Genomic DNA, 57,671 nt, shown 5'->3' on the forward strand with positions numbered 1-57,671 from the left:
AAGTCCTTGGCGGCGCGAGCCTGCTGACGTTCCGTGAGCAGGCCCTTGACCAGGCCGTCGAGTGCCTGGCGCACCGGTGCCTCGGAGCCGCCGGCGTCCGACCAGCGCGCGGAGAGCGGGTCGAGACCGAGCACGTCGACCATCGCGCGCACGGTGGCGGCGACTTCGAGTGCCTTGTGTGTGTCGGCCGCGTCGAGCGCGGTGTTACCTTCGCGGACCGTGTTGTGCAGCACGGCGAACGCCTGCGGCGTGGCGAGGTCGTCATCGAGTGCCGCGGCGAACTCGTCGGGCACCTTGCCGATCTCGACCGCGCCGGCCTGGCCCGCCGTCCGGCGCAGGAACTGCTCGATCCGCTGGTAGCCCGTCGCCGCCTCGGAAAGCGCGCCGTCGGAGTACTCGATCGTCGAGCGGTAGTGCGGCTGGATCAGGTAGTACCGCAGCTCGGGCGCGCGGTAGTTGCGCAGCATCTCCGGGATCAGCACGGTGTTGCCGAGTGACTTCGACATCTTCTCGCCGGACATCGTCACCCAGGCCACGTGCATCCAGTACCGCGCGAACGCGTCGCCGGCGGCGTTCGACTGGGCGCGCTCGTTCTCGTGGTGCGGGAACACCAGGTCGACGCCGCCGCCGTGGATGTCGAACTCGCTGCCGAGGTACGCCGTCGCCATCGCGGAGCACTCCAGGTGCCAGCCCGGCCGCCCGTTGCCCCACGGCGTCGGCCATGAGGGCTCGCCGGGCTTGGCGCTCTTCCACAGCGTGAAGTCGCGGTGGTCGAGCTTGCCGCGCGTGGGCGTCTCGCCCTGCTGGACGTCGTCGAGCCGGTGGCCGGAGAGCTCGCCGTAGCCGTCGAACGACTTGACCGAGAAGTAGACGTCGCCCTCGGCGATGTAGGCGTGCCCGGTGTCGATGAGCCGCTGCATCAGCTCGATCATCTGCGTGACATGACCTGTCGCGCGCGGCGAGATGGACGGCGGCAGGCAGCCAAGCGCGTCGTACGCGTCCTCGAAGGCGCGCTCGTGCGTCGCGGCCCACTCCCACCAGGGACGACCGGCCTGCTCGGCCTTGTCGAGGATCTTGTCGTCGATGTCGGTGACGTTGCGCACGAGCAGCACGTCGAGTCCATTGTGGACAAGCCACCGGCGCAGCACGTCGTAGTTCAGCGCCCCGCGGACGTGCCCGATATGCGGTACACCCTGCACGGTCGCCCCACACACGTAGATCGACGCCGTTCCACTACGAGCGGGCTGAAACTCCCGCACGCCTCTGGACGCCGTGTCATATAGGTGTAGGACCACCCCGAAATGGTACGGGTTGCGCGTGAGCGAGGTCGCACGGCCGGTTAAGTCGGTGCTGTTTGTCAACCGCGGGGATCAGCGAGAAGGAGCTAGAGAACCCCATATTGGCGTAACGCGGCCAGCAGTCCGTCGGGCCGCTTGGGGGTCGGCAGCGGGTCGACCAGGGCAAACTCGCAGCCCAGGGCCCTGGCGCCGCCGTCGGCCTCGTCGCTGTCGCCGATCATGAGCGTCTCTTCGCCGGTGAACCCGAGCTTGCCGAGCGCGACCCGGAAGATCTCCGGGTCCGGCTTGATCGCTCCCACCTCGAACGACAGGACGAACTCGTCGACGTAGGCGTCCCAGCCGCGGGCGGTGAACGCCGGGCGGATGTCGAAGGCGATGTTGCTCAGCACACCGACGCGCAGGCCCTTGTCCGCGCACGTCTTGAGCGCGGCCTCGGTGTCCGGGTACGGCGTCCACTGGCCGGGCGTGATCAGCCGGTCGTAAAGCGCCCGCGCCTGGTCCGCATGCGGCACGCCCGACTGCTTGAGGACCTCGAGGTAGACCTTCCGGTGCAGCACCGGGTCGAGGTCGCGGTTCTCCCAGGCGTACTTGTGCTCGTCGTCGAGTTCGACGACCTGGCCGACCGGCGCCGTCATCCGCCGCATCAGCTCTGTCTGCGCCTCGATGTCGAGGCCGTCGCCGTCGGTGTCGGTCAGGTCGGCCAGCCAGGTCTCGTCCTGCTCGAGGCGGAACAAGGTGCCGGAGAAGTCGAACAACACAGCCTTGATCGTCACAAGGCTGGATTGTATTCGGACGCGGAGCGTCTCCGTTGAGGGTGGTGGTGGGCACGGGTGGGCTAATGGTTTAAACCATCAGCAGCGTTACCGGTGATTGTGAGACGGGTTTCGTCCACGCGGATTCGGCATTCGCGCCCCCGTGCGTCATGAACCGTCAACTCGCCGCCGTTCCATGTCGCGTGTTCGACGACCTCGCCGATCTCGACACGGGAACTCTCATGCCCGTCCACGACGAGCCGAATCGAGGTCTCACAAACCAGCAGCCAACCGGCTTCGACCCGAAAGACGAGCAGCAGGTCTTCATCGACACGAAGCACCTCAGGCTCATCCGCCGAGTCCACGGGCAGGACGACAAGACTTCGCGCAGACCACAAATACGGCACCTCAGCTGCAACACCCAGCGCCACCGGACGCCAACCAGGCTCCTCGTATCTCCACTCGCGAGCGCCGACGACAAATGTCATCTCGGCATCGGCTCGTGGGATCAAGGCTTCGCCGTGGTCATTCGGCACGCAGGAGCAGCGCCGTCGCGATGGCGGCGATGCCTTCGCCGCGTCCGGTGAGACCGAGGCCGTCCGACGTCGTGCCCGCGACGCTCACCGGCCCGCCGGTGGCTTCGCTGAGCACCCGCTGCGCCTCTTCACGCCGTTTCCCGACGCGCGGTGCGTTGCCGATGATCTGGACGGTGGCGTTGCCGAGCCGCCAGCCGTCGGCTTCGATGCGGCGGCGGACCTCGGCGAGCAGTTCCGCGCCGTGCGCGCCCGCCCAGCGCGGGTCGCCGGTGCCGAAGACCGCCCCGAGGTCGCCGAGCCCGGCGGCCGAGAGCAGCGCGTCGCACAGGGCGTGCGCGGCGACGTCGCCGTCGGAGTGGCCCGCGCAGCCGTCGACGCCAGGCCAGTTCAGACCGGCGATCCAGCAGTCGCGCCCGGCTTCGATGGGGTGGACGTCGACGCCGTTGCCGATCCTCACAAAATCTCCTTGTGCCGGCCCGCGTTCGCCGCGGCCTCAGCCAGTGTCAGTTCGAACGGGGTTTCGATCCGCATCGCGTTCGGGTGTCCCTCGACGGTGTGAATCTGCTCGCCGGACGCGGTGAGCAGATCGGTCTCGCCCGACGCGACGGCGGTGAGCAGCGCGTCGGCGGCGAAGCCCAGCGGGGTCTGCGCTGTCCGCAGCAGCTCCCTGTCCTGGGTGCCGAGGATCACACCGTCGGCGTCGACGAGCTTGACGGTGTCCGCCATCGGCAGCACCGGCACGACGGCCCGCGCACCTGCGCGAACGGCGTCGGCCACGGCGCGGATCACCTCGGGAGGGGTGAATGCACGCGCGGCGTCGTGTACTAAAAAGACGGCCGGCGCCAACGCGCTCAGGGTCTGGTGGACCGATTCCGCGGCCACGATCCGGACCCGGGGTTCGGCGAGAGGGCGCAAAGCGTCGGCGGACATGACAACACGCCATGCGGGAGTCGCCACGACCACCAGATCCACGTATCCGGAGTCGAGCAACCCGCGCACGGCGTGCGTCAGTAAAGGCTCACCATGAACCGGCGAGAGCGCGGAGATTTCGCCGGCGCCATGATTGTCAGCGGTGACGAGCGCGACGATCTTCACCGTCGTGTTCGTTCCCTGGCGGTATTCGATTCCACCGGAAGGGTTAAACCGCTGCGGTTTCCAGAACTTCGTCGAGGAGAACTTCTGCCTTGTCCTCGTCGGTGCCCTCGGCAAGCGCCAGCTCGCTCACCAGGATTTGCCGGGCCTTGGCCAGCATGCGCTTCTCGCCGGCGGATAGCCCACGGTCCTTCTCTCGCCGCCAGAGGTCCCGCACCACTTCGGCCACCTTGTTGACATCGCCGGAGGCGAGTTTCTCGAGGTTGGCCTTATACCGACGAGACCAGTTCGTGGGCTCTTCGGTGTGGGGAGCGCGCAGTACGTCGAAAACCTTGTCCAGTCCTTCTTGCCCGACGACATCGCGTACGCCTACGATTTCGGCGTTGTCAGCGGGCACGCGAACCGTGAGATCCCCTTGCGCGACTTTGAGGACGAGGTACTTCTTTTCCTCACCCTTGATCACGCGGGTCTCGATGGCTTCGATGAGTGCGGCACCGTGATGCGGGTAGACGACGGTCTCTCCGACCTTGAAAACCATGTGTCCTCTGCCCCTTTCGCTAGCACCATCCTATCACGGCGCGCCGAGGGGCACCTAGTGGCCCGGATCCGTCGTCGCAGGTCAGCGGCCCTTTCGCGGCTCGGACGGGGTTGACAAACGCGAGAAGGCCATGCTCATGCAGGTAAGGGCAAAAGGTTTCGGCGGCGATCATCGAATCCACTGTGGACGGTTGATCTTGACGGTGATCAACCTTGGGGCGGGGTCGCGCCACGCGGCGGGTGCCACGCGAGCTAGTGTTCGCGGTGATCTGGCGACAAAAGCTCGGAAGGACTCGGACGTGAGGCTGCAGAATCGTCGCGTGCTCGGCTCTACCGTGCTGGCGCTGGGCGCCGCACTGGTGCTCGCCGGCTGCGGAGCCGGGCAACTGACCCAGACCGCCAGCCAGGAGCCGGCGGTCAACGGGGCATACGCGCAGGCCAACACGGTGTTCATCCGTGACGCCGTGCTCCAGTACCCGCCGAACAAGAAGGCTTACGCCCAAGGTTCGTCGGCCGCACTGAAGCTCACCATCGTCAACACCGGTGGCACCGACGACGAACTCGTCGCCGTGGCCACCGACGCCGCGGGCGGTGTCGACATCCAGGGCTCGAAGCTCGTCGTGGCCAGGAACTCGCTCGTCGTCAGCCCGTCGGAGCAGACCGGCGCCACCGGCGAGGACTCCGTGTCCGTCACGCCGTCGCCGACCACGACCTCACCGACGACCAGCTCGTCGTCGCCCACGTCGACCCCTGGCTCGAAGTCGTCGACAGTCACCACGTCGCCGTCCGCGCCGGCCACGACGTCCTCGGCCACGCCGCTCGAGGTCGGCAAGGCCACCATCGTCCTGCGCGACCTCAAGCGCCCGGTGTGGCCCGGCCAGACGATCCGGGTGACGTTCACCTTCCGCAACGCCGGCCCGGTCACCTTCGATCTGCCGGTCGAGGCTCCCGAGCACGTCCGTGAAGGCGCTCCCGCCGAGGCTGAAGCCCCCAAGGCCGGGCACTGACCGGTTTTGTCGTACCTCGCCGCTAGCCTCGCGTAGTGGTCAAGAAGGGCGTCAACTATCGCTGCGGCGAGTGCGGGTACGAAGCCGTCAAATGGGTCGGCCGGTGCCCCGAATGCCAGGCGTGGGGCACGCTCGAAGAACGCGGTGACTCCCGCCCGGCGATAGCCAGGATCGTCGCCGGCGCCCCTAATTCCCCGGCTCGGCCCATCGGCCAGGTCGACATCGAGGCCGCCAGGGCGCGGCCGACGGGTGTTTCGGAACTGGACAGGGTGCTCGGTGCCGGGCTCGTCCCGGGCGCGGTGATCCTGCTCGCCGGTGAGCCCGGCGTCGGCAAGTCCACGCTGCTGCTCGAGGTCGCCTACCAGTGGGCGGCGACGGCGGGGCGTTCCCTTTACATCACGGGCGAGGAGTCCGCGGGCCAGGTGCGGTTGCGGGCCGAGCGCACCGCCAATGTCCACGACCGGATGTACCTCGCCGCCGAGAGCGATCTGTCCGCCATCTTCGGTCATGTCGACGCCGTGGAGCCCGGGGTGCTGATCGTCGACTCCGTGCAGACGATGGCGTCCCCGCTCGTCGACGGCGCGCCCGGTGGGGTCACCCAGGTCCGGGCGGTGGCCTCCGGGCTCATCACGATGGCCAAGGAGCGCGGGCTGCCGGTGATCCTGGTCGGTCACGTGACCAAGGACGGTTCGGTCGCGGGCCCGCGGGTGCTCGAGCACCTGGTCGACGTCGTCCTGCAGTTCGAGGGGGACAAGCACTCGACGTTGCGCATGCTGCGCGGGGTGAAAAACAGGTTCGGCGCGGCGGACGAGGTCGGCTGCTTCGAACTGCGCGAAGACGGCATCGTCGGGGTGGCCGATCCGTCGGGGCTGTTCATGAACCGTACTTCCGAGCCGGTCTCCGGGACGGCCATCACGGTCGCGGTGGAAGGAAAGCGGCCGCTGCTCGGCGAAGTGCAGGCCCTGGTCTCGCAGTCGGCCATGCCGCAGCCCAGGCGGGCCGTGAGCGGGCTCGACTCGTCCCGGGTCGCGATGGTGCTGGCCGTGCTGGAGAAGCGCGGCGGGCTGAAGCTCGGCGATAAAGACGTCTATACCGCGACGGTCGGTGGCATGAAGATCACCGAGCCCGCCATCGATCTCGCGCTGGTACTGGCGATAGCTTCTTCCGTCGAGGGCGTGGCGCTGTCGCCGCGGCTGGTGTCGGTGGGCGAAGTCGGGCTGGCGGGTGAGGTCCGGCGAGTGGCGGGGGTCGGGCGTCGGTTGGCCGAGGCCGCGCGGCTCGGCTTCACGCATGCGCTGGTACCGCCGGATTCGGGGAAGCTGCCGGACGGCATCCGGGTGCTCGAAGTCGGGGACGTCGCGAGCGCCCTCAACGCCGCCAGCGCCGCCCGTTAAACCACGATCGGGTGCGGCCAGGTAACGGTTAGGCCATCTGCTTTAACGTTTCGTACCAGTTCACCGATTGGTCCGGTGTGAATCTGGCAAGGCGGATGGCTCGTATCGTGCTGTGCGCCCTCGCCTTGTCCGCTTGTACCCCCGCGGACCCGCGGCCGGCGACGGTCGAGCCCACGCCTGCCGAGCCCACTACGGAGCCCGTGCCTGCCGAGCCGATCCTGTTCACGCCCTATGTAGATGTCACCGCCGTCCATCCGCCGCTCGCCGACGCGATGGCGGCTATCCCGGCTCGTCGTTTTGTGCTCGCTTTCGCGCTCGCCTCGGGGTCCCGGTGCGAACCGGCGTGGGGTGGCACCTTGAAGATCGGGAATTCCGCCTTGCTGGCCGATATCGCCGCGGTGCGCGGTGCGGGTGGTGAAGTAACGGTGGCGACCGGTGGTGCGAAAGGTAGTTATCTGGAGAACACCTGCGCCACGGCCGCCGAATTGGCCGCGGCGTACCGCACCACGCTTTCGGTCACCGGCGCCGACCGGCTCGAGGTCGACGTCGAAGCCGGGATCCCGGTCGCGGTCGTGGCCGACGCGATGGCCACTGTCCACAGTGAACTCGGTGTGTCACTGACGGTCACCGCGATCGTCGAAGACGCCCGGCGCGGACTCGCGCGGTCGAGTATTTCACTCCTGGCAGCCTTGGCGGAGCGGGAAATCGATGTCACCGTCAACGCGATGGTGATGAACTTCCCGGATGAAGGTGACTGGCGGAAGTCATTGCTTGACGCAGCGGAGTCCGTGACCGATCAGATCGAAGAAATCTGGTCACAGGGAAGACAAGACGCCTATCGCCGGCTTGGGCTGACGCTCATGGCGGGCCGCAACGACACCGGCGTCGTGACCACTTTGGACGATGCCCGTGCTGTCGGTGATTACGCGCGTGCGCACCGAATCGGCTTCCTCGGCCTGTGGTCACTGTCTCGTGACAATGGGAGCTGTCCCGGGCTTGCGGAGGCCAGTCCGGTATGCAGCGGTGTGTCGCAGGTCGATTACGAATTTACTCGTTCGGCTTCGATATAAATTTCTTCGCGTGGTCAGTGTAACGATCATGGAGACTCTCGCGAGTAGGTAGATGAGCGGTTAGAAACCGTTCGGCAGCAACACTTTTGAGATGTACGGTGAACATCACGGCTCGTGATGCCGTCATTCTTTCACTGGATTCAAGGAAATAAACACCAGCACCGTAGATCTCGTTATTTGCTCCCGTCGGGTAATGCCGGGAATCCGCTTCACCTGACACTCGGAAAGGTTGTCATGTCCCAAAGTCTTCGCGATGCACCCCCGGCCGTGAATGACGGACAGGAATCCCCGGCCGACGAACCCGCCGTTGTCCGGCCGGTGTTCGTCGACGTCCGCGGGCATCGCCGGGTGTGGATGCGGGTGTCGGCCGCGGTTCTGGCCGTGCTCAGTATCGCGTTCATCGCCGGAGCGGGACTGCTGCTTTCCGAGCGGCCTTTGACCGCTTTTCCGCGCCTGATCGGCATTTCCGAGCCGGAGAACGACGAAGCCGTGACCGGGAACGGCACCGCGGCCGACGCGCCCGACGGCGCCGACACGACGTCGGCGCCGGGGCAACCCGGCAGGCTGCCGTTGCCCAGTGGAGCAGGGAACAACGTGGCCCAGCCCGGCGCGCTGCCGGGGCCGTCAACCCCGCCGGGCATGTTCGGGCAGCCGGTTTCGCCGGTGGGTCAGGCCGCACCGAGCGGGGTCCAGGGAGGTGTCGGTACGCCGGCTCCCGACGGCACCGGGACACCACGGATCGACGTGACGACCGACCCCGCGCCGCCCGTCACGTCGGACCCTCCGGTGGAGACGCCCGAGCCCTCGGTTGATCCTCCGGTCGAGCCGCCGGTGGAGCCGCCCGTCGAGCCGCCCATGACCGTGGTTTCCGTGACGCCGCCGCTGCCGGACCCGAGCGTCGGACCCTGACATGAGCGAGCGTAAGCGCCGCCGGTTCCGGATCCGGCTGCCCTGGATCTTCGCCTTCGTCGTGACGGCCGTGCTGGCGGTGATGCTGGTGATCGCCGGACTGGCGAGCGCGGGCATCGTGAGCGACAACCTGGCGCACACCTCCGTCGGCGATTCCACGGTTCCGCTCGACGTCGTCGAAGGCGGCGCCGTGGTCGACGCGACCCAGCTGCCGGTGACCACCCGGCACCTGCCGGACAAGACCATCGCGCTGACCTTCGACGACGGCCCGGACCCGACGTGGACCCCGCAGATCCTGTCGATCCTCCGCAAGTACAACGCGCAGGGCACGTTCTTCGTCGTCGGTTCGCGGGCGACCAGCCATCCCGAACTCATCCACGCGATCCACGACTCCGGTTCCGAACTCGCGCACCACACGTTCACCCATCCCGACCTGGTCGAGGTGCCCCAGTGGCGGATGGATCGCGAGCTCGACCAGACTCAGCTCGCCCTCGCCGGCGCCGCGGGCGTGACGAGCTACCTCTTCCGGCCGCCGTTCTCCTCGTCCACCGGCGCCATCGACGACCTCGGCTACCGCACCGTGCTCGAAGCGGGTCAGCGCGGCTACGTGAGCGTGTTCACCGACTCCGACAGCGAGGACTGGGAGCGGCCCGGCGTCGACGCGATCGTGCGCAATTCGACCCCGCCCGCGGGCAAGGGCTCGGTCGTTCTCATGCACGACTCCGGCGGTGACCGCTCGCAGACGGTCGCGGCGCTGGACAAGCTGATTCCCCAGCTGCAGAAGGACGGTTACCGGTTCACCACGGTCACTGCGTCGGTCGGCATGGCGCCCGCCGGGCAGCCCGCGAGCTCCAGCGACGCGCTCTCCGGCAAGGTGTTGCTTGGCGTTGTCGCCGTTTCACTGGGCGTTGTCGAGGCACTGCAATGGATCCTGCTCATCGTCGGCGCGCTGGTGGTGGTGCGGCTGCTGCTGATGGTCGTGACCGCGTACCGGCACGCCAAACGCCGTCGCGCCGCGGATTGGCGCTGGGGTGACGAAGTGACCGACCCGGTGACGGTGATCGTCCCGGCGTACAACGAAAAGGCCAATATCGAGGTCGCCATCCGCTCGATACTGGCGAACGACCATCCGCTCGAGGTCATCGTCGTCGACGACGGGTCGACCGACGGCACGGCCGATCTCGTCGAAGCGCTCGGTCTCGACAGGGTGCGCGTGATCCGGCAACCCAACGGCGGCAAGGCGACCGCGTTGAACACCGGTATCGCCCATGCCGGCCACGAACTGATCGTCATGGTCGACGGTGACACCATCTTCGAGCGCGACACCGTGCGCCTGCTCGTCCAGCCGTTCGCCGACGTCAAGATCGGCGCGGTGTCGGGGAACGTGAAGATCGCGAACCGTGACACCTTCCTGACGCGCCTGCAGCACATCGAATACGTGGTCGGCTTCAACGTCGACAGGCGGGTGCACGACCTGATGGGCTCGATGTGCACGATCCCCGGCGCCGCCGGCGCGTTCCGGCGCACCGTGCTGCTCGACGTCGGCGGGGTGAGCCAGGAAACGCTCGCCGAGGACACCGATCTGACCATCGCCATCGGCCGCGCCGGCTGGCGCATGGTCTACGTCGACAAGGCGATCGCGTGGACCGAAGCGCCGGTCACCGTCCGGCAGCTCTGGCAGCAGCGCTACCGGTGGACCTACGGGACCATGCAGTCGGTGTGGAAGCACCGCCGCGCGATCGTCGAACGCGGCGCGGCCGGGCGGATGGGCCGGTTCGGGCTGCTGCACATCATCGCGTTCCAGATCCTGCTGCCGATCACGGCTCCGCTGATCGACGTCTTCTTCGTCTACGGCCTGTTCTTCCTCGACCCCGGAACCACGCTCGTGCTCTGGCTTTCGGTGATGCTGATCCAGACCGCGGGCGCCGCGTTCGCCTTCCGGACGGACGGCGAACCGCTGGGGCCGCTGTGGCTCATGCCCGCGCAGCAGCTGATTTACCGGCAACTGATGTACGTCGTGCTCGGCCAGTCGCTGGGCTCGGCGGTCTCCGGGGTCCGGGTGCGCTGGCAGCGGATGCGCCGCATCGGGGCGCTCGACTCGATGCTCCGCGCCGAGCCCGAACCGGTGTCGGCACGGGCGAAGCGCAGCGCGCCGGTCGTCACGCTTTCCAGCATGACAAAACTGTCCACAGAGGACAGTCCTAAGCAGACCGCTGTGTCGAAGGTCGAGCCGCCCGCGGCGCCGGAACACTGGTTGGCGTTGCTGGCCGTGTTCGCGCTGATCGGCGTCGTACTCGGCCGTTCCACCGGCTGGGGCTGGCTGAGTCTCACGTTTCCGTCGCTGGGCATGCTGTTCGCCCTCAGCGCTTCGTACCTGGCGCGCTCGCTCAACCTGATCCCGGCGATCGACGCGATCGGGCACGGTATCCGCCGGCTCCTGCCGTCACTGTGGCTGCTCGGGATCATCATGATCCCGTTGATGCTCATCAAGGGCTGGATCGTCGACCCGGACAACCCGCTGGACTGGCCGCAGCTGGTGCTGTGGGCGTTCCCCGCGCTCGACCCGCAGGTCAGCTCGTGGGGCGCCGACGCGTCGGTGGTGCTCTGGTACGTCCGCGCGTCGCTGTGGTTCGTGCTGCTCACGCCGTTGCTGCTGCGGGCGCTGCGACGATCGGCGGTCCTGACCTTCCTGGCTCCGCTCGCGCTGATCGCCGGCGACACGCTGCTCGGGTCGCCGCTGCGGGACCTGGGGCCGATCGGCGAGGCGTTGATCGACTTCTGCACCTTCGGCGCCTGCTGGTTGCTGGGCCTGGCGCATCGGGAAGGCACGCTCCGGCGGATCCATCCGCTCGTCGTCGCTGTGCTCAGCGCGGCCGCCATCAGTACGGGCAGCTGGCGGGCGCTGACGCAGGCATCCGGCCCGTTCGACCCCGGCGGCAGCCCGCTGAGTCAGGCACTGGTTTGTGCCGGTGCGGTCCTTCTCGTGCTGCGGTTCTCGCCGAGTCTCGACTGGCTGGGCCGGGCTCCGGTACTCGGGCGGCTCGTCACCGTGATCGACGCCCGGGTGCTGACGATCTTCCTCTGGCACAGCATCGCGCTCGCCGTGGCCGTGCCCGTGGTGGGCATGTTCGCCTGGAACTCCCAGGCGGCGCTCGCCGGTACCGGTGTCGTCCTGATCGTCATCGCGGTAGTGGCTTTCGGCTGGGCGGAAGACCTTGGCGCCCGCCGCCGGCCCAGTCTCCTGCCCGGCGGTCCGGCGCGGCCCGAGCCGAAGCTCGCGAGGGTCCTCACCGCCGTATAAGTCCTGAAAGGACACCGAAATGTGTGGACTCGTGGGTTACATCGGCCATCGGGACGCGGTTCCGGTGCTGCTGGAGGGTTTGCGCCGGTTGGAATACCGGGGTTACGACTCAGCTCGTCGAACAGGGCGTGGTCCTCGCGTCCGAAACGGACAGTGAGGTACTCGCCCGCCTCATCGCGGCCGAGGTCGTCGTGCTCGACGCACAGCGTCCGGACGAGCTTGTCGCCGCGCGCAACGGAAGTCCCATCGTGCTCGGACTCGGTGAGGGCGAGATGTTCGTCGCCTCGGACGTCTCCGCGTTGGTGCTGCACACGCGCCAGGTCGTCTACCTGGAGGACGGCGAAGTCGCGATGGTCCGCGCGGGGGGAGTACCACACGAGCACGGTCGATTCCCGGCGTACCGATCGGGCACCGACCACTGTGGACCAGAGCGCCACGGATTCGAGCTCGGTGGATTTTCCGACTACATGGACAAGGAAATCCAGGAGCAGCCCGAAGCCGTCGGCCGGGCGTTGCTGGGCAGGCTGGACGCGCGGCTCGGCACCGCGAGGCTGGACGGTCTCGGGCTCGATCCCCGGGAACTGCGCGGAATCCGCCGGGTCAAGATCCTCGGTTGCGGGTCGGCGTACTACGCGGGACAGCTGGGCGCGGCCATGATCGAGGAACTCGCCAGGGTGCCCGCGGACGCGGAACCCGCCGAATAACCAAGCTCGTGAGTGGCTACGAGTGTTAGAACACTTGTTGCCACTCACGACCCCTGCCTGACCAGCGGAAATGTCCGGCAGGACCGGCACCGGGAACGCGGTGACGGCCACCTAAGCCTGGTAGCACTTTCCGCCGCGGTAGAGATCGCCTGCCACGACAGGGAGCCCAGCCGGAGGATTTACCTGGTACGGCCGCGCGCCGCTGCGGGTGAGCGCTTCTTCGCAGCGGATCACGCCGCTGTCGACGGCGGGACCGGCCCACAGGTCGATATGGGAACCGGAGCAGGTGGCGCAGCTGTCTTCGAGGATGAAGTACCGCTGGACGTCCGGGACGTAGACCTTGGTGCCGGGCTTGAAGACGCCCTTCGCCGCGGCGAAGGTCAGCGGGTCGGCGAACGTGCCGGTGCCGCCAGCTTCGCGGTGCAGGCCGGGGAAAGCGATTTCCCGGCTGCCTGCCGGGTCGTTGTCGGCGGCGGCGTAGAAGGTGATCGGGCCGGACGCGTTCGGGGAGGCTTCCGCTTTGGGAGCGGGCGGCTCGGTGGTCATCTTCGGCGCGGTGGTGCTCGCAGGCGGGGGCGTCGTCGGGACGCTGCTGCTCGGTGCCGGTGTCGGAGACGCGCTGGTCGATGTCGGCGCGGTGGCGGGCGGCGTCAGCGACGGCGGCGCGAGCAAGTCAGCGCTGCTGAGGGCGACCGAGGTCTCCGGCGGCGATGGCGTCTCGGTGGTGAGCAACACCGTGGCACCGGCGGCCAAGAGCACCGCCACGGCCACACCGGCGACGATTCTGAGCTTCATGCGGAAAACGTCCTCGTGATCAAAATGTTATCCAGTCGAGTAAGGTAGCTGACTTTCCTGAGGTCCGCAAACAAGCGGAAACCGTTGTCGGACAAGATCTTCTTCGTCAAAGAATCACTGGACGCGACCAGCTGACCCGGAGGCCGCAAGCCGGATTTGTCGGACCCCCGGCGTACCGTGCGGGGTGACCTGGAACACATCGAACGGGAGGTACGAGGTGGACGTCTTACTGGCGATCGGCACGCGCAAGGGGCTCTGGCTCGCCAGGAGCCGGGACGGGCGGCGGAGCTGGGAGCTGTCCGAACCGCAGTTCCCGATGACCGATGTGCACGCGGTGGCGATCGACACCTCGGGCTCGTCGCCACGCCTGTTCGCGGCCGTCACCAACGAGCATTTCGGCCCGACCCTGGTCACGAGCGACGACCTGGGCGTCACCTGGGACGAGCCGGACCACGCGCCGATCGCGTTCCCCGCGGACACGGGCGCGGCGCTGGAGGGCGTCTGGCAGATCGTGCCCCGGGAAGGCGTCGTCTACGCGGGGGTCGAACCGTCGGCGTTGTTCCGGTCGGTCGACGGTGGCCGGACGTTCGAGCTGGAACGAGCGCTCTGGGACCACCCCCACCGCGCGAACTGGACGCCCGGTGGTGGCGGAATGATGATCCACACGGTCATCCCGCACCCGACGGACGCGAAGAAGGTCACCGTCGCGATGTCGACCGGCGGGGTCTACCGCACCGAGGACGGCGGTGCGAGCTGGAACCCGGCCAACCACGGTGTCACCGCGGACTTCCTGCCAGGAGAGTTCCCCGAGTACGGCCAATGCGTGCACAAGGTGGCGATGAACGCCGCCCGGCCCGAGCGCTACTTCCTGCAGAACCACGGCGGCGTCTACCGCAGTGACGACGACACGGCGACCTGGAAGTCGATCGCCGGTGGGCTTCCTGGTGACTTCGGCTTCGCCATGCTCAGCCATCCGCGCCGCCCGGACGTCATCTACAACTTCCCGCTGGTCGCCGACGCCCTCCGCTTCCCACCGGAGGGCCGTTGCCGCGTGTACCGCAGCGAGGACGCGGGCGAGACGTGGACTGGTCTGAGCAACGGATTGCCCGAGGGCGGCTTCTTCTCCGCGGTCATGCGGGACGCCATGTGCGCGGACGACGCCGACCCGGCCGGTATCTACTTCGGCTCACGCTCCGGCGAGGTCTGGGGCAGCCCGGACGAAGGCGATTCCTGGCATTCGGTCGCCGAACACCTGCCGGACGTGTTCTGCGTGCGTGCCGCGGTGATCTAGATGGCCCATCTCGTTTTGCCCGCCATGCTGCGAGAACTCGCCGGCGGCGCGGCCTCGCTCGACGTCGATGGGCAGACGCTGGGCGCCGTGCTGGACGTCGTCGGCTCGCGGCATCCCGCTTTGGAGCGGCGGCTCCGCGACGAAAGCGGGGTGCTCCGGCGCTATGTGAACTTCTACGTCGACGGCGAAGAGTGCCGCCGGCTGTCCGGCCTTTCGACGGAACTGGCACCCCAAGCGGAGGTGATGATCATTCCTTCGGTCGCCGGCGGCTAGCCCAGGTGGTGGTTGCGGGGGTCGTGAGTGTTTACGAGTGTTCTAACACTTATTGCCACTCACGAGTGGCGTGAAAAAGGGAGGGCACTTTCGCGAGAAAGTGCCCTCCCTTTATGTTCGAAAGTTATTGCGAGAGCAGGTTTGCGCAGCGGATGAGGCCGATGTGCGAGTACGCCTGCGGGTGGTTGCCCAGTGAGCGTTCCGCGATCGGGTCGTACTGCTCGGGCAGGAGCCCGGTCGGGCCGCAGGCGGCGACGAGCTGGTCGAACAGCTCCTGCGCCTCGTTGCGGCGTCCGGTGAGCAGGTACGCCTCGACGAGCCAGGCGGCGCAGATGTGGAAGCCGCCTTCACCGCCGGGCAGGCCGTCGTCGCGGCGGTAGCGGTACACCGTCGAGCCGCTGCGCAGCTCCGCCTCGATCGCCGTCACGGTCGACTGGAAACGCTCGTCGCTCGGGTCGATCAGGCCGGTGAGGCCGACGAAGAGCGACGCGGCGTCCAGGTCGGTGCCGTCGTAGGCGGTGGTGAAGGCCTGGACCTCGTCGTTCCAGCCGTGTTCCAGCACGTCCGCCTTGATGGCGTCGCGCAGGCCGGGCCAGTTGCCGGGGATCTCGCGGCCGTAGACCTCGCCGAGGGTGACGGCGCGGTCGATGGTCACCCAGCACATGACGCGCGAGTACACGCGGTGCCGCGGGACGTGCCGCTCTTCCCAGATGCCGTGGTCGGGCTCGGACCAGCGGCGCGTGACGGCCTCGGCCATCGCGCGGACCATCTGCCAGTCCTCGTCACGCAGTTCGCCACGGGCCTCGGCCAGCGTCTTGACCAGCTCGACGACCGGGCCGAACACGTCCAGCTGGACCTGGTGGTTCGCCAGGTTGCCGACGCGCACGGGCCGCGAACCGGCGTAACCGGGCAGCGACTCGATGACGGCTTCGGCGCCGATGACGCTGCCGGCCAGGGTGTACAGCGGGTGGAGCCGCTCGGGGCCCGCCAACGTCGCGAGCACGCCGTGCAGCCAGCGCAGGTAGCCCTCGGCCTCTTCGGTCGAACCCAGGTGCGCCAGCTCGCGCACGGTCATCGACGCGTCGCGGATCCAGCAGTACCGGTAGTCCCAGTTGCGGACGCCACCGATCTCCTCGGGCAGCGACGACGTCGCCGCGGCGAGCACGCCACCGGTGTCGGTGTTCACCAGGCCGCGCAGCGTCAACGCCGAGCGGACGATGAGGTCGTGCTGGACCGTGGGCAGCTTGAGCGTGGTCGCCCAGCTGCTCCAGTACTCGCCCGCACGGGCCCGCCGGTCCACTTCGGACAGTTCGTGCTGGTCCAGTTCCGTGGTGCCACAACGAAGTTCCAGCACCACGGGGTTGTCGGGCGTCGGCTGTACGAGCGCGGTGGCCGTGTCGTTCAGGCCGTCGTTCGTGATTTCCCAGCGCACGCCGGGCGCGCGCAGCACGATCGGCTCGGAGGTGCCGAGCACCTTCAGGCCGTCGGCTTCCGCCAGCAGCCGGACAGGCACGCCGCCGAACTCCGGACGCGGCGCGAACACCACGGAAGCCGAGGCCTCACCGGAGATCACGCGCACCAGATCAGTACGGTGCGGCGGGCTTTCCGGCTCGAGGTAGTCCGTCACGAGCAGCCGGGACCAGCGGGTCTCGACGGTCATCGTGTTCGGCAGGTACCGCTGGCCGAGCGGGAGGCCGTTGCGGTGCGGCTTGATGGTGAAGTGACCGGCACCGAGACCGCCGAGCAGATCCGCGAAAACCGCGGGCGCGTCGGGGCCGGGGTGACAGAGCCAGGTCAGCCGCGCGTCGGGCGTCAGCAGCGCGACGGAACGCTCGTTGGCCAGCATCGACAGCCGCTCGATGGGCGGTGCCTGCTCGCCGTAGAGCCAGCCGCGGCGCTCCTCCAGGATGAACGCCAGCACCAGCGCGACGTCGATCGTGTCCGGAACCCGGTACGTGGCAAGGCTTTCGCCCTCGCCGACCTTGACGCCGAGGTCCGGTCCGGACAGTCGCGCGAACGCCTTCTCGTCGGTGACGTCGTCGCCGAGGAAGATCGCCGCCGTCGCACCGGCCTGGTGGCGCAGCGTGTCGAGCGCGTTGCCCTTGTCGGTCTTGACGACAGCGAGCTCGACGACCTCTTTACCGTCGGTCGTCGTGACGCCCTGCCAGAGCGCGGGGCCGTTGTGCACCGTCGCCAGCACTCTGCGTCCGGCCTCGTGCTCCGCACGCCGGACGTGCACCGCGATGCTCGCGGGCTTCACTTCGAGCGACACACCGGGCACGTCGAGGACGAGCTGTTCGAGTTCGGACTCCAGCTTCCGGTGAAGTTCGCGGGCGTCCGCGTCCAGCGCGTGGATGAAGCCGATGTCGAATTCCGAGCCGTGGCTGCCGACGAGGTTCACCTCGGCTGGCAGCCGGGACAACGTCGCGAGGTCGCGCAGGGCGCGGCCGGAGATCACGGCTGTGGTGGTTTCGTGCAGGGCCGCGAGTGACCGCAGGGCACCTACCGATTCGGGCAGCGGCCGGGCTTCGTCGGGGTTGGCTGTGATGGGAGCCAACGTTCCGTCGTAGTCGCAGGCGACCAGCAGGCGCGGAGTACGGGCGATCTGGACGATCGCGCGGCGTAGCTCGGCGGGCAAGGCCTCGGCGGTCAACACTCCTCCTCGGAGCTTTTAATCGGGCGAGCATGGGGTGCTTGGGGTTAATGGGGCAGAGATCAGGGGGCAGGCTCGGTACCGAGCGCTTCCAGGAACGAACGCGCCCACCGGTCGACATCGTGCGTGAGGACCTGACGACGCAAGGCGCGCATCCTACGTCGGCCCTCAGCCGGGTCGAGCGTAATGGCTGCCAGCAACGCGTTCTTCACCCCATCCAGATCATGCGGGTTTACCAGGAATGCACTACTCAATTCCGCGGCCGCTCCGGCGAATTCGGACAGGACGAGTGCCCCTCCGAGGTCGTGTCGGCAGGCGACGTACTCCTTGCAGACAAGGTTCATGCCGTCCCGGAGCGGGGTGACGACCATAACGTCAGCGGCGGAGAAAAAGGCCGCCAGTTCGGTCCGGTTCACGGATTGGTGCAAATAGTGCACGACCGGGTGGCCGACGCGGGCAAATTCGCCGTTGATGCGGCCGACCATCTGCTCGATGTCCCCGCGCATGCGCTGGTAGTGCTCGACCCGTTCGCGGCTCGGTGTCGCCAGCTGCACGAACGCGACGTCCTCGGGCTGGACGCGGCCTTCCTGCAGCAGCTCGTGGAGCGCCTGCAGCCGCAGGTCGATGCCCTTGGTGTAGTCGAGCCGGTCGACGCCGAGCAGCACCGTCTTCGGGTTGCCGAGGTCGCGGCGGACCTGGGCGGCTCTGTCCGCGACACCCTTCGTGCGGGCCAGCTGGTCGAGCCCGGCCGCGTCGATCGAGATCGGGAACGCGCCGACGCGCACCGTGCGGTCGCCGACCTGCACCATGCCCGGCCGCGACCGGACACCGACCGCGCCACGGCTGGGTTCGAGGCCGATGAGCTGCCGGGCGAGCCAGAGGAAGTTCTGCGCGCCACCCGGGCGGTGGAACCCGACCAGGTCGGCGCCGATCAGGCCGCGCATGATCTCCGCGCGCCACGGCAGCTGCATGAACAGCTCGACCGGTGGGAACGGGATGTGCAGGAAGAAGCCGATCCGCAGGTCCGGGCGCAGTTCGCGGAGCATCGCGGGCACGAGCTGCAGCTGGTAGTCCTGGATCCAGACGGTGGCGCCCTTGGCGGCGACCTCGGCGCTGGCCTCGGCGAACCGGTGGTTGACCTTGACGTAGCTTTCCCACCAGCCGCGATCGAACACCGGCCGGGCGACGACGTCGTGGTACAGCGGCCACAGCGACGCGTTGGAGAAGCCTTCGTAGTAGTCGCTCACCTCGTCCGACGTCAGCGTCACCGGATGAAGAACCAGCCCGTCGTCGTCGAACTCGTCGACGTCCACGTCCGGGACACCCGGCCACCCGACCCAGGCGCCCTTGCGGGACCGCAGGAAGGGTTCGAGTGCGGAAACCAGCCCGCCGGGGCTGGCCGTCCACTTCTGGGTGCCGTCGGCGGAGCGGTCGAGGTCCACCGGCAACCGGTTGGCCACCACGACGAAATCCGCGGCCTGTTTCCGAACCGGTTCAGAACTCATGTTCACGTCAGCTGCTCCCTCGTTCTGGGGTCGCGGCCCAAGCATGAACACTATCGTGCGTTCAGGTGGCCCGCGTGCTACTCCAAGCGTCGTTCGGCAGGCTCGAGCGGCCCGGCCATGCGTGGTCCGGCCAGCTTGCGTTCCAGCCTGCCGAGCCCGGTGCGCACCGGTTGCGCGAGGTATTCACCGAGCACCACGCCCGCTGCCAGCGCAAGTCCGACCGCGACGGCGGTCATCAGGGTCGAAATGTTGCCGCCCGGCTCCACACCGAGCTGGTACAGGCCACGGTAGGTGGACAGACCGGGCAACAGGGGCGTGATCCCGGACACGGCGACGACGAGCGGGGTGACCTTGAGCCTCCGTGCCAGGACACCGCCGCAGAAACCGACGAGGGTGGCGGCGATCGCGGACGCGCTGACGGCGTCCAGTTGGGCTAGCACCAGGCCGCCGTAGACCGCAGCGCCAATCGCGCCCGCCACCGCCGCGACGAGCAACGCGCGCAGGGCCGAGTAGGACGCCAGCGCGAAGCACGCCGCCGCGCCCGCGCCGCCGAGCACGACGATCGGCAGCTGCTGCGGCGTGGAGGTGAGGACTTCGGGCAGCGGGGTGCGTTCCAGGCCGAGCAGGACGGCGATCTTCAACGCGAGCACCACGCCGGAGATCAGGCCGGCGGTCATCAGCACGGTCTCCATGGTGCGACCCGCCGCGGTGACGTTGTACCCGGTGATCGCGTCCTGCACCGCCGAAACCGTCGACAGCCCTGAGAGCAGCACGGTGACCGCGGCGGCGACGACCAGCGTCGGCTTGTCCGTGGTGAGCAAGTCGCTGCTCACGATGAACATCGCGGACAGCGTCGCGAAGAGCCCGCCGACCACCTGCTGGAAGAAGAACGGCAACGCGAAGCGGTTGAGCAGCCTGCCGAGCCTGTCGACGACCGCGCTGATCACGAACGCGACGGCGGCGACGTCCGGCCCGCCGCCGAGGAGCAGCGTGATGAACGCGGCCAGGCCACCCCAGGCCAGCGTCGCGACCCAACGCGGGTACGGATGCGGTGCCGTGGTGATCTCCTGCAGCTGGGTCTGGGCTTCCTCCGCGCTGACGTTGCCGCGCGTGATCTGCTGCACGAGCATTTCGGCCGCGTTGAGCCTGCTGTAGTCGAGGCTGCGCGAGCGGACCACCCGCAGCGCCGTCACCGGAGCCATGTCCGTGCCGCGGTGGCAGGTCACGGTGATCGAGGTGAAGATGACGTCGACCTCGCAGTGCGGCAGCCCGAGTGCGGAGGTCAGCGCGATGATCGTCGCGGTGACGTCGGACGCGCCGGCGCCGCTCGACATCTGCACTTCACCGATTCGCAGGCTCAGGTCGAGCACGAAGTTGACGGTGGAGTCGTCGGGCACCTTCGGCCCCAGTGCCTCCGCGGCGCCGGTGTCCGGCTGATCGCCTATCGGCGCTTCGAGTATTTGCCACGCGCGTCGGCGGACCGGATGCTTCGCGCGCTGGTTGATCTTGATGACCACTCCACCTCCTTGACGTTCCCGGAGATCATCGGCATCGATGCCCTGACCGTTGCATGTCTGAGAAGGTGTCGTCCACCACGTTAAGAGAAGATCAGCCGGACGCTGATCAATTCGGTGTCACCCGACCGGGCATCACCAGGTCTTCGACCGGCCGGCGCGGTGTCGCGGGCGTCGGTGTCGCGTAGCCGACCCGCAGGATGCTCTGCGGTACCAGCCCACCGCCGAGCATTCTGCGCAGCTCGTCCCGCATCCTCGGCACCTCCACCGGCTGCGGCAGGAACGACGCGGACAGGCCTAGCGTCGCCGCGGTCAGCAGGACCCGCTGCATGGCCTGGCCCGACTGCAGTTCGGCCAGCTTGCCGTCGTAGTACGAACACAGGACGAACACCACCGGATCGACGTCGAAATCCTTGCCCGCCGGGCGCTTCTTCCCGTTCTCCGCACGGGGATCGCGTAGCACCCACTGGTCCTGGGGCTCCGGGAACGGCCCGCCCGCCTGTGCGGGGACGCCGTCGCGGCGCTGGGTGTCGTGATGCCCGGTCCACGCCGCCCACTCGGACAGGAACAGCGGGTTGTTGCACTGGATGCGATGGGCCTGGATGACGAAGTCGCGGATCTGCGCCTGTTCCCGCAGGTCGGTGACCACGTGCAGCCAGCCCTGATCGGCCGCCGCGGCGCGGGCCAGCCGTTGTCGATGGGCGCGGGGGATCGGCTGGTCGAGAAAGGGACGCCGGTTCGTGCGGCGCGTCCGGATCGCGTTCAGCAGCGCGTTGAGCTCGTCGGTCGGGCGTGCGGGACCACCCCGCCGGACCACCGCGACCGCACCGGCGACCGAGTTCACCGCCGGTGGCAGCAACGTGACGCTGGGGCGTATTCCCAGGCCCTGCAACGCCAATCGCAGGTTGAGCAGGGCCGCACCGCAGGCGAGCCGGAGTTCCCTGTCCTCCGGATCAGCACCCGGCAGTCGTCGCCCGAGATCCATGTGGACCTCGATCCGGTCGGGCAGGAGCCGGAATCGCCATGGCTGGCTGTTGTGCAACGAAGGCGCCAAGGAAGCCGCCTGTACCACGGTTTTCACTTCCTGCGCCGAGAGGCCGAGAGTTGCGGTTATCGCGCTCATCTTCGTGCACCTCTTCCACTTCCGCGCCTACTCCCCACTCTCCGTCCGGGGGCGCTGGTGTCAAGCGGCGAACGCATGAGCCCCTTGGGCCATTTGTCAGGGGGTGGCCCGCCGGTACCGTTCGGCGAGTTCCCGGAGATGACTGACGAGTTCCGGCGGCTCACCGACAGTGAAATCGGCCTCCAGCATTCCTAAGTAGACAGACAGCGTCTCGACGGAGTCGGCCCCGGTCACGAGGACGCAGGTGTGCTCGTCGACCGCTTCCACGGTGCCCACCGCGGGATTGATGCGTTCGGCGATGGTTTCGGCGGACGCGTGCACGGTGACGCGCGCCTGGTGGCGCCAAGCCGCGGCGGAAACCCTCCGGGACACGTAGGCCGCGATGTCACTTTCCGGCGGTTCGCGCGGAGTGAAGCGGGGACCGGTCGGCGTGCGTGGCTCGACCCGGTCGACACGGAAGGTCCGCCAGTCCTGACGGCCGGTGTCCCAGGCGACCAGGTACCAGCGCCTTCCCCAGCTGACCAGGCGGAACGGCTCCACGATCCGCGACGTCGACGAGCCGGCGTGGTCGCGGTAGTCGAAGCGGAGCGTCTCGTGGTCGCGGCAGGCCGCGGTGAGCGTCATCAACGTGTCCGAGCCGACCGACGGTCCGGGGCGGTCGGCGGGGACGGGCACGGTGTAGGTCTGCAGCGCGTTGACACGGCGCCGCAGGCGTGAGGGCAGGACCTGCTCCAGCTTGGCCAGCGCCCGCAGCGCGGTTTCCCCGATCCCGGCGATGGTGCCCTCGGCGGCCGTGCGCAGCCCGATCGCGACCGCGACGGCCTCCTCGTCGTCGAGCAGCAGCGGCGGCATCGCGGCACCGGCGCCGAGGCGGTAGCCGCCGACCGACCCGCGCGTCGCGTCCACCGGATAGCCGAGTTCCCGCAGGCGTTCGATGTCGTTGCGCACGGTCCGGCCGCTCACGCCGAGGCGCTCCGCGAGTTCCGAGCCGGGCCACTCGCGCGGCATCTGCAGGAGCGAGAGCAGCCGCAGCAGTCTTGCCGAAGTCTCCAACATATTTTTGATTATGCCGGACCATTAGGAACGTATTGTGCCTAATTGGTTCCTAGGGTTCAGGACATGAACAACGACATCCACCCCTTCCGCATCGAGATCCCCCAGGCCGACCTGGACTACCTGCAGGACAGGCTGGCCCACACCCGCTGGACCACCGAACTGCCCGGCGTCGGCGAGGAGTACGGCCTGTCCCTCGAGTACGTGCAAGGCCTCGTCGAGTACTGGCAGAACGGCTACGACTGGCGCGAGACCGAGGCGAAGCTGAACGAGTACCCGCAGTTCACCACTGAGATCGACGGGCAGAACATCCACTTCCTGCACGTCCGCTCGCCCGAGCCGGACGCGACGCCGCTGATCCTGACCCACGGCTGGCCGATGTCGGTCGTGGAATACCTCGACGTCATCGGGCCGTTGTCAGACCCGCGATCGCACGGCGGCGATCCGGCCCACGCCTTCCACCTGGTGATCCCGTCGATGCCCGGCTTCGGCTTTTCCGGCCCCACCAACGACAAGGGCTGGGACCGCTACCGCATCGCCAAAGCTTGGGCGGAGCTGATGCGCCGGCTCGGCTACGACAGCTACGGCGCCCACGGCAACGACGGCGGCTCCCTGGTCTCGCCCGAAGTCGGCCGCTTCGACCCCGAACACGTCCTCGGCGTGCACGTCACGCAGATCTTCTCCTTCCCCTCGGGCGATCCCGCGGAGTTCGAGGGATTGTCCGAAAAGGACATGGGCAAACTGGAGTTCCTGCAGTGGTTCAACGACAGCATGAGTGCCTTCGCGAAACTGCAGGCCACCGTGCCCCAGACATTGGCCCACGCACTGGCGGATTCGCCGGTCGGCCAGCTCGCCTGGAGCTGCCAGCTGTTCGGCGACGCCGTCAGCCGTGACTACATCCTCGGCAACGTGATGATCTACTGGCTCACCAACACCGGTGGCTCGTCCGCGCGCCTCTACTACGAAGACGCACACGCCGAAGCCCCGGCCGAGCCGACCGTCGTCCCGCTGGGGCTGGCCAGTTTCGCCAACGACTTCCAGTCCATCCGCCGCTTCGCGGAGCGCGACCACAAGAACATCGTGTCGTGGCACGTATACGACCGTGGCAGCCACTTCGCCGCCCACGATGCCCCCGACCTGCTGATCAGCGACATCCGCTCGTTCTTCGCCTCGCTGAAGTAGCTCGCCATCTGTCGACAGATGGCGGTAGTTGCACACGCCGGGTATGTGGCGTAGGCCACTGTGCGGCCGGTGGGTCAAGTGAGTGGAGGGGCTCGATATACTGTCCCCGCGCGACCCGCGGTTCGGGTCGCCCGGCCGGTATAGCTCAGCTGGTAGAGCACCTGTCTTGTAAACAGGAGGTCAGGGGTTCGACCCCCCTTGCCGGCTCCCCTCTGACCAGGGAGTTTCCAATGACGGGAAGCTCCCTGGTCGCGGATCGTCTCAGTTTCAGTCTCACTTGTCGTTCTAGCCGGCCTTTTGGGTGCCCTCTGGCGAACCGTCTTCGTCGTCGTTCGGCGTTTTCCAGAGCAGCCCCCCGACCTGTGACGCGATGGTGCGTCGTAGGTCGTCAGGCACGTGCTGGTAGCGCTGAGCCACGCCGAGCACGAGCAGGAACGTCGCTGCGGTGTGCCGCGCGTCGGGCAACCTGGCCTCGCGCACGCCTGCCGAGACGAGCACGTCCTTCCATTCGCCGTAGTCCGCACGAGGGTCGGTCGGCTTGCCGTTCGGCTGTGCGAATATCCACCCGCTTCCTGCCACAGGTTTGCTGCTGCCACCCGCTCGGCGTCCTGGACTTCCTTGTGAGCAAGTAGCGCGAGTGCAAGCGGCGGAGGAACGCTGACAACGCGGCGGCCAGCAGGCGACTTCGGCTCGACAACCTTCAATCCGCCGATGTGCCGTTGAGGACAGTCCGCGCCTCGCTTTCGTGCGCGACTCGGCTCCTTGCCTGTGGTGTCGCAACCGTGTTGCCACGTCTGGCGTTGCAGTGCGCGCCGGACCGACAGAATCGCGGTGATTTGCCTTCGGGGGCACTTCTCCGCCCGTTCTTGTTCGCAGGGCTCATCTCCTGCGCAGCCGTGGTGCCACTCTGTGGTGAGGTCGCTCCACTGCAACCCCAGCGCTTCGCCTTGGCGGAATCCGAGGGCCAGTGCGATAGCCCATCGAACGCCGTTTCGTCGGTTCACTGCTTCCGCAAGAATGGCTTTCGCGTTATCGACGGTAAGCGGGTCAATCTCAGTCTCTTCGTACCTAGTAGCGTGTCGCTGCTTAGTTATGGTGTCGGTGGCTGGGAGGCTGTTGTCCGGCAGGTCCCTTTCCTGCCGGACAAGGACTGTTGCTGTGGCCTCACTGATGAAGCGGCCGGTCACGTTGTCGGCGCGGGATCGTGAAGAGTTGTTCCGGCTGACTACGACGGGTGTGCATTCGGCGTCGGCGATCAGGCGGGCGCGGGTGCTGCTCGCGTTGGACACCTCGGTGGGCGAGCCCGATCCGAAGGACGTGATCGCGGTTCGGCTCGGGGTCTCCGGCGAGATGTTGCGGCTGGTCGCCAAGCGGTTCGCTGAGTCCGGTGGCGATGTCCTTGCAACGGTCTCGCGCAGGAAGCGTGATCTTCCTCCGGTGCCGTCCCCGGTGACCGGTGAGGTCGAGGCCCGGTTGATCGCCCTGGCGTGCTCGCAGCCGCCGGCAGGGCATGCCCGGTGGTCATTGCGGCTGCTGGAAAAACACGTCGAACTCACCGAGGACATCCCGAACCTGGATCACTCCACCATCGGCCGAGTCCTAAAAAAACGGAACTGCGTCCTCATCTGAGGAAGTGCTGGAACATCCCGCCACGGGCGAACGCGGAGTTCGCCGCCCGCATGGAGGACGTGCTGGCGGTCTACGCCCGGCCACACGATCCCGCCCGCCCGGTCGTGTGCATGGACGAGAAACCCTTCCAGCTGCTCGGCCACGTCCGCGACCCGCTCCCCGCCCGGCCAGGCCGAGACGCCTGTGAGGACAGCGAATACGTCCGGTGCGGCACCTGCTCGATCTTCGTGTGGACCGAGCCCCTGCGCGGGTGGCGCCGTGTCCACGCCCTGGCCCAACGAACCAAGATCGACTGGGCCGGACAGGTCAAACAACTCTTGACCGTGGACTATCCCAACGCCGAGACCGTGGTGCTGGTCATGGACAACCTCGGGCACCCACGGCATCGCCTCACTCTACGAGGCCTTCGCACCCGACGAGGCCTTCTCCCTCGCCCAGCGCCTGGAGATCCACCACACCCCCAAACACGGGTCCTGGCTCAACATCGCCGAGATCGAGTTGTCCGCCCTGACTCGGCAATGCCTCGACCGCCGCATCAGCGACCTCGACACCCTCAACGCCGAACTCGCCGCCTGGCAACACGCCATCAACACCGAACAACGCCAAGTCCGCTGGCAATTCACCACCGACAACGCACGCGTCAAACTCCGCCACCTATACCCCAAGAATTAGCCGCGACAATCTACTAGCGCGGCCGTCTGGGAAGCTGGCGAAGGAGTTGCTGTGGCTGTCGAGGTCGATTTCAAGAGGATGCTGGCCGTCGCAACTCAGAAGGTTTCAGTGGGCGGGCTTGCTCCTGTCGCGATCCGTCTACTGGGATACCGCACTCCGGTCTCGGAAGAGGAACAGGTGCTGTACGTAACTCCTCGGTGACCCAGTGCTCAGACAGGCGACTGAGGAAGGCTCGTCAAACTGCCAGCTCCCCGAATGTGCCCCGAAGAGCATTCGTGTATGAGCTGAAGCGCAGGTCACGGCTGGTTTCTGTGTCCCTCTGTAAACCAGACGGCTGTGTACGCGCTTCACGCCTAAGCAGGTGCTCAGATCGCTGTTGAGCTGGGCGTCGGTGGCCCGTCGTGTACCTGCCGTGGCAATAACTTGCGGACGGAGCCACCGACGCCCCGGGGGGCAGAATCGCGCAACCACCCCTAGGCTGGGTGATCTCTTTCGAACCCACCCACCGGCCGCTGACGCGCTGCTAGAGTCACTGCTTGGAACAGGATGGGAACAGAGGGTAGGCCGCGCCCGAACGATCGCGGTCCGTGCGGGGAGGCGCGTCGTGGGACAACCGAACACGGGGCCAGGGCAACTGATCGATACCTCGGGAGCGCAGCCATACGTGCCCCCGCCAGGTGCGCCGCCGCTGGGGGCAGGTGCCACACCGGTTGCGCCACCACCAGCGCCGGTCGTTTACTCCGCCCTGGGCCGGGGCCAGGCAGAGGCCGACTTCGCCGCGGCGTCCTCCGCGAGTGGCTGGGAGTTCGACGCCGAGGGAATGGATGCCCTGATCCAAGATCTTCAGGATCGGATCGACGTCGACCTCGGCAACATGTAGGCGCACTCCGTACATTTGACCGTTATCCAACCTCCTGGTGACGAGGTGGCAAGCGCGCAGTATGCCGAGGCGGCCAATCGCGCGGGCCGAGAGTTCCTCACCGCACACGAAAGCAGCGTCCAGTTCCTCACGGCCTACGTCGAAACACTGCGCAGGATCCGCACTGCTTATCAAGAACACAAGACCAAGCCGCAATCGATGCCCTCCGTGGCAACGGAAAGGCAGACTAATGCAGGCCCGCTTTGCTCTCAAAACCACACTGACGTGCGTGACGTTGGTTCTCGTTGCCAGTTGCAGCAGTACGTCTTCTGGAACGCCGACCCCCACCACATCCAGCTCAGTCGCGCAAAACGAAAAAAGCTTGCCATATGCCGGTGCGCCCGGCGTCGCCACTCCACTCGATTCCAGCAAGATCGACCAAGATCCGTGCAGTGTAGCGACTCCCGCGCAAATTAGTAGCATCAGTGGTGGGATACTGAAGAACAGCAGCAAATTCGACGCAGGTGCCGGAAGTGTCGATTGTGCCTGGGTTCTGGCCGACGGTCTAGGCCGGTTGACAACGGGCGTAGCCATGGAAACAAATGCCGGTCTGAGCAGCATATACGACAAGAACGTCAAGAAACAGCTCACCAGCTTCAAGGCTATTCCTGCTATCGACGGGCATCCCGGTGTCGCCTTTGCGAACGGCGGCGAAGCTTCGACTGTTTGCAACGTTGCTGTCGGTTTGAGCGACAGCAGGATCTATTTGGCGATCGCCAACCTGGGACCCAGAAACCCCAAGGCAGACAACCCATGTGGGATCGCGACAGACCTGGCGGAGCTTGCTGTGCAACACCTCAAGGGGGCATGAGGCATGGTCTACAGCGGTCATGAGATCTACGAAAAGATGAACGCGAATCCCAGGACCACGGAGACCCTCGATGCCGCCGAGGTTGCAAGCGACAAGCTGAGAGTGGCTCACATAGACCTGGCTCAGTCATTGTCCAAAGCTCAAGGGGGAATGGACAGCTTCTGGAAAGGGAAGAGTGCCACCAGTGCTGCGGGCGGACTCAACCCGATGATTCAAAGTGTCACCCAAGCAGCTGATCACATGAACAGCGCTAAGACCTCTATGTTTGACCACAACTCTCAGTTCCACAAAACACGAGGTGCGATTGTCCCGGTCTCAAACGAACGTGTCGGCGACAACGGCCTAGGAGACATCTTTTCAATCGGTGCCAGCGATGACGAGATAGCGGCCGCACAGTTCGACGCGGATACAAAGAAGAACGTCGAACAGTACGAAGTCTATTATCAGACCACACAGCTACGCGTGGCTCAACTTCCCACTGCCTACCCTGCCGCACATGCCCCCACCGTCGCGGCGGGCGCGGTCACACCTGGCGAGATCGAACCTGGAACACCGGGTCAGCCGATTGACAGCAAGCAAGGATCGGGCGGCGGAGGCGACGGCACCAGGGCAGCGGGTTTCGGTGGCGTGCCAAGTACATACACGCCACCGACCGGCGCTGGGAGTTATCAAGTGCCACCTCCGCCGGTGAGCAACCCTGTCCCGGATCTGCGGCCGCCGATGGTGCCGCCGTCAGGATTCAGGCCTTCACCAATTGGTGGAACAGATCCGTCGAGCTGGACGCCGCCAGTGAACCCGCCTAGCTCCAGGCCGCCCGGTGGCTATGTACCGCCTGGCGGAGGCGGAGGTGGTTTCGGCCCGGTGGGAGGTGGTTTCGGGCCGGTCGGTGGAGGTGGCTTCGGGCCCGGTAGCGGTGGAGGCGGTCTCGGCGGCGCGAAGATGTCCGGCGGGGCGGCTGGAAGCGGCAGTGGTGGCTTGAGCGGCGGTCGCGGTAGCGGAGTCGGGATGCCCGGCGAAGGTGGCATGCGCGGCGGGTCGGCCATGGGTGGCGGCGCTGGTGGCAAGGCCGGAGGCATGGGCGCGAGCGGCATGGGTGGAATGGGCGGCGGTAAAGGCGGCCAGGGTCCATCTTCGGTGGTTTCGAAGATGGACAGAAGCCGACTCCGCCGGTGATCGGCGCGTAGAGAACAGATACGTAGCACCGAGGAGAGGGCCTGAGCCGGGCGGATCGTCTCACTTGTCGTCTCGTTCGTGGTCGGTCAGGACGGCCCACGGTGGTACCCCGGTGGCCAGCCTCCCTGCGGCGATGGTTCTACGTACTGGGTTGAACGCCGGACCCAACAGCTTGTAAACAGGAGGTCAGGGGTTCGACCCCCCTTGCCGGCTCCAACAAAGTGAAATCTTTGTGGCCCTGGTCGGGATGGTAGAGCTGGCTCTACCTTGAGGACGGGCTTTGCCTGTACTGATTTCCGCGGGCTCGATTCCTAGTCTTTCCAACATGACTTCCACCACCTCCGCGGACACCGGCCGCGCATCGTCAAACCGTTGGCAGGCCTTGATTCGGCGCTTCCCGCTGATCACCTTCTTCACCCTCGCCAACAGCATCAGCTGGCTTGCCTGGGTGCCGTACATCCTGTCGCTCGACGGGCTCGGCGTGCTGGACTTCCGCTACCCGGACTTCATCGCCGGTAACCAGCTGACGGCGATCCTGCCCGGCGCGTACCTCGGCCCGCTGGCCGCGGCGTTCACCGTCACCTCGATCACCGAAGGCCGCGAGGGGCTGCGACGCTGGCGTAAGCGGCTGTTCAACTTCCGCGCTCCGGTGCGGTGGTACGCCTTCGCGTTGCTCGCGATCCCGGTCGCCATCACTCTCGGCACGTTGCAGATGCCCGGCGCGGAGGAGAGCATGATGCTCCCGTCGATCATGGTGCTGGCCGTCTACTTCCCGATGCTCGTGCTCCAGTTCTTCACCACCGGCCTGGCCGAAGAGCCCGGCTGGCGTGACTTCGCCCTGACCCGCCTGCAGAACCGCCACCACCCGATGGTCGCGACCGGCATCCTCGGTGTGCTGTGGACGATCTGGCACCTGCCGCTGTTCCTCACCCCGTGGGCCGGTCCGGTCGTGGACGCCTCGGTGATCGGTCAGTTCGTGATCGGCGCGATGTCGATGTCGTTCCTGATCACGTTGGTGTACAACAAGGGTCGCCAGAGTCTGCCGCTGGTCATGGTGCTGCACTGCACGGTCAACAACTTCTCGTCCGTGGTGTGGCCGCAGCTCTTCCCCGAAGCCGACCCCCGGCTGGCCTGGGGCCCGACGCTCGGCCTCGTCGCACTCGCCGTGGTGGCGATCGTGGCCTCCCGCGGCAAGCTGGGCTACCCCGGCTCGACACCTTCCGTCACCACCCCGAAGGTGGAAGCACTCGCATGATCCGCACCCTGGCCAGCCACCCTCTTGGTCGGTGAACGCAGTGAAGGCCACGTTGAGGGACTCAGAGTCCCTCAACGTGGCCTTCACGGACATACTGCATGGGTGGTGGAGGTGAGCGGGTTGGCGCAGAGGGTTGGGTATGCGTTGCGGAGTACGCGGGCGGCGTCTTATCGCGTCGACATCGAGGGTGACGGGGTCACGCTGGCGCTGGTGATGAGTGCGAGTGAGAGCGGCCGCAGGAACGCGGCGGCCAGGATCGTCCGTCTCCTCGGCGAGCACGGCCTGGAGTTGAAGACGGACGATCCTGTCGAAGCGCTGACGAGTAGTCCTCGGCCTTACGGCGTCGGGATCATGAACGACAGCACGGTCGCCTGAAGCAGTGAGATCACGCCGACCACGCCGGTGAGCAGGAGCGACCAGAGGAAGGTTTGCCGCAGTAACTGGCCTTCCTTGCCGCTTTGCCCGATGGCGGTGGCGCCGATGGACAGGTTCTGCGGCGAGATCATCTTTCCCATCACGCCACCGGAGGTGTTCGTCGCACCGGCGAGGATCGGGTCGATGTGCAGTTGCTGCGCCGAAATCACCTGCATGGGCCCGAAAAGGCTGTTAGTCGAGGCGTCCGAGCCGGTCAGGAAGACACCGAGCCAGCCGATGTAGGCGGAGAACAGCGGGAACAGGGCACCGGTGGCCGCCAGCGCCAGGCCCAGCGTCTGCGTCGCGCCGGAGTAGTTCATGACGAAGGCGATGGCCAGGATCATGAAGATCGTCCCGAGCGCCCAGCGCATCTGGATCAGCGTTTTCCAGTACGTCTGGAGCAGCAGCTTTCCCTTGGCGCCCATGACAAGTCCGGCGATGATCGCGGCGATCAGGGCCACGGTTCCCGGCGAATAAAGAAAGTCGACAGTCAGGTTCGCCGCGTACGGCGTGTTCTTCGCGGTGATCGGGGGATGCTGGATGACCTCGTTGTGCAGGCCGGGCCAGGCGAACACCCAGTCGGCCTTGTGCAGCAGCTTGGTCAGGTCGAGCCAGGTCGGCAGGTTCTTGAAGATGGTGCCGATCCGCGAAAGGAAGATCGCCAGCACCAGGATGACGTACGGCGCCCAGGCATAGAGCGCGCCGCGGCTCGCCTTGGTGGTAGCGGGGGCGGCGACGGTGTCTTCTTCGTCGAAGCGCCACACCGTCTTCGGCTTCCAGAAGCGCGTGAGGATCCACAACGCGCCCATCGCCGACAGCGCGGCGACGACGTCGACCAGGCTGGGGCTGATGTAGTTGGACGTCACGAACTGCATGATCGCGAACGCGAGACCGGCGGTGACGACGGCGGGCCAGATTTCGACCATCCGTTTCCAGCCTGCCAGCACCACGATCAGGAACGCGGGGATGATCAGCGCGAGCACCGGGACCTGGCGGCCGACCATGGCGGAGAAGAGATCTGTCGCCTCTTCCGGCTTGAGGCCGAGAATCGGGGCGGTGAGCCTGCCGAGCACGATGAGCGGGTTGCCGAGGCCGCCGAAAGCGACGGGGGCGGTGTTCGCCAGCAGCGCGAGAATGACGGCTTTCACCGGCGGGAAGCCGAGTGCGGCCATCATCGCGGCGGTGATCGCGATCGGGGAACCGCCGCCGGCGACGCCTTCGAGCAATGCGCCGAAGCCGAAGGCGATCAGCAACGCCTGCAGCCGGCGGTCTTCACTGAAGCCCGCGAGCACCGCTTTGATGTTGTCGAACCGTCCGGTGGCGACAGTGACGTTGTGGAAGTAGACCGCGTTGAAGGCGATCCAGGCCACCGACCAGAGGCCGAAGACCAGCCCCATCAACGCCGAGTCGAGCGCCAGGCCGACCGGCATCCGGTAGAGCACGAGCGCCATCACGATCGCGGTCACCAGTGCCAGCGCGGCCGAGAGATGCGCGGATCGGCGCAGCACGCCGAGCGACACGAGCAGCACGATGATCGGCAACGCGGCCAGCAGCGCGGAAATCCACAGGCCGCCCGCCGGTTGGTAGTCCTGAATCCAGCCCACGGTCAGCCCCTTTGCTGTGGCACGTGCCCGAGTCGGAGCGACAACGCCGCCGCGCCGGCCGCGACTGTCGCGCCGAGTTCTTCCAGGCGGTGCATCACCCGGGATGCGGGTCCCGCGATGCTGATCGCGGCGACCGGCTGCCCGGTGTGGTCCCGCACGGCGGCGGCGACGCAGCCGACGTCCGGTTCGTTCTCGACGGCGTCGACGGCCCAGCCCCGGGTGCTTGTGGCCGCGAGTTCGCCGAGAAGCCTGCCGTGGTCGGTGATCGTGTTGTTGGTGAGGCTTTCCAGTGTCATCCGGCGGACGCGTTCCACTCTGTCTACTTCGGACAGTGCGGACAGCCAGGCCTTGCCGAGCGAGGTCGCGTACTGCGGGCGGCGGGTGCCGAGGCGGCACGCCAGCGTCACCGAGTTCTCGCTCTTCTCGGTCGCGACGTAGACCATCGCGTCGCTGTCCGGTACCGCCAGATATGTTGTCTCGCCTGACTTTTCGGCCAGTGCGGCGAGATAACGCGGCGCGCAGCGGTGCAGGTCGGCGGCGGACATCGCCCGGACGCCGAGCTCGACGAGCCGGGTCCCGAGGCGGATGCGGCCGGTGACGTGATCGGCTTCGAGGTATTCGAGATTCTTGAGCGCACCCACGATCCGGTAGGTGGCGCTTCGCGAAAGCCCTAGTTGCTTGGCTATCGCATTCGTGGAAATCTCCTGGCAGGTGCCCACATGTTCCAGTACGGCAAGCCCTCGTTCCAGGGTTCCGCTTTGATCCAGCTCGCGCTCGGCGGTCACGACGCAGCCCTCCGTTGGACGTGAATCACCGCCCAGTCCCGTTGAGTGGTACCTATTGCCGCTGGGCGGAGTTGGAACCTAACACCTCCGATCTATGTACGGAAGATCTTGACCAACTTTCGTCTTATCAGGGTTTTTCAGTGTTTTCACAACCGTGAATTGGTTCAACCTCCGATGTATTAGGGAAGAAAACGCTTGCCGGCTTCCCTATTTCGACTTGAAACGTCTCAACGGGATTCGGCGGTCTTCCCCGATTCGGCGGGTTTAAGGTGGTCAGGTGACACAACGAGCAGGTGAGGACGGCCGGCCGACGTTGGAAGATGTCGCCGCGTTCGCGGGCGTTTCCCGTTCGACGGCCTCCCGCGCGCTGAACGACGACGCTTACGTCAGCGCCAGGTCCAAGGAGAAGGTTCTCGCGGCGGCGAAGGACCTCGGCTATTTCCCGAACCAGGCCGCGCGGTCGTTGGTGACGCGGCGGACGGGTGCTATCGCGTTGGTGCTTTCCGAGCCCGAGGCGCGGTTGCTCGACGACCCGTACCGGACCGCGGTCATGCGCGCGGGGTATCGCGAACTGGCCGACGTCGGCAGTCAGATGGTGCTGATGTTCGTCGACGGTGGTGAGGATTTGGCTCGTACCATGCGTTTCCTCGAAGGTGGTCACGTCGACGGCGCGCTGGTGTTCGCGCCGCACCGCGCGGATCCGTTGCCCAAGGCGTTGAAGGGGCTCCGGATGCCGGTGGTGTTCGGGGGACAGGCCGGGAACATCCGGCGCGGCATGCACGTGGTCGACTTCGACAACAAGGGCGGCGCCCGGCAGGCCGTGGAGCACCTGGTGAAAACCGGCCGGACCCGCATCGCCACGATCGCGGGGCCGCAGGACCAGACTGCCGCGGTCCAGCGCCTCGCCGGCTGGCGCGCCACCGTCGTCGCCGCCGGGCTCGACCCCGCGGACCTCTCCGAGGAAGCCGACTTCACCCTTGCCGGTGGCACCGATGCCATGGACAGACTGCTCGCGCGCCGGCCGGACCTCGACGCCGTGTTCGTCGCGAGCGACATGATGGCCGCGGGCGCGCTGCGCACACTGACCGCGGCGGGCCGGAAGATCCCCGACGACGTCGCCGTCATCAGCTTCGACGACCATGCCGCGCTCGCCCCGGCGATGAACCCGCCGCTCACCTCGGTCCACCAGGACCCGCGTGCGCAGGTCCGGCAAATGGTGGAGACGCTGACGGGATTACTGGCCGGGCAGGAGATCCCGCCGCGCAGTCACGTCCTGCCGGTGTCGCTGACCGTGCGCGAATCGGCCTGAGCCCGTGCGGTGATCTCGGCGATGAGCGGGCCCTTCGCGTCGGCGTAGGCGTTCATGTCCGGCCAGTCGCGCCGGGCGAGGTCGAGTTTGAGACGCCCATAAGCCTCCCGGTCTCCGGCGTTCTGGCGGAGCCGGTCGCGGAACAGCAGGTGCCTGCGTTCCCACTCGCTTCCGGTTTCGCAGATGTGCACGTGGACGTCGCGTTCCGGGGTGCGCACCAGCCGGTGGCCCGGCTCCCGCACACGCAGGAGATACCCCGCGGCGAGCAGCGGCGGCAGGTAAGTGTCCTCGGCTTCGACATCGCGCACGCTGACGTCGATGTCGACGATCGGCTTGGCCACCAGCCCGGGTACCGCCGTCGAGCCGACGTGGTCGACACGCTGGGCGACCGGCCCGAGTGCGGCCTCGATCCGGCGCTTCTCGGCCGCGAATCGGACCACCCAGGCCGGGTCGTACGCCACGAGCCAGATCTCGCGTTTCTCCGTGCCACCGATCAGCTCGACGTGTTCGTCCATCCGCCCATTGTGCCCTGACCAGCGGCTGAACAACGGCCGAACTTCTTCGCCGGACCTACCTCCGGCCGTAGACAGGGCCGGATCGCGCGACGATCCTCGTCGATTGTGCGAACCCTCGCCGTAACCGGAACCCTCAGCGGCAGCGCCGCTTCGGTGGAACAGGGCGAGACCCTCCTGTTCACCTACTCGACGCCGCCCGCGACCGTGACGCCCAAGAACTGGGTCGGGCTCTACTCCGACCCCGGCAACGGGCCGGTCGACCAGCGCTATGTCGGCGCGTCGACGACCTGGCAGTACGTGACCCTCGCGGCGGGCACGGTGTCGTTCGGCACCGGAGCGCTCGCGCCGGGGAACTACCTCGCGTTCTACCTGCATGACGACGGCTACACCTGGCTCGCCGATCCGGTGAAGTTCAGCGTGCGTCCCACGCCGCGGACCGAGCCGCCGGTTTACCTCAGTGCTTTCGGACGTCCTGGCCGCGGGCCGGGACAGTTCGACCGCCCGGCCGGGGTCGGCATCGACCGGCTCGGCCAGATCTGGGTCGCCGACACGGGCAACGACCGCGTCCAGGCCTTCACCCGTGACGGCCGGTTGGTGCGGGTGCTCGCCGGGCGGGTGAAAGCGCCGGAGGCGGTCGCCGTCGACCAGGCGGGCAACGTTTTCATCGCCGACACCGGCAACAACCGGGTCGTCGAATACGCCTGGTGGGGCGGTTTCCTGCGTGAGTTCGGTGTCGGTGCGCTCGAGAAGCCGCGCGGTGTCGCTGTCGACGCTGCCGGAAACCTGCTGGTGTCGGATACCGGGCACGACCGGGTCGCCAGGTTCGACGGCCGAACAGGCGCTCTGCTCAGCTCGATCACCGAAAAGGTGAGTTCCCCGCAAGGCCTCACTTTCGATGGTGACGGCAACCTGTGGGTTGTCCAAAATGGCCGGACAGCGAGTGGAAACGTCGCTGTGGTCCGGTATTCGCCCGCTGGCTCGGTGCTCGGCACGATCGGCTACGGCCAGAGCAGCGAGTTCGGCGGCCTGTCCAACCCGGCTGGGGTCGCCGTCGACAAGGCGGGCAACGCCTTTGTCACCGTGCCCGACTACGGCTGGGTGGCGCAGTTCCGCACGGCCGGGCCGTTCCGCGCCGAGTTCGGCTTCGACGGGTACGGCACGCTCAGCTTCCCGCTCGGTATCGCGGTGGACGGCCAAGGCGCGATCGTGGTCGCTGACACCGGAAACAGCCGGATCGTCCATTTTGGAGCAAGCAAGTGACACAGCCCGACCTGACGCGGCGTCGAGTGCTCGGAGCCGCGGCGGCCGCCGCGCTGGGCTCGATGGTGCTCCCGCCGAACCTGCGCAAGGCGCTGGCGGACGAGTCGTCCCGGCCCGGCCGCGGCAGCCTGAAGGACATCGAGCACGTGGTGATCCTGATGCAGGAGAACCGCAGCTTCGATCATTACTTCGGCACGCTGCCCGGGGTCCGCGGCTTCAAGGATCCGACGGCGATGAAGCTGGCCAACGGGAATTCCGTGTTCCAGCAACCGTTCTCCGGTCATCCCGACGGTTTCCTGCTGCCGTTCCGGTACAACACCGGGACCACGAGCGCCCAGGCGACGCCCGGCCTGCCGCACAACTGGTCGGATCAGCACGACGCGTGGAACCACGGCAAGATGGACAACTGGATTCCGGCCAAGGGCGCCAAATCCATGGCGTACTACGCGCGTGAGGACATCCCGTTCCACTTCGCGCTGGCCGAGGCGTTCACCGTCTGCGACAACTACCACTGCTCGGTGCTCGGGCCCACGAACCCGAACCGGCTCTACATGTGGAGTGGCTGGATCGACCCGCAGGGCACCGCGGGCGGACCGGCCAACACGAACTTCATGTCGACGGAAAACCCGGCGCTGTCCTGGAAAACCTATCCCGAGCGGCTCACCGAGGCCGGGATCAGCTGGCGGATCTACCAGGAAGAGGACAACTACGACGACAACTCGCTGGCGTGGTTCCGGCAGTTCGCCGACGCACCGAAGTCGTCACCATTGTACAAGAACGGCATGATCAAGAAGTCCGCCGGCTGGTTCGAGCACGACGCCAAGAACGACAACCTGCCCGCGGTTTCGTGGCTGGTCGCGCCGTCCGCGCAGACCGAGCATCCCAACTGGATGCCCGCCGCCGGGGCGCAGTACATCGCGTCCAAAGTGGACGCCATCGCGGCGAACCCCGATGTCTGGGCGAAAACCGCGTTCATTCTGACTTACGACGAGAACGACGGCTACTTCGACCACGTGCTCCCGCCGACCCCGCCCGCCGGGACGCCGGACGAGTTCATCGGCGGTGTCCCGATCGGACTCGGCTTCCGTGTGCCGACGATCATCGTGTCGCCGTGGACCGCGGGCGGGTACGTCAACTCGAACACGTTCGACCACTCGTCGCTGATTCTCTTGCTGGAACAGCGTTTCGGCGTCCGCGAGCCGCATATCAGCGACTGGCGGCGGAAGACGGTCGGCGACATGACCGCCGCTTTCCGCTTCGACAAGCCGCGGGCGAAGTTCCCCACGGACAACGCGCAGCTCAAGTACCCGGCCACGGTCACGAAACTGCGGGCCGCGCAGGTCCAGGTGCGCGACAACCCCGCGCCTGGCGTGCCGACCGGCCCACAGCACCTGCCTTAGTTCTTGGTGATCTCGCCGATCGCCCGGACTACCGCGGTGCAGCGGTTTTCGACGTAGTCCAGGCCGCCGGCTTCGGCGATGGCACGTGCTTCGGCGGACATGATGCCCTGCTGGAGCCACAACGCCTTCGCGCCGATCGCGACGGCCTGTTCGGCGATTCCGGCGGCCTCAGGAGACGGGCGGAAGACGTCGACGAGATCCACCGGTTCGGGGATGTCGGCGAGGGTCCGGTACACCTTCTCGCCGAGCAGTTCGGTGGCGCTCGGGTGGACCGGGATGATCCGGAACCCGGCGGCCTGCAGCGTCGCGGGCACCCCGTGCGCGGCCTTGCCCGGGTCACGGCTCAGCCCGACGACGGCGATGGTTTTCGCGGCTCTCAGTACATCTTCGGCATAGTCGGCCATACCCGCTACAACGCCGCCGGCACGCTAAACCTTCCAGACGCGCAGACCACGAACGCGGTACACCGGCCACACGACGTGCCACGGCTTGCGCTTGAGAAACCGCTGCGAGCAGACGAGCACGTTGGCCGCCGAGCTTGTCGACACGTCGGCCCGGTCTTCCCAGACCGCGCCGGGCTCGCCGACGGCCAGGCGGAACGTGGTCAGCAACCCCCGGCCCGGCAGGTCGTACTTGGCGCCGCTGTCGCCGGACGCCGGGACGAGCGTCGCGATCTCGTCCTGGAAGATGCTCGCGAGGACCAGTTCACCTTCGACCGGCGTCCCGTTTTCGCGGGGGATGTCGTAGGCGCTGCCCAGCACGGCATTGCCATAGAGCCGCTTCGCGTACCTGGTCAGCAGCAGTCGTTCCCACAACGGCAGCAGCCGCCGGTGTTCGAGCAGGCTCGCGCACTCGTAGTGCCCGAGGGCGAACACGTCGGCGACGTTGTCGTAGGCGGTGCCGGCGGGTTCGGTGACGTGCAGCCGGACCTCGTAGCGGACGCGGGTGGTCAGCGCGTCGAGGTGTTCGCGGCGATCGAGCCGTGCCTTCGCGCGTGAGTGCAACCAGTCGGACATGGGTCTCCCTACTGTCGCGGACAGGTTAAGTGAGCGGAGCCGCTCGCGGGAGATCTTTCACGGAAATGCCTGGGGAACATCACGGCGCGTACCCGTGTTGAAGCGGGTGGTCCATGCAAATGCATGGAAATCAACCGCAAGGAGCGGGGCCGTGCAGATCGGCATTTTCGGCGTCGGCGACATCAACCCCGACGCGTACACCGGCGTTGCGCCCTCCGAGCACCAGCGCCTCCACGACATCATGAAGATCGCCCAGCACGCCGAAACGGTCGGCCTCGACGTCTTCGCGACCGGCGAGCACCACAACCCGCCGTTCGTGCCGAGCTCGCCGACGACGATGCTCGGCTACGTCGCCGCCCGCACCGAGAAGATCATCCTGTCGACGTCGACCACGCTGATCACCACGAACGACCCGGTGAAGATCGCCGAGGACTACGCGATGCTGCAGAACCTGGCCGACGGCCGGGTGGACCTCATGCTCGGCCGCGGCAACACCGCGCCGGTGTATCCGTGGTTCGGGCAGGACATCCGCCAGGGCATCCCGCTGGCGATCGAGAACTACCACCTGCTGCACCGGTTGTGGCGCGAGGACGTCGTCGACTGGGAGGGCAAGTTCCGCACGCCGTTGCAAGGCTTCACCTCGACGCCGCGTCCGCTCGACGATGTGCCGCCGTTCGTCTGGCACGGCTCGATCCGCAGTCCGGAGATCGCCGAGCAGGCCGCGTTCTACGGCGACGGCTTCTTCGCGAACAACCTCTTCATGCACATGACGCATTTCCAGCGGCTGGTCGAGTTCTACCGCAAGCGCTTCGAGCACTACGGCCACGGCTCGGCGGACCAGGCGATCGTCGGTGCCGGTGGGCAGGTGTTCGTGCGCCCGAACTCACAGGACGCGATCAACGAATTCCGGCCGTACTTCGACAACACGCCCATCTATCAGGGGCAGGGTTCGCTCGAAGAGGTCATGCGGGACACCGCGATGATCGCCGGCAGCCCGCAGCAGATCATCGAGAAGACACTGTCCTTCCGGGACTACTTCGGTGACTACCAGCGGCAGCTGTTCGCCGTCGACTTCGGTGGCATGCCGCTGAAGCTGGTGCTGGAGCAACTGGACCTGCTCGGTTCCGAGGTCGTGCCGACGCTGCGCAAGGAGTTCGACGCGCTGCGCCCGGTCCACGTCCCCGAGGCCCCCGTCCACCCGCGGCTCGCTCCGGTCGCCGTCTAGCCCTCCGCGCAAAAGCGGGAGCAAGGGAGCTTTACTGCCGTATGGCGGTAGTAAAGGTCCCCCGCTCCCGCGCTGTGGGGCTGATGGGGCTGCTGTTGCTTCGAGGCGGGATCAGCCGATGGTCTCGCCGTACATGACGCCGAGCGGGTCGGAGATGAGCTCGACGCGGGCGCCGTCGGGGTCGCTGAAGTAGATGGAGTTCTCGCTTTCGACCATGTACTCGATTCCGGCGGCGTCGAGGCGGGCGCGCTGCTCGGCCCAGCGCTCGGGCGTGACCGACAGCGCGAGGTGGTGCAGGCCGCCGAGCACTTCGGCGTACGGGCCGAGGTCGAGGCCGGGCAGGTCGAAGAACGCGACCGCGTTGCCGTTGCCGACGTCGAAGAAGAAGTGGCTGGAACCCGGGTAGTCGCGGTTCTCGAACAGTTCGGTGAGCGGGAAGCCCAGCACGCCTTGGTAGAACTCGATGGTCTTCTCGACGTCGCTGGAGATCAGCGCGGTGTGATGGATGCCGCGGCCGAAGGTCTTCGGGCGCTCGGCCGCGGGACGCAGGTGGCGCTCGCGGATCTGGTCCCTTGTGGCGCTCAGTGTCGCGACGGCGGTGGTGTCGAGAGGCATAACGTCCACGTCCTTGGGTCTTATCGGCTGATGGAGAGAACGCTACGCCGATATTGTCTCGCGCGCAAGAGGTTTGCGCGCGAGAGGTTGTGTGGGCAGCTTCGAGTCAGCGAAGAGATGTGGTCGGACTACTTGGTGGAGCTGGCCGAAAGGTGCCTGTCCGCGGTGCGCGCGATCGCGTCGATGAAGCGGGGCCAGAGCACAGGTGGCAGGTCGTGGCCCATGCCAGGGACGATGTCGAGTTCGGCGCCGGGGATGGCTTTCGCTGTCGCCCGGCCACCGGAGACGTGCACGAGCGGGTCGCGTTCGCCGTGGATGACCATCGCCGGGATCTTCAGTTTTCGCAGGGCGGGCGCCCGGTTCCGGCTGGAGACGATCGCGGCGAGTTGCCGGACCGTCCCGGCACGGTTGACCCCGCGGTCGTAGGTGTTCGCCGCGCGATCCCGCATGCGGCCTTCGTCGAACTGGTAACCGGGGGAGCCGATGATCCGAAAGGTGCGCACCAGGTAGGCGAGGTACGCCTCGCGGGTTTTCGGCGCCCGGCCGAGCAGCATCTGCGCCGCGCGGGCCGTCGGCCTGCCGACGTGGCGGCCACCGGTGGTCGACATGATCGAGGTCAGTGACAGCACCCGCTCGGGATGTGTGATGGCCAGCGTCTGCGCGATCATGCCGCCCATCGACGCCCCGGCCACGTGCGCGGCTGGGAGGTTCAGCTCGTCGAGCAGGGCCGCGGCGTCGTCGGCCATGTCCGTCAGCGCGTACGGCGACGACCGCAGGAGATACGCCGCCGGGGCGTACACCCGGCCACGCATCCGACTCGACCGTCCCGCGTCCCTGTTGTCGTAGCGGATCACGAAGAATCCGCGCTCGGTCAGCTTCTGGCAGAACTCGTCGTCCCACCAGATCATCGGCGCACCGAGACCCATGATCAGGAGGAGGGGCCTGTCCGACCTGTCGCCGAAGGTCTCGTAACAGAGAACGACCCCGTTGACGCGTGCCATGGTTTCGGCCATCGCCATCCCCCGATCTTCGTGAATCACTTCCCGGAAGTGTTGCTCGGTGCCTCCCCATTGTCGACCCCTGCGGGGGTGACCTGCTCGGCGAGCTTGGTCAGCTCGTCGAGCGCGTCGCGCAGGTAGTCGATGAGATTCCAGACGTCGGGGATCAGCTCACGACAGGCCACCAGCCCGAAGTCGAGCTGCCCGTTGTATGACATGACCGTGATGTTCAGCCCGCCGCTGGCGTCGGTGATCGCCGAGACCGGGTAGTGCCCGAGCAGCTTCGCGCCCGCTTGGTACAGCGGGAATTGCGCGCCGGGCACGTTCGACACAACGAGATTGAACAGCGGCGAGGTGGCGCCGAGATACCGCATCATCGCCCGCGCGGACAGCCCGCCGAGTGCCGCCGGCAGCATGCCGCTGAAGTCGACCAGCCACGACGCGGGAAGTGGCTGGTACCGCTTCTTCGCCTCGATCATGGCCTTGGTCACCTCGGCCAGGCGCTCGCCCGGATCGGCCACATGTGTCGGTAGCGGCGCCAGCATCATCGAGATCTGGTTACCGGCCGAGCCTGCCTGCGCGGGGGTGCGGACCGACAGCGGGACCATCGTGACCAGCGGCTGCTCGGGCAGCGCGTGGTGATCCTCGAGCCAACGGCGCATCGCGGTGGCGCACAACGCCATCACGACGTCGTTCACCGTGACGCCGAAGCTCTTCTTGAGCGTCTTCACCTCCGCGAGTGGCAACGAGCCGTACGCGAAGCGCCGATGCGGGCTGATCGGGCCGTCGAACGGCGTCTTCGGCGCGACCAGCTTCGGCCTGTCGACGTCGTGGCGACCGGGGCCTTGGCGGGTCAGCCTGCTGAGCACGCTGCCCGCCCTCGCCAGTAACTCGACGCCCGGCACCCGGGCCGCGACGCCGGGCAGCTCGTCGACATGCGGCAGCAGCTTGGGGATCGCCAGTACCGACTTGATCGGCTGCATCGCGATCCGCCGGATCCCGGTGGCCAGCAGCCCGAACTGGCTCGGCGTGTTCTCGGCCAGCCAGCGCGGCGGATTGTCGATTACGCGCGGCTCGACCGTGGTGTCCATCAACGCGCCGAGCAACTCCGCGCCGGAGACGCCGTCGATCGCCGCGTGGTGCACCTTCGTGTACAGCGCGATGTTGCCGCCCTGCAGCCCGTGGATCAGGTACGCCTCCCAGAGCGGGCGGCGCCTGTCGAGCGGACGCGCGGTCAGCCGGGAAATCTGCTCGGCGAGCTGCTGATCGTCACCCGGCGCGGGGAGCGCGATCTCGCGGACGTGGTACTCGATGTCGAACTCGCGGTCGTCGATCCAGTACGGGTGGTCGATGCCCAGCGGGACCTGCACGAGCTTCCACCGGAGCGGCTTGGCCAGGTGCAGGCGCCCGGCGATCAGGTCACGGACGTCGTCGAGGGTGATCTTGCCCCCGGGCGCGGTGGACGGATCGAGAATCGACAGGCCACCGACGTGCCCGGTGGTCGTGGTCGTTTCGGCGTTCAGGAACTGGACGTCCAGCGCGGTCAATTGACGCAATGTGGCCTCCTTGGTTCGATTCCATACTGTCGACGCGTTTCGCTCACGTCCATCCGCCGCTAGTGGCTCTCCACGCGATAAGCGCGCGCTTGGATTTCGTACAGTTCCTGATAAAGCCCGCCCGATTCGAGTAGTTCCCGATGGGTGCCCTGTTCGATCAGCCTGCCCTTCTCCAGCACCAGAATCCGGTCCACGTTCTTGATGTTGGCCAGGCGATGGGTGACCAGGACCGTGGTCCGTTTGCCGTGCTCCGTCGTGGTCGCGTGCTGGAGCCCGGCGAACACCCGTGCCTCGGCCTTCGCGTCCAGCGCCGCCGTCGGTTCGTCGGCGATCAGCAGCGAGGCGTCCCGGTAGATCCCGCGGGCGATGCCCATGCGCTGCCATTGCCCGCCGGAGAGATCCTGGCCGTCGTTGAACTTCTTCGAAAGTATGGTGTTTTCCTTGAGTGGCAGCGAATCCAGCACTTCATCGGCGCCGGATGAGGTAATGGCCTCGCGCCACGCGAGCTCGTCCGGGTCCTCGCGCCCGAGCCTGCCGACGGTGATGTTCTTCGCCGCGGTCATCGGCCATTCCGCGGGCTCCTGGGCGATGACGGCGATGTTCTCGTGCACCGAGTTGAGGTCGACCGCGGCAAGATCGACATCGTCCCAGTGGACGGAACCTTCTGACGGCGGGTACAGCCCGGTGAGCAATTTCCCGAGGGTGGTTTTGCCCGAACCGTTTTCGCCCACGAGGGCGATGACTTCCCCGCGGCGGATGGTGACCGATATGTCTCTCAGCGCGGCGGTCTCCTGCCCCGGATAGCTGAAGGAAACGTTTTCCAGCCGGATTTCCGCCGGGTTTCCGGGCGCGGTGATTTCCGAGGCCGGTGGCCGCCGCTGCTCGGACTCGGTGAGCAACTTGTTGTAGAAGTCGATGTAGAAGGAGTCCTCGTATAGCGAGTTGATCGCGCGCATGGTGTTGGACAGCGCGTTCGACGCCGTGCGCATCGCGAGGACCGCCGTTCCGGCCAAGGCGAGTTCCATCTGGCCGAAATAGAGGAGCAGGCCCAGCACGACGTACGCCAGCGCGGTGCCGACACCCGCCCCGGCGCGCCCGGTCAGCCGGACGAGGTTGCTGCGGTGGGCGAGCCTGCTTTCCTCGCGCATCAGGCTTTCGGTGATTCGCCGATACTCGCTCAGCAACGGCTCTTGCAACGTCAACGCGTGCCGTTCCAGCGCGAGCACCCGGTAGGTGGCGACCTCCTCGACCACGGATTTGCGGATGTTGCGGCCCACGGTGTCGAGGAAATGCTGGTAATTCAACTTCGCCACCCGCGCCGACGCCCAGCCGTCCGCGACCGTCGCGAGCAGGAGCACCGGCGCCAGCCACGGATTCAGCAGTCCCGCGGTGAGCATCGACGCCAGCAGCGCGACTGTCGACGCCATGAGATCCGCCAGCCGCCGCAGGCTCGTTTCGATCGACCGGACGCCGTAGCGGGCGCCCTGACGGGCCAGTTCACGGAAGTCGGCGTCCTCGAACGCCAACAGACTCACGCGCACGACAGCGGCGGTCACCTCGTCGTTCGCGGCGCGCACGACCTGTGGTTGCAGTGCGCCTTCGACGGCCGCCACCGCCGTGTCCAGCAGCGCGCGCACGGCGTAGGACGCCGTGACCACCGCTATGGACGGCAAGGAATCCAGCACGCGCTGCGGTGTCGGCCCGTCCTGCAACAGCGAGGCGAACACGTTCGCCGTCGCCAATAGGCCGAAAGCCGTGACACAGCCGGAAACCACGTGCACGATCCCCGCCAGCACGGTCAGCTTCGGGGACGTGCGCCAGGAAAGCCGCACCACGACGGCGATCGCCGTCGGCAGGGTGCGGACGGCCTGCTTGAACCCCGCGGCGACCACTCGCTGGTCCACCGCGGCCCACTCGGGCATTTTGATGTTCTCGACCCCGATCAGGGGCTCGGAAGACTGCACCCCTTTTTCCTACCCGATGTCACCGACAGTTTCCGACCGCTAACTCGGCAGAGACGATTCATTCAGGGAAGATGAGATGTATGAGCAACGAAGCACTCGTCGAGGAGCTGCTCGGCAAACTGGACCTGGACACGAAAACCCGGCTGCTGGCCGGACAGGACATGTGGACGCTGCCGGCGCTCCCGGAGATCGGGCTGGCATCGCTGGTCATGTCCGACGGACCGGTCGGGGTTCGCGGGGTCCAGTGGTCGGCCGAGGATCCGTCGATCGCGTTGCCCAGCCCGACGGCGTTGGCCGCGACCTGGGACCCGGACCTGGCCAGGCGCACGGGTGGGCTTCTCGCGGCCGAGGCGCGGCGCAAGGGCGTGCACGTGTTGCTCGCACCGACGGTCAACCTGCACCGAAGTCCCTTGGGCGGGCGGCATTTCGAGTGCTACTCCGAAGATCCGTTGCTGACCGGGGTGATCGGCGCGGGCTTCGTCAGCGGTGTCCAGGCGGGCGGGGTCGGGGCCACGGTCAAGCATTTCGTGGCCAACGATTCGGAGACCGAACGGCTGACGGTCGACGTCCAGGCGAGCGAACGGACCCTTCGCGAGCTTTATCTCGCCCCGTTCGAGTACATCGTCGAAACCGCGCAGCCGTGGGGAATCATGGCCGCCTACAACAGCGTCAACGGCTCGACGATGAGCGAGCACAACGCGTTGCAGAACGGCGTCCTGCGCGGGGAATGGGGCTTCGGCGGGTTCATCGTGTCGGACTGGCTGGCGGCGAGGGACACCGCACGGGCGGCAAACGGCGGGCTCGACGTCGCGATGCCCGGGCCGCAGACCGTGTTCGGGGAGCGGCTGGCCACGGCCGTTCGTGCTGGTGAGGTGGCCGAGGGCGTTGTCGACGCGATGGTCCGGCGGGTGTTGCTGCTGGCCGCCAGGGTGGGTGCGCTCGAAGGCGCCACGGCCGCTGAACCGTCCGAAGTGGACACTGAGGGACTTCCGCGCGAGCTGGCGGCGAGGTCGTTCGTGTTGCCGCGTAACGAGAATGATCTCTTGCCGTTGCGGCCCTCGGAACTGCGCAAGGTGGCGCTGATCGGGGCGGCGGCCGCTCAGCCGCGGATCCTGGGCGGTGGCAGCGCGACGGTGTTCCCGGCCGCGGTCACCTCGCCGTTGGGCGGCCTGCGCGCCGCGTTGCCCGACGACGTCGAGCTGACGTACTCGCTCGGCGCGGATCCGCGCACCACGCTGCATCCGGCGTCGGACGGCTTCTCGCTGCGGGCAGTCGCGCGTGACGCCGAGGGGGAGGAGCTGGCGTCGTTCCCGTTGCGGGAGGCCAGTGTGAAGTGGATCGGTACGCTGCCGGGCGCGGTGGACGGCGAGCGGCTGCGCAGCGTCGACATCGTCGGCAGCTTCACACCTGGCTCTACCGGCTCACACACGTTCGGGCTGACCGGGGTGGGAGAACTGAAGCTGGTCATCGGCGGCGAGGTCGTGTTCGACGGGCCGAACTGGCCGACGGGCGACCTGGTCACCGCGATCATGTCGGTACAGGAGTTGCGGTTCGATGTGCCGCTGACCAGCGGTGAGCCGGTCGACGTGGTGCTGTCGTACACCTTGCCCGCGCGGCCGGAGAGTGTCGGCGCCGGTGATTTCACGTGGATTTCGTTCGGCCTCGGTTACGTCGATCCGGCGCTCGACGCCGACGTGCTGATCGAGCAGGCCGTGGCCGCGGCGGCGGAATCCGACGTCGCGATCGTCGTGGTCGGCACCACCGAGGAGGTGGAGAGCGAGGGCTTCGACAGGCGTTCGCTCGCGCTGCCCGGGCGGCAGGACGAACTGGTGCGGCGGGTCGTGGCGGCGAATCCGCGCACGGTCGTCGTGGTCAACGCGGGTTCGCCGGTGGAGCTGCCGTGGGAGGTCGACGCGGTGCTGCTGACCTGGTTCCCCGGGCAGGACGGCGGCGCCGCGCTGGCAGACGTCCTGCTCGGGCTGGCCGAGCCGGGCGGGCGGCTGCCGACGACCTGGCCGGTGCGGATGGCGGACTGCCCGGTGCTGCGCGTCGAGCCGGAGGACGGCGTGCTGCCGTACGAGGAGGGCGTTTTCATCGGGTACCGCGGCTGGGAGCGGAGTGACCACGAGCCGGGTTACTGGTTCGGGCACGGGCTCGGCTACACCTCGTGGGAGTACGTCTCGGCCGAGCTTCACGACGGCAAAGTGCGGGTCAGCCTGCGGAACACCGGCGACCGGGCCGGTCGTGAAGTGGCCCAGCTCTACCTGTCGCCCGTTGGAGTGGATCTTGACCGCCCCGCGCGTTGGCTAGTCGGCTTCGCTTCTGTCCACGCCGAGCCCGGCGCCACCGTCGATGTCGACATCCCCATCTCGTCCCGCGCCGCCTCCACCTGGACCCCCGAAGGCTGGCGCGCCCAGTCCGGCCAGTACCTCCTGGAAATCAGCCACTCCCTCCCCGACCCCCGCCTGACCCTCCCCCTCGCCTACTGAAGTGGCGGGCACCCGGACGGGTGATCTTTGGGGTGACGAGGTGCGGGAGTGGTTGAGTGGAAGTTCGTCACCTGCGACGTCGGTGAGCTACCTCTTTGATTAGCATCTACACAACATTGACGTGCGTAATTCTTGTGTAGACAATCAGGTGTGGCCTCCCCAGACGTCGTGACTTTCGATCGCCATCCCGACTCCTATCGGCATTGGCGGATCCGTATCGACGGCGAAGTCGCCTGGCTGGAACTGGACGTCGACGAGAACGGCGGTCTGGTCCCCGGTTACGAGCTCAAACTCAACTCGTACGACCTCGGCGTCGACATCGAGTTCTACGACGCCACCCAGCGCCTGCGGTTCGAACATCCCGGCGTCCGGACGGTGGTGGTGACCAGCGCCAAGGACAAGGTCTTCTGCGCCGGCGCGAACATCCGCATGCTCGCCGGGGCCTCGCACGCGTGGAAGGTGAACTTCTGCAAGTTCACCAACGAAACCCGCAACGCCATCGAGGACGCCACCGCCAACTCCGGCCAGACCTACATCGCCGCGGTGAACGGCACCTGCGCCGGCGGCGGGTACGAAATCGCGCTGGCCTGCGAAAAGATCCTCCTGGTCGACGACAACTCCTCGACGGTCGCGCTCCCGGAGGTGCCGCTGCTCGGCGTCCTGCCCGGCACCGGCGGCCTGACCCGCGTGGTCGACAAGCGCCGCGTCCGCAAGGACCTCGCCGACGTCTTCGCCACCCGCTCGGATGGCGTGAAGGGCAAGACGGCCGTCGAATGGCGGCTGGTCGACGAACTCGTGCCGCGGGTCGAGTTCCGCGAAACCGTCGCGAAGCGTGCCAAGGAGATCGCCCGCGAAAGCACTCGTCCGCTCGATGCGCAGGGCATCGAACTCACCCCGCTGCAGTGCGAGGTGACCGACGACGGCCTCCGCTACTCGCACGTCAGCGCGGTGTTCGACCGCGCGCTCGGCACGGTCGCAATTACTGTTCGCGGGCCCGAGGACGAGCCTGGCGACCTCCAAGAGCAGGGTGCCGACGGCTGGCTGCTCGCCATGACCCGTCAGCTCGACGACGTCATCCTTCGCTTGCGCACCAACGAAACCGAGCTCGGCACCTGGGTACTGCGCACCGAAGGCGACCCGCACAAGGTGCTCGCGCACGAACGCGCGGTACTCGATTCGCAAGACTGGCTCGCCAACGAAGTCGTCCACTACTTCAAGCGCACCCTCAAGCGCCTCGACGTCACCAGCCGCAGCCTGATCGCGCTGATCGAGCCGGGCAGCTGCTTCGCCGGGCTCCTGTTCGAGCTCGCCCTCGCCGCGGACCGTCAGTACATTTTGGACGGACCGCCTATCGACGACGAAGAGAGCGAAGCGCGCGCGTCGATCACGCTGTCGCCCGCCAACTTCGGCGTCTTCCCGATGGGCAACGGCCTGTCCCGCCTCGAATCCCGCTTCTACCGCGAAGACGACCACATCTCGTGGCTGAAGCGTGAAGCCGAGCTGTCGCCCACTGAGGCGAAGGAACTCGGCCTGGTCACCGACGCGCCGGACGACCTCGACTGGGAAGACGAGATCCGCATCGTGCTCGAAAGCCGCGCGTCGCTGAGCCCGGACGCGCTCTCCGGGATGGAGGCGAACCACCGGTTCGTCGGCCCGGAGACCATCGAGACCAAGATCTTCGGCAGGCTCGCGGCCTGGCAGAACTGGATTTTCGTCCGCCCTAACGCTTCGGGTGAGGAAGGTGCCCTGCGTCGCTACGGCACCGGTCAGAAAGCTGTCTTCGACGACAAGCGGGTGTAGGGAAATGCCGGAAAAGATCGACTACGACGCCAAGATCCCCAACAACGTCAACCTCGCCGGGGACCGCCGCCTGCAGCGCGCGCTGGAGGGCTGGCAGCCGAAGTTCATGAACTGGTGGGGCGAGATGGGCCCCACGCTGGAGACGCAGGGCGTCTACCTGCGCACCGCGGTCAGCGTCGGCCGTGATGGCTGGGCGCATTTCGACCACGTCAACGTGCCGGACTACCGCTGGGGCATCTTCCTCGCCGAGCGGGACGTCGACCGCACGATCGCGTTCGGCGAGCACCGCGGCGAGCCGGTCTGGCAGCAGGTCCCCGGCGAGTACCGCTCCGAGTTGCAGCGCCTGATCGTCATCCAGGGCGACACCGAGCCCGCGTCGGTCGAGCAGCAGAAGCTTCTCGGCCTGACCGCGCCGAGCCTCTACGACCTGCGCAATCTGTTCCAGGTCAACGTCGAAGAGGGCCGTCACCTCTGGGCCATGGTCTATCTGCTGCACGCCTACTTCGGCCGCGAAGGCCGTGACGAAGCCGAAGGCCTGTTGCTGCGTAACTCCGGCAGCCCCGACGCGCCGCGTATCCTGGGCGCGTTCAACGAGGAGACCGCGGACTGGCTGGCGTTCTACATGTTCACCTACTTCACCGACCGCGACGGCAAGTACCAGCTCGGGACGTTGAAGGAGAGCGCCTTCGACCCGCTCTCGCGCACCTGCGAGTTCATGCTCAAGGAAGAAGCGCACCACATGTTCGTCGGCACCACCGGTGTCGACAGGGTGGTCCAGCGCAGCGCCGACCTGGTCCGCGAGCACGACACCGTCGACATCGCCGCGCACGGCGGCATCCCGCTGGAGATCATCCAGAAGTACATCAACTTCCACTACACCGTCTCGCTCGACCTCTTCGGCAGTGAGACCTCCACCAACGCGGCGAACTACTACACCGCGGGGCTCAAGGGCCGCTGGATGGAGACCCGGCGCCGGGACGACCACAAACTCACCGAAGACGCCGCCACGCTGGAGAAGCCGCGCGGGGACGGGACCTGGGGCGTCGACGAGCTGCAGGCGATCCTGCTGCTGAACCTCGACCTGCGCAGCGAGTACATCGCCGACTGTCAAACCGGGGTGAACCGGTGGAACAAGATCCTCTCCGAAAGCGACATCTCGTACAGATTCGCCCTTCCCCACCCTGGATTCAACCGCGAAGTCGGCATAAACTCCGGCCACCATGTGACACCCGACGGCACCATTGTGGACGAGCAGACCTGGCAGGCCAGCAAGCGGAAATGGCTGCCCACGACAGAAGACCTGACCTTCGTGCGCTCGCTGATGCACCCGGTCTACGAGCGCGGCAAGATCGCCAGCTGGGTGTCGCCGCCGCGCCAGGGGATCAACGGCAAGCCGTTCGACTACGAGTACGTGTACCTCACGTAAGGGGCGCGCAGTGACCGTTCCGCCAGATGCCTTCAACGCGGCCGACTACCTGCTGGGCAGGCACGTCCGGGAGGGCCGTGGTGACAACACCGCGGTGGTGTCGGTCCGGCGGACGCTCAGCTACGCCGAGTTGAACGCGGAAGCACTGCGGGTCGCCGCGGGCTTCCGGCGGATCGGCGTGCGCCCGGAGGAACGGGTGATGCTGTGCATGGTCGACGACGTCGAGCTGCTCACCGGCATCCTCGGCGCGATGTACACCGGCGCGGTCCCGGTCCCGATTTCGACCATGGTCACCGGCCTCGAGCTGGGGAAAGTCCTGACGGACTCACGCGCCCGCGTGCTCTGCGTGTCCGGCGAGTTCGCGGCGCAGGCCTCGATCGCGGTCGATCTGGCGCCGGAGGTCACCGACGTCGTGCTCGACCGGGCGCAGGCCGCCGAGCTCCCGGAGAAGGTCCGTTCGCACTCCTGGACCACCCTGTCCACAGTGGATGATCCGGACTTCGCTCCACATCGGACCTGGGAGGACTCCCCGGCGCTGTGGCTCTACACCTCCGGCACCACCGGGCAGCCCAAGGGCGCGATGCACCGGCACGGCAGCGTCCGCGCGGTTTGCGAGACCTACGCGAAGGACATCCTCGGCACCACCGAAGAGGACAGCTTCCTGTCCGTGCCGAAGTTGTTCTTCGCCTACGGGCTGGGGAACTCGGCGTTCTTCCCGCTCGCGGCGGGTGCCACCACCCTGCTGGAACCGGCCCGGCCGACCCCGGCGCTGATCGCCGCCCGGGTCCGGGAGGACAAGCCGACACTGTTCTTCGGCGTCCCCACTTTCTATGGCGCGGCGCTGGCCAGCGACATCCCGGACGACACGTTCGCTTCGGTGCGCCTGGCCGTGTCGGCGGGAGAACCGCTGCCGTCGGTGCTGTTCGAGCGGTTCCGGGACAGGTTCGGCGTCGAGATCCTCGACGGGATCGGGTCCACCGAAGCCCTGCACATCTTCTTGTCGAACCAGCCTGGCCAAGTCCGGCCGGGGAGCACGGGCGTTCCCGTGCCCGGTTACGACGTCCAGCTCCTCGACGAGGCCGGTGAGCTGATCGACGGCACGGGCAAGCCAGGCGAGCTGTATGTGTCCGGGCCGTCCATCGCCACCGGCTATTGGGCCCGTTACGAGACCACGAAACACGTCTTCCAGGGCGCCTGGCTGCGGACCGGCGACAGCTACGTCCGCAACGACGACGGCACGTACACCTGCCTGGGCCGCTTCGGCGACATGCTCAAAGCGGGTGGGATCTGGGTCTCACCCGCGGAGGTGGAAGAGCGGCTGCTGCAGCATCCGTCGGTCGCGGAAGCCGTGGTGGTGGCCGCGCCGGACGCCGACGGGATCGACAAGCCGGTGGCCTGCGTGGTCGGCGTGTCGGACCACACGATCGACCCCGACGAGCTGATCGCGTTCTGCCGCGCGGGCCTGGCTTCGTTCAAACGGCCGAGAGGCGTGGTCGAACTGGCGGAGCTGCCCAAGACGGCGACGGGCAAGATCCGGCGTAACGTGATCCGGGAAATGGTCCGAGAATCGCTCCAGGTGGTGCTGAAGCCCCGATGATCGACGGCGAAATCATTGTCGACGCCCATGTCCACGTACCGAGGCTCTCGACGCTGAAGCCCGCCTGGATGGAATGGGCGCGCGAGTTCTCCCGGGGTCATCCGTGGCGTTCGGCGTACGACGACGACGGCAACCCCGTCCCGGAGAAGCTGGACGCGTTGCTGGAAGCCGAAGGTGTCGACAGGGCGCTGCTGTTCTGCGAGTACAGCCCGCGGGCCACCGGGATCCAGCCGATCGAAGACAATCTGCCGCTCGTGAAGTTCAACCCGACCCGGTTCCGGCTGGTCGGATGCGTGAACCCGCATCTGCATCACCCGCTCGCCGCGGAAGTGGAACGGCAGCTCGATCTGGGCGCGGTGGCGTTGAAGATCCATCCCGTGCACGGCGGGTTTTCGCCCGCGGACAAGGAGATGTACCAGGCGTACCAGGTGTGTGCCGAGCGCGGCGTGCCGGTGATCCTGCACTCCGGCGTCAGCAGCTTTCCCGGTGCGCGCGCGAGTTTCGGCAACCCGGAGCTGATGGCGGACGTCGTCGAGGACTTCCCGGACGTCCAGTTCGTCTTCGCCCACGGCGGTCGCGGCTGGTGGTACGACGTCGCCGCGTTTTTGGCGCTCGCCAAGGACAACGTCTGGCTCGACCTCGCCGGCCTGCCGCCGAAGAAGCTTCCGGAGTACTACGCGCGCTTCGATTTCACCCGGCTGGCGGGGAAGTTCCTGTTCGGCACCGATTGGCCCGGCGTCCCGGGCGCGAACAGGAACGTGCGGGCACTGGCCAAACTCGGTTTGCCCGCCGAAGTGCTCACCGGAATTCTGTCGGGCAACGCTGCCAAACTCTTCCCCGGCTTAGACGTCTAGACGGGTTTGGTGCAGGCACAGGGTGTTGCCCTCGGTGTCGACGAACCAGGCCGCGCGCTCGGCGCCGAAGTCCGCGATGTGGTTGACGGTCCTGAGTCCTTCGCCATCGAAGTCCTGGAACTTCACGCCCATGTACTGCAATGCCAGCATCTCGGTTTCCAGGTCTTCGACCTCGAAACTCAGTGCGGTGCCCCGGCTCTGGGTGCCCGCGTCCGCCGTGCGGAGGCCGATGATGCCGGCGCCGGCCTCGAAGTACAGCGTGCCGTCCGGGCTCGCGCCGGTCGGGCGCAGGCCGAGGGTGTCGGCATAGAAGTGTCCGGCCCGCTTCCGGTTGGTCACCGGAAGCATGGTCGTGATGGTCGATTTGGTGAGCATGCGGCCATCGTGCGCGCGCGGGAGCCGAAGGTGTTATCGCCCGGACGGGGTGAGTTTTTCACCGATCATGCCTTGTTCACCTCACGAAGCGTGCGCATCGCTTCGGCGAGTGATCTTGACGCGTCCGGCCCGAGTGGGCCGAGGACCGTGCGTCGCAGGATTTCGGCACAGGCCTCACGGGCGCGGTTCGCGACTTCCAAGCCGTGCTCGGTGAGCTCGGCGAAGGTGACGCGCCGGTCGTCCGGGCTGGGGACGCGGCAGATGAGGTCGGCGGCCGCGAGCCGATCGGCGACCTTGGTGAACCCGCCGCTGGAGAGCGCGGCTTCCCCGGCCAGCCGGGTCATCGGCATTCGGTGGTCGGGCGAGCGGACCAGCCGGATGAGAATGTCGAAGGAGGCGGGGGTGAGTCCGAAGCGCTCGGCTATCTCGCCCATCAGCTTGTCCTGGGTCGCGAGGTATCCCTCGATCACCAGGCCCCACCAGGTGACGATCTCGTCGTCATCGGTTCCGGGGTCGGGAGTGGTCGTCGTCACCAGGCCAGCGTACAGCAGATCTCTCACCGGAATATATCTTGCGCGCAAGAGGTTATGAGGTTAGCTTAGAGAGACCGGCCCCAAGGAGACGAAATGTCGATCAAGACCAGCGGCTTGCACCACGTCACCGCCATCGGCGGCGATCCGCAGGGCAACGCCGACTTCTACCTGCGAACGCTCGGGCTGCGGCTGGTGAAGACCACCGTCAACTTCGACGACCCGGGTACCTATCACCTTTACTACGGCGACCAGTCCGGCAAGCCCGGCTCGCTGATGACCTTCTTCCCGTGGAAGGACGCGCCGCGCGGCCGTCACGGCAATGGCCAGGCCACCACGACGTCGTTCTCCGTGCCGGAAGCGTCGATCGGGTGGTGGAAGCAGCACCTGGCCGCCGGCGGCGTCGAGACGAGTCAGATCCGCAACGCCGACGACGAGGACACGCTCACCTTCCGGGACCCGGACGGCCTCGAGCTCGCGCTCGTCGCGCACCCACATGGCGACCCGCGTGACCCGTGGGACACCGCGCTGGTGCCCGCACAGCACGCGATTCGCGGGTTGCACTCCGTGACGCTGTCGGTGTCCAAAGAGGATGCGACCGCCGGGATGCTGACGGACGGGCTGGGCCTGACCTTCGCCAGCCAGGACAGCAATCGCTTGCGCTTCTCCGCCGGTGAAGGCGGACCGGGTGCGCTCGTCGACGTCCTCGTGACGCCGGACGCGCCGCGCGGCCTCGTCGCCGCGGGCACTGTCCACCACGTCGCTTGGCGGGCGCCGGACGAGCCGACCCAGGCCGCTTGGCGTGAGGAACTCGTGGACAAGGGCGTGAACGTGACGTCCATCCTCGACCGGCAGTACTTCCGCTCGATCTACTTCCGTGAGCCGGGTGGCACGCTGCTCGAAGTCGCCACGGACGAACCGGGCTTCGCGATCGACGAGCCGCTGCTGGAGCTCGGCCGCGCGCTGAAGCTGCCGCCATGGCTCGAGCCGAAGCGCGAGGACATCGTCGCGATGCTGCCGAAGCTCAACCTTCCGACCGAGAACAACCCGGAGCTGTCGTGAGCGCGTTGCTGATGGACCACAAGTATGTCGAGGGCGACGCGGACGCCCCGGTGCTGTTGCTGCTGCACGGCACCGGCGGCAGCCCGGACGACCTCTTCGGCCTCGGCCGTGAGCTGAGCCCGAAGTCGGCGCTGCTGGCGCCGGCCGGGCCGGTCTCCGAACACGGCGCCCCGCGCTGGTTCCGGCGCCTCGCCGAGGGCGTCTTCGACTACGAAGACGTCGTCGCGCGGACCGGTCAGCTGGCCGATTTCGTCGGCATGGCCTCGGAAACCTATGGACTGACCGACCGGCGGCTCGTCGCCGTCGGGTTCTCCAACGGCGCCAACATCGCGGCCGCACTTACGCTGTTGCGGCCGGATGTGCTGCGCGAAGCCGCGCTGTTCGCGTCGATGATGCCGCTGCCAGCGCCGCCCGCGCTGGACCTCGCCGGTACCCGGGTGTTCCTGTCCAATGGCGAACGTGACGCGATGGCGCCGCTTGACTCGAACGACCAGCTCGTGGCGTCCCTGCGGGACCACTCGGCCGAGGTGACTTCGCACCGGCACCCCGGCGGGCACCAGATCACGCTCGACGGCGTCGAAGCCGCCAAGGCCTGGCTGGCTCGTGAGTGGCAACAAGTGTTCTAACACTCGTAGCCACTCACGAGCCACCCACCCAGCCGGCCCTTATTAATTTACAAGTAAAGCGTGGCGCAGTAGCGTCCCCGGCATGGAGATAAGAATCGCCGGGGACGCTGCCGCGCTCGCGGAGTTGAATCAGCTTCTTTATCTGGAAGACGCCGGAACCCATGATCCGTTCACCGATATCGAAGCCGCCCTCGCGGACGCGATGAACTATTTCACCGGATTCCTCGACGACGAGTCGACGACCGCTTTCCTGGCCGTGGAGAACGGATCCGTGGCTGGTTATCTCGCGGGCCGGTTCTACGCCAAAAGCCTCCGGCGGAAGGTTTCGACGGCGGAGTTGGAAAGTATCTATGTACGGCCGGAATTCCGAAACCGTCAGGTGGGCGCGTTGCTGGTCGATTCCTTTTTCCGCTGGGCCGTGGAAAGGGGAGCCGGGCGTGCCGCGGTGAACGCCTACTTCGCGAATGAGTCCGCGCGCCGGTTTTACGAGCGTTTCGGTTTCGCGCCGAAGAACGTCACGCTCGACATGGCATTGTGAGTCAGTCCTTCGGCGTCATGAACGACGACAGTCCGTGACGTGGCGTCACCTTCAAGGTTCCGGGTAGGAATGACTCCCATGGACGCACTCGAGGCTTGGTCGGCGCAGCTCGCGGGCTGGGCGATCCCGGAGCACATCCTCGCCGCCGCGCCCGAATCGCCGTGGGTCCTGCCGCACGCCGTGTTCGTCCGGCGCGCCGACAGGCATCTGCGGACGCCGTCCGGCGCGACGTACGAGCAGCTCACCAAGGCCCTGTCACCCGGTGGGACCGTGCTCGACGTCGGCGCCGCGGCCGGTGCGGCGAGCCTGCCGGCGGGTGAGCTGATTTCGCATATCACCGCCGTCGACACGAACGAAGCCCTGCTGGCCGAGTTCGGCGAGCGGGCCGGGGCGATCCCGCACCGGCTGGTCCAGGGTCGCTGGCCGGACGTCGCCGCGCAGGTCGAGCCGGTGGACGTCGTGGTCTGCGCGCATGTTCTGTACAACGCGCCGGACCTCGCGCCGTTCGTCGAAGCGCTGACGTCCCGCGCACGGCGGCGGGTCATCGTGGAGACCGCCGAAATCCATCCGCTGACCTCGCTCAACCCGCTGTGGCAGCGGTTTCACGGCATCACCCGCCCGGCCGGGCCGACCGCGGACGACGCCGTCGCGGCACTGCGGGAGCTCGGTCTCGACGTCGACGTCACGCGCTGGAGCAAGGCCGCCGCGCCCGAATACCGGCGTTTCGACGAGCTCGTCGACGTCAGCAGGCGGCGGCTTTGCCTGCCGCCGGAAGCGGCCCCCGAAGTGGCCGAGGCGCTGCGGGAAATGGGTGTCGATTCCCGGACGCCGCCCGACCTCGGCTCCTCCGGCCGCAACGTCGTGACCTTGAGCTGGGCGGGCGTTCATCCATTCGAGGATTAAATCGGCGCTTATCGCCCAATGGGTTGACAATTGGCCTATGACTCACGCCCAGGACGGCAAGCACGCGGCGTCGCGCGCTGCCGAAGAAGTCCACGTTCCGGCGCAGGAGTCCGCTGAGGACCGCCTTCCGCCGGCGCCGCCCGTCGAAACCCAGCCCGCCCCGGCGGCTCCGGCCAAGAAACTCCGGCCCACGCGGGTGAGTGGCACCTGGGTGGCCGTGATCATCGCGCTGCTGGTGCTCGTTTTCCTGCTGGTCTTCATCCTGCAGAACCTGGACACCGCTTCGGTGCACTTCCTCGGCATGTCCGGCAGCCTCCCGCTCGCCGTCGCGATGCTCTTCTCCGCGATCGCCGGCGCCCTGC

The 57,671-nt window shown here is 67.2% G+C and carries 55 protein-coding genes, 1 tRNA gene and 2 pseudogenes (1 of these 58 running past the window's edge); 34 read left to right on the plus strand and 24 right to left on the minus strand.

What is annotated here, in order from left to right:
* The 6 genes from cysS to VGP60_RS01840 all read right to left on the minus strand — a co-directional run.
* Window positions 1-1,295, minus strand: a 1,295-nt coding sequence (gene cysS / locus VGP60_RS01815; protein ID WP_327546045.1) for a cysteine--tRNA ligase, incomplete at its 3' end; no start/stop codon positions are given.
* 89 nt (window positions 1,296-1,384) lie between these two features.
* A complete protein-coding gene (locus VGP60_RS01820; protein WP_327546046.1) occupies window positions 1,385-2,071 on the minus strand; it encodes an HAD-IA family hydrolase in 687 nt (228 codons plus the stop codon).
* 62 nt (window positions 2,072-2,133) lie between these two features.
* A complete protein-coding gene (locus VGP60_RS01825) occupies window positions 2,134-2,538 on the minus strand; it encodes a hypothetical protein (protein WP_327546047.1) in 405 nt (134 codons plus the stop codon).
* 37 nt (window positions 2,539-2,575) lie between these two features.
* Complete coding sequence (gene ispF / locus VGP60_RS01830) at window positions 2,576-3,043, minus strand: 2-C-methyl-D-erythritol 2,4-cyclodiphosphate synthase (RefSeq protein WP_327546048.1); 468 nt, start codon at window positions 3,041-3,043, stop codon at window positions 2,576-2,578.
* Complete coding sequence (locus tag VGP60_RS01835) at window positions 3,040-3,681, minus strand: IspD/TarI family cytidylyltransferase (protein ID WP_327546049.1); 642 nt, start codon at window positions 3,679-3,681, stop codon at window positions 3,040-3,042. Before VGP60_RS01835 ends, ispF begins: the two co-directional genes overlap by 4 nt.
* A gap of 43 nt (window positions 3,682-3,724) precedes the next feature.
* Window positions 3,725-4,216, minus strand: a complete 492-nt coding sequence (locus tag VGP60_RS01840) for a CarD family transcriptional regulator (RefSeq protein WP_005165253.1) — start codon at window positions 4,214-4,216, stop codon at window positions 3,725-3,727.
* Between the two features lie 298 nt (window positions 4,217-4,514).
* Between VGP60_RS01840 and VGP60_RS01845 the strand changes: the two genes are divergently transcribed.
* The 6 genes and pseudogenes from VGP60_RS01845 to VGP60_RS01870 form a co-directional block, all read left to right on the plus strand.
* Entirely contained in the window at window positions 4,515-5,222 is a 708-nt protein-coding gene (locus VGP60_RS01845) for a hypothetical protein (protein WP_327546050.1), read from the plus strand.
* A 35-nt stretch (window positions 5,223-5,257) separates the two neighbouring features.
* Window positions 5,258-6,616: a DNA repair protein RadA gene (radA, locus tag VGP60_RS01850; RefSeq protein ID WP_327546051.1), complete on the plus strand. Its 1,359-nt coding sequence runs from the start codon at window positions 5,258-5,260 to the stop codon at window positions 6,614-6,616.
* Between the two features lie 200 nt (window positions 6,617-6,816).
* Entirely contained in the window at window positions 6,817-7,686 is an 870-nt protein-coding gene (locus tag VGP60_RS01855) for a carbohydrate-binding protein CenC (protein WP_327546052.1), read from the plus strand.
* Window positions 7,687-7,953: 267 nt separating this feature from the next.
* The gene (locus VGP60_RS01860) at window positions 7,954-8,595 is read left to right on the plus strand and encodes a hypothetical protein (protein WP_327546053.1); all 642 of its coding nucleotides are present in this window, start codon (window positions 7,954-7,956) and stop codon (window positions 8,593-8,595) included.
* A gap of 1 nt (window position 8,596) precedes the next feature.
* Window positions 8,597-11,896 carry a glycosyltransferase gene (locus tag VGP60_RS01865; protein WP_327546054.1) on the plus strand — a complete coding sequence of 1,100 codons (3,300 nt, stop codon included), beginning with the start codon at window positions 8,597-8,599 and terminating at the stop codon, window positions 11,894-11,896.
* Between the two features lie 19 nt (window positions 11,897-11,915).
* Window positions 11,916-12,594 (plus strand): annotated as a pseudogene (locus tag VGP60_RS01870) (hypothetical protein); the annotation flags it as partial.
* 117 nt (window positions 12,595-12,711) lie between these two features.
* Here VGP60_RS01870 and VGP60_RS01875 read toward each other — a convergent pair.
* On the minus strand, window positions 12,712-13,146 hold the full coding sequence (locus VGP60_RS01875; RefSeq protein WP_327546055.1) for a hypothetical protein: 435 nt from the start codon (window positions 13,144-13,146) through the stop codon (window positions 12,712-12,714).
* On the opposite strand from VGP60_RS01875, the gene VGP60_RS01880 reads away from it, so the two are divergent.
* From VGP60_RS01880 to VGP60_RS01890, 3 genes are all read left to right on the plus strand, one after another.
* The gene (locus VGP60_RS01880) at window positions 13,139-13,414 is read left to right on the plus strand and encodes a hypothetical protein (RefSeq protein ID WP_327546056.1); all 276 of its coding nucleotides are present in this window, start codon (window positions 13,139-13,141) and stop codon (window positions 13,412-13,414) included. The genes VGP60_RS01875 and VGP60_RS01880 overlap by 8 nt on opposite strands.
* A 198-nt stretch (window positions 13,415-13,612) precedes the next feature.
* Entirely contained in the window at window positions 13,613-14,686 is a 1,074-nt protein-coding gene (locus VGP60_RS01885) for an exo-alpha-sialidase (protein ID WP_327546057.1), read from the plus strand.
* Window positions 14,687-14,959, plus strand: coding sequence for a MoaD/ThiS family protein (locus tag VGP60_RS01890; protein WP_327546058.1), 273 nt, complete (start codon window positions 14,687-14,689; stop codon window positions 14,957-14,959).
* Window positions 14,960-15,083: 124 nt separating this feature from the next.
* Here the strand turns inward: VGP60_RS01890 and otsB are convergent, their stop codons facing one another.
* The 5 genes from otsB to VGP60_RS01915 form a co-directional block, all read right to left on the minus strand.
* On the minus strand, window positions 15,084-17,612 hold the full coding sequence (gene otsB / locus VGP60_RS01895; protein ID WP_327546059.1) for a trehalose-phosphatase: 2,529 nt from the start codon (window positions 17,610-17,612) through the stop codon (window positions 15,084-15,086).
* Window positions 17,613-17,674: 62 nt separating this feature from the next.
* Window positions 17,675-19,117: a trehalose-6-phosphate synthase gene (locus tag VGP60_RS01900; RefSeq protein WP_327546060.1), complete on the minus strand. Its 1,443-nt coding sequence runs from the start codon at window positions 19,115-19,117 to the stop codon at window positions 17,675-17,677.
* A 77-nt stretch (window positions 19,118-19,194) separates the two neighbouring features.
* Window positions 19,195-20,634 carry a threonine/serine ThrE exporter family protein gene (locus VGP60_RS01905; protein ID WP_327546061.1) on the minus strand — a complete coding sequence of 480 codons (1,440 nt, stop codon included), beginning with the start codon at window positions 20,632-20,634 and terminating at the stop codon, window positions 19,195-19,197.
* Window positions 20,635-20,740: 106 nt separating this feature from the next.
* Window positions 20,741-21,754, minus strand: coding sequence for an Acg family FMN-binding oxidoreductase (locus VGP60_RS01910; protein WP_327546062.1), 1,014 nt, complete (start codon window positions 21,752-21,754; stop codon window positions 20,741-20,743).
* A 96-nt stretch (window positions 21,755-21,850) separates the two neighbouring features.
* On the minus strand, window positions 21,851-22,810 hold the full coding sequence (locus tag VGP60_RS01915) for a YafY family protein (protein WP_327546063.1): 960 nt from the start codon (window positions 22,808-22,810) through the stop codon (window positions 21,851-21,853).
* Between the two features lie 63 nt (window positions 22,811-22,873).
* Here VGP60_RS01915 and VGP60_RS01920 point away from each other — a divergent pair, with 63 nt between their 5' ends.
* Window positions 22,874-23,989, plus strand: coding sequence for an epoxide hydrolase family protein (locus tag VGP60_RS01920; protein WP_327546064.1), 1,116 nt, complete (start codon window positions 22,874-22,876; stop codon window positions 23,987-23,989).
* A gap of 134 nt (window positions 23,990-24,123) precedes the next feature.
* Window positions 24,124-24,196, plus strand: a tRNA-Thr gene (locus VGP60_RS01925).
* Between the two features lie 78 nt (window positions 24,197-24,274).
* Here VGP60_RS01925 and VGP60_RS01930 read toward each other — a convergent pair.
* Complete coding sequence (locus VGP60_RS01930; RefSeq protein WP_327546065.1) at window positions 24,275-24,568, minus strand: hypothetical protein; 294 nt, start codon at window positions 24,566-24,568, stop codon at window positions 24,275-24,277.
* Window positions 24,569-25,147: 579 nt separating this feature from the next.
* Between VGP60_RS01930 and VGP60_RS01935 the strand changes: the two genes are divergently transcribed.
* The 9 genes and pseudogenes from VGP60_RS01935 (at window position 25,148) to VGP60_RS01970 (ending at window position 30,823) form a co-directional block, all read left to right on the plus strand.
* On the plus strand, window positions 25,148-25,618 hold the full coding sequence (locus tag VGP60_RS01935) for a helix-turn-helix domain-containing protein (protein ID WP_327546066.1): 471 nt from the start codon (window positions 25,148-25,150) through the stop codon (window positions 25,616-25,618).
* A gap of 110 nt (window positions 25,619-25,728) precedes the next feature.
* Window positions 25,729-25,980, plus strand: a pseudogene (locus tag VGP60_RS41645) (IS630 family transposase); the annotation flags it as partial.
* Between the two features lie 22 nt (window positions 25,981-26,002).
* Window positions 26,003-26,290, plus strand: coding sequence for a transposase (locus VGP60_RS41650; RefSeq protein ID WP_414640271.1), 288 nt, complete (start codon window positions 26,003-26,005; stop codon window positions 26,288-26,290).
* A gap of 51 nt (window positions 26,291-26,341) precedes the next feature.
* Window positions 26,342-26,491 (plus strand): hypothetical protein, encoded by a 150-nt coding sequence (locus VGP60_RS01945; protein ID WP_327546068.1) that lies wholly within the window; start codon window positions 26,342-26,344, stop codon window positions 26,489-26,491.
* Between the two features lie 463 nt (window positions 26,492-26,954).
* Window positions 26,955-27,170, plus strand: a complete 216-nt coding sequence (locus VGP60_RS01950; protein WP_327546069.1) for a hypothetical protein — start codon at window positions 26,955-26,957, stop codon at window positions 27,168-27,170.
* Window positions 27,171-27,438: 268 nt separating this feature from the next.
* Entirely contained in the window at window positions 27,439-28,020 is a 582-nt protein-coding gene (locus tag VGP60_RS01955) for a DUF3558 domain-containing protein (protein WP_327546070.1), read from the plus strand.
* A gap of 3 nt (window positions 28,021-28,023) precedes the next feature.
* Window positions 28,024-29,193, plus strand: a complete 1,170-nt coding sequence (locus VGP60_RS01960) for a hypothetical protein (protein ID WP_327546071.1) — start codon at window positions 28,024-28,026, stop codon at window positions 29,191-29,193.
* A 325-nt stretch (window positions 29,194-29,518) separates the two neighbouring features.
* A complete protein-coding gene (locus VGP60_RS01965) occupies window positions 29,519-30,448 on the plus strand; it encodes a type II CAAX endopeptidase family protein (protein WP_327546072.1) in 930 nt (309 codons plus the stop codon).
* A 120-nt stretch (window positions 30,449-30,568) separates the two neighbouring features.
* Window positions 30,569-30,823, plus strand: a complete 255-nt coding sequence (locus tag VGP60_RS01970; RefSeq protein WP_327546073.1) for a hypothetical protein — start codon at window positions 30,569-30,571, stop codon at window positions 30,821-30,823.
* Here the strand turns inward: VGP60_RS01970 and VGP60_RS01975 are convergent.
* Both VGP60_RS01975 and VGP60_RS01980 read right to left on the minus strand, forming a co-directional pair.
* Window positions 30,784-32,466, minus strand: a complete 1,683-nt coding sequence (locus VGP60_RS01975; protein WP_327546074.1) for a lactate permease LctP family transporter — start codon at window positions 32,464-32,466, stop codon at window positions 30,784-30,786. The genes VGP60_RS01970 and VGP60_RS01975 overlap by 40 nt on opposite strands.
* 2 nt (window positions 32,467-32,468) lie before the next feature.
* Window positions 32,469-33,251 carry an IclR family transcriptional regulator gene (locus VGP60_RS01980; protein ID WP_327546075.1) on the minus strand — a complete coding sequence of 261 codons (783 nt, stop codon included), beginning with the start codon at window positions 33,249-33,251 and terminating at the stop codon, window positions 32,469-32,471.
* 313 nt (window positions 33,252-33,564) lie between these two features.
* Between VGP60_RS01980 and VGP60_RS01985 the strand changes: the two genes are divergently transcribed.
* A complete protein-coding gene (locus VGP60_RS01985; protein ID WP_327546097.1) occupies window positions 33,565-34,560 on the plus strand; it encodes a LacI family DNA-binding transcriptional regulator in 996 nt (331 codons plus the stop codon).
* On the opposite strand, the gene VGP60_RS01990 is transcribed toward VGP60_RS01985, so the two are convergent.
* Window positions 34,518-35,075 carry a GrpB family protein gene (locus VGP60_RS01990; RefSeq protein WP_327546076.1) on the minus strand — a complete coding sequence of 186 codons (558 nt, stop codon included), beginning with the start codon at window positions 35,073-35,075 and terminating at the stop codon, window positions 34,518-34,520. The two genes, VGP60_RS01985 and VGP60_RS01990, sit on opposite strands and share 43 nt — an antisense overlap.
* Before the next feature lie 105 nt (window positions 35,076-35,180).
* Here VGP60_RS01990 and VGP60_RS01995 point away from each other — a divergent pair, with 105 nt between their 5' ends.
* A complete protein-coding gene (locus VGP60_RS01995; RefSeq protein WP_327546077.1) occupies window positions 35,181-36,335 on the plus strand; it encodes an NHL repeat-containing protein in 1,155 nt (384 codons plus the stop codon).
* Complete coding sequence (locus VGP60_RS02000; protein ID WP_327546078.1) at window positions 36,332-37,735, plus strand: alkaline phosphatase family protein; 1,404 nt, start codon at window positions 36,332-36,334, stop codon at window positions 37,733-37,735. The genes VGP60_RS01995 and VGP60_RS02000 overlap by 4 nt, the downstream gene beginning before the upstream one ends.
* Here the strand turns inward: VGP60_RS02000 and VGP60_RS02005 are convergent.
* Both VGP60_RS02005 and VGP60_RS02010 read right to left on the minus strand, forming a co-directional pair.
* A complete protein-coding gene (locus tag VGP60_RS02005; RefSeq protein WP_327546079.1) occupies window positions 37,732-38,139 on the minus strand; it encodes a CoA-binding protein in 408 nt (135 codons plus the stop codon). The two genes, VGP60_RS02000 and VGP60_RS02005, sit on opposite strands and share 4 nt — an antisense overlap.
* Before the next feature lie 24 nt (window positions 38,140-38,163).
* Window positions 38,164-38,751: a hypothetical protein gene (locus VGP60_RS02010; protein WP_327546080.1), complete on the minus strand. Its 588-nt coding sequence runs from the start codon at window positions 38,749-38,751 to the stop codon at window positions 38,164-38,166.
* A gap of 151 nt (window positions 38,752-38,902) precedes the next feature.
* Here VGP60_RS02010 and VGP60_RS02015 point away from each other — a divergent pair, with 151 nt between their 5' ends.
* Window positions 38,903-39,976 (plus strand): CE1758 family FMN-dependent luciferase-like monooxygenase, encoded by a 1,074-nt coding sequence (locus tag VGP60_RS02015; protein WP_327546081.1) that lies wholly within the window; start codon window positions 38,903-38,905, stop codon window positions 39,974-39,976.
* 111 nt (window positions 39,977-40,087) lie between these two features.
* Here VGP60_RS02015 and VGP60_RS02020 read toward each other — a convergent pair whose 3' ends face one another.
* The 4 genes from VGP60_RS02020 to VGP60_RS02035 all read right to left on the minus strand — a co-directional run bounded on the left by VGP60_RS02020 (window position 40,088) and on the right by VGP60_RS02035 (window position 45,067).
* Window positions 40,088-40,591, minus strand: a complete 504-nt coding sequence (locus tag VGP60_RS02020; protein ID WP_327546082.1) for a VOC family protein — start codon at window positions 40,589-40,591, stop codon at window positions 40,088-40,090.
* Window positions 40,592-40,719: 128 nt separating this feature from the next.
* Window positions 40,720-41,604, minus strand: coding sequence for an alpha/beta hydrolase (locus tag VGP60_RS02025; RefSeq protein WP_327546098.1), 885 nt, complete (start codon window positions 41,602-41,604; stop codon window positions 40,720-40,722).
* A gap of 23 nt (window positions 41,605-41,627) precedes the next feature.
* Entirely contained in the window at window positions 41,628-43,145 is a 1,518-nt protein-coding gene (locus VGP60_RS02030; RefSeq protein ID WP_327546083.1) for a wax ester/triacylglycerol synthase family O-acyltransferase, read from the minus strand.
* 59 nt (window positions 43,146-43,204) lie between these two features.
* The gene (locus tag VGP60_RS02035; protein WP_327546099.1) at window positions 43,205-45,067 is read right to left on the minus strand and encodes an ABC transporter ATP-binding protein; all 1,863 of its coding nucleotides are present in this window, start codon (window positions 45,065-45,067) and stop codon (window positions 43,205-43,207) included.
* A 122-nt stretch (window positions 45,068-45,189) separates the two neighbouring features.
* Between VGP60_RS02035 and VGP60_RS02040 the strand changes: the two genes are divergently transcribed.
* The 5 genes from VGP60_RS02040 (at window position 45,190) to VGP60_RS02060 (ending at window position 53,275) form a co-directional block, all read left to right on the plus strand.
* Entirely contained in the window at window positions 45,190-47,598 is a 2,409-nt protein-coding gene (locus VGP60_RS02040; RefSeq protein WP_327546084.1) for a glycoside hydrolase family 3 C-terminal domain-containing protein, read from the plus strand.
* A 150-nt stretch (window positions 47,599-47,748) separates the two neighbouring features.
* Entirely contained in the window at window positions 47,749-49,398 is a 1,650-nt protein-coding gene (gene boxC / locus VGP60_RS02045) for a 2,3-epoxybenzoyl-CoA dihydrolase (protein WP_327546085.1), read from the plus strand.
* Between the two features lie 4 nt (window positions 49,399-49,402).
* On the plus strand, window positions 49,403-50,824 hold the full coding sequence (gene boxB, locus VGP60_RS02050; RefSeq protein WP_327546086.1) for a benzoyl-CoA 2,3-epoxidase subunit BoxB: 1,422 nt from the start codon (window positions 49,403-49,405) through the stop codon (window positions 50,822-50,824).
* 10 nt (window positions 50,825-50,834) lie between these two features.
* Window positions 50,835-52,421: a benzoate-CoA ligase family protein gene (locus tag VGP60_RS02055; protein ID WP_327546087.1), complete on the plus strand. Its 1,587-nt coding sequence runs from the start codon at window positions 50,835-50,837 to the stop codon at window positions 52,419-52,421.
* Window positions 52,418-53,275, plus strand: a complete 858-nt coding sequence (locus tag VGP60_RS02060; protein WP_327546088.1) for an amidohydrolase family protein — start codon at window positions 52,418-52,420, stop codon at window positions 53,273-53,275. The genes VGP60_RS02055 and VGP60_RS02060 overlap by 4 nt, the downstream gene beginning before the upstream one ends.
* On the opposite strand, the gene VGP60_RS02065 is transcribed toward VGP60_RS02060, so the two are convergent.
* Together VGP60_RS02065 and VGP60_RS02070 are read right to left on the minus strand one after the other, a co-directional pair.
* Window positions 53,264-53,650 (minus strand): VOC family protein, encoded by a 387-nt coding sequence (locus tag VGP60_RS02065; protein ID WP_327546089.1) that lies wholly within the window; start codon window positions 53,648-53,650, stop codon window positions 53,264-53,266. The two genes, VGP60_RS02060 and VGP60_RS02065, sit on opposite strands and share 12 nt — an antisense overlap.
* 65 nt (window positions 53,651-53,715) lie before the next feature.
* The gene (locus VGP60_RS02070) at window positions 53,716-54,183 is read right to left on the minus strand and encodes a MarR family winged helix-turn-helix transcriptional regulator (protein ID WP_327546090.1); all 468 of its coding nucleotides are present in this window, start codon (window positions 54,181-54,183) and stop codon (window positions 53,716-53,718) included.
* Between the two features lie 93 nt (window positions 54,184-54,276).
* Between VGP60_RS02070 and VGP60_RS02075 the strand changes: the two genes are divergently transcribed.
* The 5 genes from VGP60_RS02075 to VGP60_RS02095 form a co-directional block, all read left to right on the plus strand.
* Entirely contained in the window at window positions 54,277-55,242 is a 966-nt protein-coding gene (locus VGP60_RS02075) for a ring-cleaving dioxygenase (RefSeq protein ID WP_327546091.1), read from the plus strand.
* 11 nt (window positions 55,243-55,253) lie between these two features.
* Window positions 55,254-55,868, plus strand: a complete 615-nt coding sequence (locus VGP60_RS02080) for an alpha/beta hydrolase (protein ID WP_414640272.1) — start codon at window positions 55,254-55,256, stop codon at window positions 55,866-55,868.
* Between the two features lie 82 nt (window positions 55,869-55,950).
* On the plus strand, window positions 55,951-56,406 hold the full coding sequence (locus tag VGP60_RS02085; RefSeq protein WP_327546093.1) for a GNAT family N-acetyltransferase: 456 nt from the start codon (window positions 55,951-55,953) through the stop codon (window positions 56,404-56,406).
* Between the two features lie 78 nt (window positions 56,407-56,484).
* Window positions 56,485-57,309: a class I SAM-dependent methyltransferase gene (locus tag VGP60_RS02090; protein ID WP_327546094.1), complete on the plus strand. Its 825-nt coding sequence runs from the start codon at window positions 56,485-56,487 to the stop codon at window positions 57,307-57,309.
* Between the two features lie 37 nt (window positions 57,310-57,346).
* Window positions 57,347-57,671, plus strand: partial view of a LapA family protein gene (locus VGP60_RS02095; protein WP_327546095.1) — the 5' portion only. Its footprint extends 77 nt past the window's final position; the window shows 325 of its 402 coding nt (coding positions 1-325); its start codon is at window positions 57,347-57,349; its stop codon lies beyond the right edge, outside the window.

It is taken from the genome of Amycolatopsis sp. (genome assembly GCF_036008905.1).
GTDB lineage: Bacteria > Actinomycetota > Actinomycetes > Mycobacteriales > Pseudonocardiaceae > Amycolatopsis.

What these genes read in the sequence shown, in the direction of transcription:
- VGP60_RS02080 (WP_414640272.1), top strand. Translation starts at nt 55,254, where the DNA reads ATGGACCACAAGTATGTCGAGGGCGACGCGGACGCCCCGGTGCTGTTG.
- boxB (WP_327546086.1), top strand. Translation starts at nt 49,403, where the DNA reads ATGCCGGAAAAGATCGACTACGACGCCAAGATCCCCAACAACGTCAAC.
- VGP60_RS02075 (WP_327546091.1), top strand. Translation starts at nt 54,277, where the DNA reads ATGTCGATCAAGACCAGCGGCTTGCACCACGTCACCGCCATCGGCGGC.
- VGP60_RS02005 (WP_327546079.1), bottom strand. Translation starts at nt 38,139, where the DNA reads ATGGCCGACTATGCCGAAGATGTACTGAGAGCCGCGAAAACCATCGCC.
- VGP60_RS01920 (WP_327546064.1), top strand. Translation starts at nt 22,874, where the DNA reads ATGAACAACGACATCCACCCCTTCCGCATCGAGATCCCCCAGGCCGAC.
- VGP60_RS01960 (WP_327546071.1), top strand. Translation starts at nt 28,024, where the DNA reads ATGGTCTACAGCGGTCATGAGATCTACGAAAAGATGAACGCGAATCCC.
- VGP60_RS01910 (WP_327546062.1), bottom strand. Translation starts at nt 21,754, where the DNA reads ATGAGCGCGATAACCGCAACTCTCGGCCTCTCGGCGCAGGAAGTGAAA.
- VGP60_RS02010 (WP_327546080.1), bottom strand. Translation starts at nt 38,751, where the DNA reads ATGTCCGACTGGTTGCACTCACGCGCGAAGGCACGGCTCGATCGCCGC.
- VGP60_RS02035 (WP_327546099.1), bottom strand. Translation starts at nt 45,067, where the DNA reads ATGCCCGAGTGGGCCGCGGTGGACCAGCGAGTGGTCGCCGCGGGGTTC.
- VGP60_RS02090 (WP_327546094.1), top strand. Translation starts at nt 56,485, where the DNA reads ATGGACGCACTCGAGGCTTGGTCGGCGCAGCTCGCGGGCTGGGCGATC.
- VGP60_RS01990 (WP_327546076.1), bottom strand. Translation starts at nt 35,075, where the DNA reads ATGGACGAACACGTCGAGCTGATCGGTGGCACGGAGAAACGCGAGATC.
- VGP60_RS01915 (WP_327546063.1), bottom strand. Translation starts at nt 22,810, where the DNA reads ATGTTGGAGACTTCGGCAAGACTGCTGCGGCTGCTCTCGCTCCTGCAG.
- VGP60_RS01965 (WP_327546072.1), top strand. Translation starts at nt 29,519, where the DNA reads ATGACTTCCACCACCTCCGCGGACACCGGCCGCGCATCGTCAAACCGT.
- VGP60_RS02065 (WP_327546089.1), bottom strand. Translation starts at nt 53,650, where the DNA reads ATGCTCACCAAATCGACCATCACGACCATGCTTCCGGTGACCAACCGG.
- VGP60_RS02020 (WP_327546082.1), bottom strand. Translation starts at nt 40,591, where the DNA reads ATGCCTCTCGACACCACCGCCGTCGCGACACTGAGCGCCACAAGGGAC.
- VGP60_RS01840 (WP_005165253.1), bottom strand. Translation starts at nt 4,216, where the DNA reads ATGGTTTTCAAGGTCGGAGAGACCGTCGTCTACCCGCATCACGGTGCC.
- VGP60_RS01900 (WP_327546060.1), bottom strand. Translation starts at nt 19,117, where the DNA reads ATGAGTTCTGAACCGGTTCGGAAACAGGCCGCGGATTTCGTCGTGGTG.
- VGP60_RS02040 (WP_327546084.1), top strand. Translation starts at nt 45,190, where the DNA reads ATGAGCAACGAAGCACTCGTCGAGGAGCTGCTCGGCAAACTGGACCTG.
- VGP60_RS01875 (WP_327546055.1), bottom strand. Translation starts at nt 13,146, where the DNA reads ATGACCACCGAGCCGCCCGCTCCCAAAGCGGAAGCCTCCCCGAACGCG.
- VGP60_RS01825 (WP_327546047.1), bottom strand. Translation starts at nt 2,538, where the DNA reads ATGACATTTGTCGTCGGCGCTCGCGAGTGGAGATACGAGGAGCCTGGT.
- VGP60_RS01890 (WP_327546058.1), top strand. Translation starts at nt 14,687, where the DNA reads ATGGCCCATCTCGTTTTGCCCGCCATGCTGCGAGAACTCGCCGGCGGC.
- VGP60_RS01865 (WP_327546054.1), top strand. Translation starts at nt 8,597, where the DNA reads ATGAGCGAGCGTAAGCGCCGCCGGTTCCGGATCCGGCTGCCCTGGATC.
- VGP60_RS02085 (WP_327546093.1), top strand. Translation starts at nt 55,951, where the DNA reads ATGGAGATAAGAATCGCCGGGGACGCTGCCGCGCTCGCGGAGTTGAAT.
- VGP60_RS02025 (WP_327546098.1), bottom strand. Translation starts at nt 41,604, where the DNA reads ATGGCCGAAACCATGGCACGCGTCAACGGGGTCGTTCTCTGTTACGAG.
- VGP60_RS02060 (WP_327546088.1), top strand. Translation starts at nt 52,418, where the DNA reads ATGATCGACGGCGAAATCATTGTCGACGCCCATGTCCACGTACCGAGG.